Source organism: Dolichospermum compactum NIES-806, assembly GCF_002368115.1.
GTDB lineage: Bacteria > Cyanobacteriota > Cyanobacteriia > Cyanobacteriales > Nostocaceae > Dolichospermum > Dolichospermum compactum.
Genome location: NZ_AP018316.1, coordinates 1,049,504 through 1,107,174, shown reverse-complemented (window position 1 = coordinate 1,107,174; position 57,671 = coordinate 1,049,504). Strand labels below are relative to the sequence as shown.

Annotated in this window: 53 protein-coding genes, 2 tRNA genes and 2 pseudogenes (1 of these 57 cut by a window edge); 27 read left to right on the top strand and 30 right to left on the bottom strand. The window is 37.2% G+C overall.

The window, feature by feature from the left end; genetic code table 11:
- The 6 genes from CA730_RS05275 to CA730_RS05250 form a co-directional block, all read left to right on the top strand.
- Nucleotides 1-24, top strand: partial view of a branched-chain amino acid ABC transporter permease gene (locus tag CA730_RS05275; protein WP_096664860.1) — the 3' end only. 1,110 nt of this gene lie to the left of the window's left edge; 24 of the gene's 1,134 nt are visible here — the last part of the coding sequence; the start codon falls outside the window, past its left edge; the stop codon is at nucleotides 22-24.
- Between the two features lie 153 nt (nucleotides 25-177).
- Complete coding sequence (locus CA730_RS05270; protein WP_096671298.1) at nucleotides 178-747, top strand: Uma2 family endonuclease; 570 nt, start codon at nucleotides 178-180, stop codon at nucleotides 745-747.
- 65 nt (nucleotides 748-812) lie between these two features.
- On the top strand, nucleotides 813-1,598 hold the full coding sequence (locus CA730_RS05265) for an ABC transporter ATP-binding protein (RefSeq protein ID WP_096664857.1): 786 nt from the start codon (nucleotides 813-815) through the stop codon (nucleotides 1,596-1,598).
- A gap of 34 nt (nucleotides 1,599-1,632) precedes the next feature.
- Nucleotides 1,633-1,806, top strand: coding sequence for a type II toxin-antitoxin system HicB family antitoxin (locus CA730_RS05260; protein ID WP_157750058.1), 174 nt, complete (start codon nucleotides 1,633-1,635; stop codon nucleotides 1,804-1,806).
- A 93-nt stretch (nucleotides 1,807-1,899) separates the two neighbouring features.
- Nucleotides 1,900-3,258 carry a GTP-binding protein gene (locus CA730_RS05255; protein ID WP_096664851.1) on the top strand — a complete coding sequence of 453 codons (1,359 nt, stop codon included), beginning with the start codon at nucleotides 1,900-1,902 and terminating at the stop codon, nucleotides 3,256-3,258.
- Between the two features lie 417 nt (nucleotides 3,259-3,675).
- Nucleotides 3,676-3,930, top strand: coding sequence for a Calvin cycle protein CP12 (locus tag CA730_RS05250; RefSeq protein WP_096664848.1), 255 nt, complete (start codon nucleotides 3,676-3,678; stop codon nucleotides 3,928-3,930).
- A gap of 49 nt (nucleotides 3,931-3,979) precedes the next feature.
- Here the strand turns inward: CA730_RS05250 and CA730_RS05245 are convergent, their stop codons facing one another.
- Complete coding sequence (locus CA730_RS05245) at nucleotides 3,980-4,804, bottom strand: TlyA family RNA methyltransferase (protein WP_096664845.1); 825 nt, start codon at nucleotides 4,802-4,804, stop codon at nucleotides 3,980-3,982.
- Between the two features lie 164 nt (nucleotides 4,805-4,968).
- On the bottom strand, nucleotides 4,969-5,625 hold the full coding sequence (locus CA730_RS05240) for a DUF1361 domain-containing protein (RefSeq protein WP_096664842.1): 657 nt from the start codon (nucleotides 5,623-5,625) through the stop codon (nucleotides 4,969-4,971).
- 479 nt (nucleotides 5,626-6,104) lie between these two features.
- On the opposite strand from CA730_RS05240, the gene CA730_RS05235 reads away from it, so the two are divergent.
- A complete protein-coding gene (locus CA730_RS05235; RefSeq protein WP_096664839.1) occupies nucleotides 6,105-7,832 on the top strand; it encodes a putative bifunctional diguanylate cyclase/phosphodiesterase in 1,728 nt (575 codons plus the stop codon).
- A gap of 25 nt (nucleotides 7,833-7,857) precedes the next feature.
- Nucleotides 7,858-8,949 carry a hybrid sensor histidine kinase/response regulator gene (locus CA730_RS05230; protein WP_096664836.1) on the top strand — a complete coding sequence of 364 codons (1,092 nt, stop codon included), beginning with the start codon at nucleotides 7,858-7,860 and terminating at the stop codon, nucleotides 8,947-8,949.
- On the opposite strand, the gene CA730_RS05225 is transcribed toward CA730_RS05230, so the two are convergent.
- On the bottom strand, nucleotides 8,893-9,279 hold the full coding sequence (locus CA730_RS05225; protein WP_096664833.1) for a response regulator: 387 nt from the start codon (nucleotides 9,277-9,279) through the stop codon (nucleotides 8,893-8,895). The genes CA730_RS05230 and CA730_RS05225 overlap by 57 nt on opposite strands.
- 392 nt (nucleotides 9,280-9,671) lie before the next feature.
- Here CA730_RS05225 and CA730_RS05220 point away from each other — a divergent pair, with 392 nt between their 5' ends.
- The 8 genes from CA730_RS05220 (at nucleotide 9,672) to CA730_RS05175 (ending at nucleotide 21,627) form a co-directional block, all read left to right on the top strand.
- Nucleotides 9,672-10,391, top strand: a complete 720-nt coding sequence (locus tag CA730_RS05220) for an ATP-binding response regulator (protein WP_096664830.1) — start codon at nucleotides 9,672-9,674, stop codon at nucleotides 10,389-10,391.
- Nucleotides 10,392-10,670: 279 nt separating this feature from the next.
- The gene (locus CA730_RS05210) at nucleotides 10,671-12,299 is read left to right on the top strand and encodes a peptide chain release factor 3 (protein ID WP_096664826.1); all 1,629 of its coding nucleotides are present in this window, start codon (nucleotides 10,671-10,673) and stop codon (nucleotides 12,297-12,299) included.
- A gap of 173 nt (nucleotides 12,300-12,472) precedes the next feature.
- Nucleotides 12,473-14,599, top strand: a complete 2,127-nt coding sequence (locus CA730_RS05205) for a zinc metalloprotease HtpX (RefSeq protein WP_096664823.1) — start codon at nucleotides 12,473-12,475, stop codon at nucleotides 14,597-14,599.
- 485 nt (nucleotides 14,600-15,084) lie between these two features.
- On the top strand, nucleotides 15,085-15,594 hold the full coding sequence (locus tag CA730_RS05200) for an RNA recognition motif domain-containing protein (RefSeq protein ID WP_096664820.1): 510 nt from the start codon (nucleotides 15,085-15,087) through the stop codon (nucleotides 15,592-15,594).
- Between the two features lie 1,219 nt (nucleotides 15,595-16,813).
- Nucleotides 16,814-18,082 carry a glycosyltransferase family 4 protein gene (locus CA730_RS05195; protein WP_096664817.1) on the top strand — a complete coding sequence of 423 codons (1,269 nt, stop codon included), beginning with the start codon at nucleotides 16,814-16,816 and terminating at the stop codon, nucleotides 18,080-18,082.
- Nucleotides 18,083-18,329: 247 nt separating this feature from the next.
- The gene (locus CA730_RS25435) at nucleotides 18,330-18,605 is read left to right on the top strand and encodes a hypothetical protein (RefSeq protein ID WP_096671296.1); all 276 of its coding nucleotides are present in this window, start codon (nucleotides 18,330-18,332) and stop codon (nucleotides 18,603-18,605) included.
- A 196-nt stretch (nucleotides 18,606-18,801) separates the two neighbouring features.
- Nucleotides 18,802-19,722 carry an RpnC/YadD family protein gene (locus CA730_RS05185; RefSeq protein ID WP_096664814.1) on the top strand — a complete coding sequence of 307 codons (921 nt, stop codon included), beginning with the start codon at nucleotides 18,802-18,804 and terminating at the stop codon, nucleotides 19,720-19,722.
- Nucleotides 19,723-19,899: 177 nt separating this feature from the next.
- Entirely contained in the window at nucleotides 19,900-21,627 is a 1,728-nt protein-coding gene (locus tag CA730_RS05175) for an Rqc2 family fibronectin-binding protein (protein ID WP_096664808.1), read from the top strand.
- A gap of 351 nt (nucleotides 21,628-21,978) precedes the next feature.
- Here CA730_RS05175 and CA730_RS05170 read toward each other — a convergent pair whose 3' ends face one another.
- Nucleotides 21,979-23,562 carry an iron uptake porin gene (locus tag CA730_RS05170; RefSeq protein WP_096664805.1) on the bottom strand — a complete coding sequence of 528 codons (1,584 nt, stop codon included), beginning with the start codon at nucleotides 23,560-23,562 and terminating at the stop codon, nucleotides 21,979-21,981.
- Nucleotides 23,563-23,819: 257 nt separating this feature from the next.
- On the opposite strand from CA730_RS05170, the gene CA730_RS05165 reads away from it, so the two are divergent.
- From CA730_RS05165 to CA730_RS05140, 6 genes are all read left to right on the top strand, one after another.
- Nucleotides 23,820-24,836 (top strand): metal ABC transporter solute-binding protein, Zn/Mn family, encoded by a 1,017-nt coding sequence (locus CA730_RS05165; RefSeq protein WP_231939983.1) that lies wholly within the window; start codon nucleotides 23,820-23,822, stop codon nucleotides 24,834-24,836.
- Nucleotides 24,837-25,096: 260 nt separating this feature from the next.
- Complete coding sequence (locus CA730_RS05160) at nucleotides 25,097-25,879, top strand: metal ABC transporter ATP-binding protein (RefSeq protein WP_096664802.1); 783 nt, start codon at nucleotides 25,097-25,099, stop codon at nucleotides 25,877-25,879.
- A gap of 115 nt (nucleotides 25,880-25,994) precedes the next feature.
- Entirely contained in the window at nucleotides 25,995-26,828 is an 834-nt protein-coding gene (locus CA730_RS05155) for a metal ABC transporter permease (protein ID WP_096664799.1), read from the top strand.
- A gap of 78 nt (nucleotides 26,829-26,906) precedes the next feature.
- Nucleotides 26,907-26,979, top strand: a tRNA-Phe gene (locus tag CA730_RS05150).
- A gap of 849 nt (nucleotides 26,980-27,828) precedes the next feature.
- A complete protein-coding gene (locus tag CA730_RS05145) occupies nucleotides 27,829-28,788 on the top strand; it encodes an RpnC/YadD family protein (protein ID WP_096664794.1) in 960 nt (319 codons plus the stop codon).
- Nucleotides 28,789-28,818: 30 nt separating this feature from the next.
- The gene (locus tag CA730_RS05140; RefSeq protein ID WP_096664791.1) at nucleotides 28,819-29,055 is read left to right on the top strand and encodes a hypothetical protein; all 237 of its coding nucleotides are present in this window, start codon (nucleotides 28,819-28,821) and stop codon (nucleotides 29,053-29,055) included.
- Between the two features lie 131 nt (nucleotides 29,056-29,186).
- On the opposite strand, the gene CA730_RS05135 is transcribed toward CA730_RS05140, so the two are convergent.
- From CA730_RS05135 to CA730_RS05110, 6 genes are all read right to left on the bottom strand, one after another.
- Complete coding sequence (locus CA730_RS05135; RefSeq protein WP_096664788.1) at nucleotides 29,187-29,633, bottom strand: type II toxin-antitoxin system VapC family toxin; 447 nt, start codon at nucleotides 29,631-29,633, stop codon at nucleotides 29,187-29,189.
- 11 nt (nucleotides 29,634-29,644) lie between these two features.
- On the bottom strand, nucleotides 29,645-29,905 hold the full coding sequence (locus CA730_RS05130) for a hypothetical protein (protein WP_028090875.1): 261 nt from the start codon (nucleotides 29,903-29,905) through the stop codon (nucleotides 29,645-29,647).
- 291 nt (nucleotides 29,906-30,196) lie between these two features.
- Nucleotides 30,197-30,610, bottom strand: coding sequence for a HEPN domain-containing protein (locus CA730_RS05125; RefSeq protein WP_039199725.1), 414 nt, complete (start codon nucleotides 30,608-30,610; stop codon nucleotides 30,197-30,199).
- Nucleotides 30,603-30,929 (bottom strand): nucleotidyltransferase domain-containing protein, encoded by a 327-nt coding sequence (locus CA730_RS05120; RefSeq protein ID WP_039199727.1) that lies wholly within the window; start codon nucleotides 30,927-30,929, stop codon nucleotides 30,603-30,605. The genes CA730_RS05125 and CA730_RS05120 overlap by 8 nt, the downstream gene beginning before the upstream one ends.
- A 355-nt stretch (nucleotides 30,930-31,284) precedes the next feature.
- Nucleotides 31,285-31,719, bottom strand: a complete 435-nt coding sequence (locus CA730_RS05115; protein ID WP_096664785.1) for a putative toxin-antitoxin system toxin component, PIN family — start codon at nucleotides 31,717-31,719, stop codon at nucleotides 31,285-31,287.
- On the bottom strand, nucleotides 31,709-31,930 hold the full coding sequence (locus tag CA730_RS05110) for a hypothetical protein (RefSeq protein ID WP_039199730.1): 222 nt from the start codon (nucleotides 31,928-31,930) through the stop codon (nucleotides 31,709-31,711). Before CA730_RS05110 ends, CA730_RS05115 begins: the two co-directional genes overlap by 11 nt.
- A 131-nt stretch (nucleotides 31,931-32,061) precedes the next feature.
- On the opposite strand from CA730_RS05110, the gene CA730_RS05105 reads away from it, so the two are divergent.
- The gene (locus CA730_RS05105; protein WP_269076499.1) at nucleotides 32,062-32,172 is read left to right on the top strand and encodes a DUF3368 domain-containing protein; all 111 of its coding nucleotides are present in this window, start codon (nucleotides 32,062-32,064) and stop codon (nucleotides 32,170-32,172) included.
- Nucleotides 32,173-32,203: 31 nt separating this feature from the next.
- On the top strand, nucleotides 32,204-32,350 hold the full coding sequence (locus CA730_RS24135; RefSeq protein WP_157749916.1) for a hypothetical protein: 147 nt from the start codon (nucleotides 32,204-32,206) through the stop codon (nucleotides 32,348-32,350).
- 217 nt (nucleotides 32,351-32,567) lie between these two features.
- Here the strand turns inward: CA730_RS24135 and CA730_RS05100 are convergent, their stop codons facing one another.
- From CA730_RS05100 to CA730_RS05065, 7 genes and pseudogenes are all read right to left on the bottom strand, one after another.
- Nucleotides 32,568-33,983, bottom strand: a complete 1,416-nt coding sequence (locus CA730_RS05100) for a hypothetical protein (RefSeq protein WP_096664780.1) — start codon at nucleotides 33,981-33,983, stop codon at nucleotides 32,568-32,570.
- 242 nt (nucleotides 33,984-34,225) lie between these two features.
- Nucleotides 34,226-35,014, bottom strand: coding sequence for a glycosyltransferase family 2 protein (locus tag CA730_RS05090; RefSeq protein ID WP_096664777.1), 789 nt, complete (start codon nucleotides 35,012-35,014; stop codon nucleotides 34,226-34,228).
- Between the two features lie 233 nt (nucleotides 35,015-35,247).
- Nucleotides 35,248-35,985 (bottom strand): glycosyltransferase family 2 protein, encoded by a 738-nt coding sequence (locus CA730_RS05085; RefSeq protein WP_096664774.1) that lies wholly within the window; start codon nucleotides 35,983-35,985, stop codon nucleotides 35,248-35,250.
- Nucleotides 35,986-35,989: 4 nt separating this feature from the next.
- Nucleotides 35,990-37,180 (bottom strand): O-antigen polysaccharide polymerase Wzy, encoded by a 1,191-nt coding sequence (gene wzy / locus CA730_RS24130; protein WP_157749915.1) that lies wholly within the window; start codon nucleotides 37,178-37,180, stop codon nucleotides 35,990-35,992.
- Between the two features lie 460 nt (nucleotides 37,181-37,640).
- A complete protein-coding gene (locus tag CA730_RS05075; RefSeq protein WP_096664767.1) occupies nucleotides 37,641-38,519 on the bottom strand; it encodes a glycosyltransferase in 879 nt (292 codons plus the stop codon).
- 155 nt (nucleotides 38,520-38,674) lie between these two features.
- Nucleotides 38,675-40,033, bottom strand: coding sequence for a glycosyltransferase family 2 protein (locus CA730_RS05070; protein ID WP_096664764.1), 1,359 nt, complete (start codon nucleotides 40,031-40,033; stop codon nucleotides 38,675-38,677).
- A pseudogene (locus CA730_RS05065) lies at nucleotides 40,030-40,254 on the bottom strand (ISKra4 family transposase); the annotation flags it as partial. The pseudogene CA730_RS05065 and the gene CA730_RS05070, both read right to left, overlap by 4 nt.
- Nucleotides 40,255-40,382: 128 nt before the next feature.
- Between CA730_RS05065 and CA730_RS25965 the strand changes: the two are divergent.
- Nucleotides 40,383-40,514 (top strand): hypothetical protein, encoded by a 132-nt coding sequence (locus tag CA730_RS25965; RefSeq protein ID WP_269076498.1) that lies wholly within the window; start codon nucleotides 40,383-40,385, stop codon nucleotides 40,512-40,514.
- 99 nt (nucleotides 40,515-40,613) lie between these two features.
- Here CA730_RS25965 and CA730_RS05060 read toward each other — a convergent pair whose 3' ends face one another.
- The 12 genes from CA730_RS05060 to CA730_RS05000 form a co-directional block, all read right to left on the bottom strand.
- On the bottom strand, nucleotides 40,614-41,864 hold the full coding sequence (locus CA730_RS05060; RefSeq protein WP_096664762.1) for a glycosyltransferase family 4 protein: 1,251 nt from the start codon (nucleotides 41,862-41,864) through the stop codon (nucleotides 40,614-40,616).
- A gap of 17 nt (nucleotides 41,865-41,881) precedes the next feature.
- Nucleotides 41,882-42,709, bottom strand: a complete 828-nt coding sequence (locus tag CA730_RS05055) for a class I SAM-dependent methyltransferase (RefSeq protein ID WP_096664759.1) — start codon at nucleotides 42,707-42,709, stop codon at nucleotides 41,882-41,884.
- Between the two features lie 232 nt (nucleotides 42,710-42,941).
- Nucleotides 42,942-43,844, bottom strand: a complete 903-nt coding sequence (locus tag CA730_RS05050; RefSeq protein ID WP_096664756.1) for an HAD family hydrolase — start codon at nucleotides 43,842-43,844, stop codon at nucleotides 42,942-42,944.
- A 58-nt stretch (nucleotides 43,845-43,902) separates the two neighbouring features.
- Nucleotides 43,903-44,718, bottom strand: coding sequence for an FkbM family methyltransferase (locus CA730_RS05045; RefSeq protein WP_197705500.1), 816 nt, complete (start codon nucleotides 44,716-44,718; stop codon nucleotides 43,903-43,905).
- 86 nt (nucleotides 44,719-44,804) lie between these two features.
- Nucleotides 44,805-46,124: a flippase gene (locus CA730_RS05040; RefSeq protein ID WP_096664753.1), complete on the bottom strand. Its 1,320-nt coding sequence runs from the start codon at nucleotides 46,122-46,124 to the stop codon at nucleotides 44,805-44,807.
- A gap of 51 nt (nucleotides 46,125-46,175) precedes the next feature.
- Nucleotides 46,176-46,766, bottom strand: coding sequence for a hypothetical protein (locus CA730_RS05035; protein ID WP_096664750.1), 591 nt, complete (start codon nucleotides 46,764-46,766; stop codon nucleotides 46,176-46,178).
- A gap of 102 nt (nucleotides 46,767-46,868) precedes the next feature.
- A complete protein-coding gene (locus CA730_RS05030) occupies nucleotides 46,869-47,717 on the bottom strand; it encodes a Uma2 family endonuclease (protein WP_096664747.1) in 849 nt (282 codons plus the stop codon).
- 79 nt (nucleotides 47,718-47,796) lie between these two features.
- Nucleotides 47,797-48,369 carry a Uma2 family endonuclease gene (locus CA730_RS05025; RefSeq protein WP_096664743.1) on the bottom strand — a complete coding sequence of 191 codons (573 nt, stop codon included), beginning with the start codon at nucleotides 48,367-48,369 and terminating at the stop codon, nucleotides 47,797-47,799.
- 323 nt (nucleotides 48,370-48,692) lie between these two features.
- Entirely contained in the window at nucleotides 48,693-49,265 is a 573-nt protein-coding gene (locus CA730_RS05015) for a Uma2 family endonuclease (protein WP_096664737.1), read from the bottom strand.
- A gap of 524 nt (nucleotides 49,266-49,789) precedes the next feature.
- A complete protein-coding gene (locus CA730_RS05010; protein ID WP_096664734.1) occupies nucleotides 49,790-51,982 on the bottom strand; it encodes a GumC family protein in 2,193 nt (730 codons plus the stop codon).
- Nucleotides 51,983-52,229: 247 nt separating this feature from the next.
- Entirely contained in the window at nucleotides 52,230-53,225 is a 996-nt protein-coding gene (gene galE / locus CA730_RS05005) for a UDP-glucose 4-epimerase GalE (protein ID WP_096664731.1), read from the bottom strand.
- Entirely contained in the window at nucleotides 53,222-54,640 is a 1,419-nt protein-coding gene (locus tag CA730_RS05000) for a sugar transferase (RefSeq protein ID WP_172891157.1), read from the bottom strand. The genes galE and CA730_RS05000 overlap by 4 nt, the downstream gene beginning before the upstream one ends.
- 864 nt (nucleotides 54,641-55,504) lie before the next feature.
- On the opposite strand from CA730_RS05000, the gene CA730_RS04995 reads away from it, so the two are divergent.
- Both CA730_RS04995 and CA730_RS04990 read left to right on the top strand, forming a co-directional pair.
- Nucleotides 55,505-56,602 (top strand): tocopherol cyclase family protein, encoded by a 1,098-nt coding sequence (locus tag CA730_RS04995; RefSeq protein ID WP_096664725.1) that lies wholly within the window; start codon nucleotides 55,505-55,507, stop codon nucleotides 56,600-56,602.
- Nucleotides 56,603-56,635: 33 nt separating this feature from the next.
- Nucleotides 56,636-56,709, top strand: a tRNA-Arg gene (locus CA730_RS04990).
- A 113-nt stretch (nucleotides 56,710-56,822) separates the two neighbouring features.
- On the opposite strand, the pseudogene tnpA reads toward CA730_RS04990, so the two are convergent.
- Nucleotides 56,823-57,228: pseudogene (tnpA, locus tag CA730_RS04985) on the bottom strand (IS200/IS605 family transposase).
- Nucleotides 57,229-57,671: the final 443 nt, after the last annotated feature.

Below are 57,671 nucleotides of genomic sequence, written 5' to 3'. Positions count from 1 at the left end.
GAGGAACTGACTCTGGGTAAATAATTGGAAGTTGGTGATTAAAAATATCAGCAGTTTTCAAGAGGGAACAGGGAACTTCAGAAGAGTATGGGACTTAGGAATAAAACCCGATTCAGAAAAAATTATGGGTTTCATTGTTAAAATAGTTGATACAAGCCGTTTATGGGAGAAATAGCTATGACAGTTGCAACTGCTAACAAGATGACTTTTGAGGAATTTCTTAATTATGACGATGGGACAGATAATTTATATGAATTTGAGAACGGAGAATTAATTCCTATGCCTTCTGAAAGTGAGCTAAATTGTCGGATAGCGATGTTTTTAGTGGCCTATTTTCTGAAATTAGGTATTCCATATTATCGGTTAAGAATGAAAACAGAAATTGCTGTGAATAGTCGGCAGGTGGGGGTGCGTGTTCCTGATTTGGTGGTGTTTTCTGAAGAATTAGCTCAGGTGATGCAGGGGGCTACACGCTCACTAATTTTAATGGATATGCCGCTGCCTTTGTTGGTGGTTGAAGTAGTAAGTCCAAATCAGGAAAATCGTGATTATCGTTATAAGCGTTCTGAGTATGCGGCGCGGGGAATTACTGAGTATTGGATTGTTGATCCAATTGGGCAAAAAGTGACGGTTTTGGAATGGGTGGAAGGTTTTTATGAGGAGCAAGTTTATAGAGGAGATGATATGATTTGTTCGCCTCTATTTAGTGATTTAAAGTTAACTGTAGCTGAGGTCTTACAGGGATAAAATTTGATCAACTCCGACAATTTTTATTTGATAACAATAATTAAAAACCAACAAAAAACCTAAAAATGGTAAATAATATCGAATCACCCCAACTACCTCTTTTAGCTGCAACTGGACTTTGTAAAAATTTTGGCGGCATTAAAGCAGTTCAAGAAGCTAATATTGAAGTGATTAAAGGTAGCATTACTGGGTTAATTGGTCCCAATGGGGCGGGGAAAACTACTTTATTTAATTTACTCTCTAATTTTATTCGTCCCGATAAAGGGAGAGTGATTTTTGATGGTGAACCCATTCATCAATTACAACCATACCAAATTGCCCAACAGGGATTAGTGAGAACCTTTCAAGTTGCCAGGGCTTTATCAAAATTATCAGTATTAGAAAATATGTTACTGGGGGCGCAAAAACAAACCGGTGAGAACTTTTGGCAAGTGCAATTTCAACCCCACATTGTTGCTAAAGAAGAAAAGCAACTAAAAGAACGGGCAATGTTTTTGTTAGAATCTGTAGGCTTAGAAAAAAAAGCCGCTGATTATGCCGGTGGTTTATCTGGGGGACAGCGGAAACTTTTAGAAATTGGTCGGGCATTGATGACCAATCCTAAGTTAATATTACTAGATGAACCTGCTGCTGGCGTAAATCCCAGATTAATTGATGAAATCAGCGATCGCATTCTAGCTTGGAATCGTCACGACGGCATGACATTTTTAATTATTGAACATAACATGGACGTAATTATGTCCTTATGTGATCGAGTTTGGGTATTAGCTGAAGGACAAAATCTAGCCGTTGGTAGTCCCACAGAAATCCAAAATAATACCAAAGTCTTAGAAGCATATTTGGGACAATGATATTATATTAGATATGCCCAAAAAAATTAGAGAACTGAAATATACAATTGTTATTCAATGGTCAAATGAAGATAAATGTTATGTAGTCTCATTACCAGATTTTACAGATATTATGCAGCCTTGTACTCATGGAGACACTTATGAAGAGGCTTTAAAAAATGCTCAAGAAGTTTTAGAAATGCTGATTTCATCTTATTTAGAAGACTGACAACCAATACCCGAACCGCAAATTATCGGCATTAATTAGATCCCCGACTTCTTAAAGAAGTCGGGGATCTGAAAATACAGAATCCAGAATCCTATGAATCGTAACCTACAAGAAACCCATTTAACCCGCGCCCGTGCTAGTCTTAGACAAGCATTATCTTGGTATGGATATCTCCGTAAATCGGGACAACTAGCCGCAAATCCAGAATTAGCAAGTTTGCTAAAACCAGAAATAGAAACTTTAAATACCACACTCAATAAATTAGATGCAAATGTCATTAGAATTGCGGCTTTTGGTTTAGTCAGTCGCGGAAAATCAGCAGTATTAAATTCTTTATTGGGAGAAAAAATTCTGCAAACCGGACCCCTAAATGGTGTCACTCAATGGCCACGTTCTGTACCTTGGAAACCCGGAGATAAGGTATTAGTCGAATTAATTGATACCCCCGGTTTAGATGAAATTGCCGGAGATTCACGGGCGCAAATGGCACGAGACGTAGCGCGTCAAGCTGATTTAATATTGTTTGTGGTTTCTGGGGATATTACGAGAACTGAATATCAAGGATTATTAGAATTACGTCAAGCCCAAAAACCTTTAATTTTGGTATTTAATAAAATTGATTTATATCCCGATACAGACAAAAATGCAATTTATAAAAATCTTCAACAATTAGGGGCAGGAAATACCCAAAATCAGCCATTGTTACCCGATGAAATTGTCATGATATCGGCTGAACCTGCACCAATGGAAGTGAGAGTAGAATATGCAGATGGAAGCTTTACTTCTGAATGGGAAACACCGCCACCGCAAGTAGATGAATTAAAGCAAACAATCTTAAATATATTAAATCGAGAAGGACGATCTCTTTTAGCCTTAAATGCACTAATTCAAGCTAGAGAATCCGAAGAAAATATTGCTCAAAAAACCGTTCATATCCGCGAAAAAGAAGCAGAAGATATTATTTGGAAGTTTAGCCAATATAAAGCCATAGCTATTGGCTTAAATCCTATTGCTTTTTTAGATATAATTGGTGGTTTAATTACGGATTTAGCCTTAATTCGGGCATTAGCTAAATTGTATGGTTTACCCATGACTAGCTATGAAGCCAGTGAATTATTAAAAACAATTTTATTTAGTTCTGGTGGTTTATTATTAAGTGAAATTGGCAGTAGTTTTATATTAGGTTTAGGTAAAAGTGCCGCAGCTATAGGCAGTGGTGATAATCCTTTTAATATTACTACTTTTTTCGGGAGTGCGATCGCCCAAGGTGGGATTGCCGGTTACGGTGCTTATACAGTCGGTAAAGCCGCCCAGTTATATCTAGAAAAAGGCTGTACTTGGGGACAATTGGGCGCTAATACCGTCATTCAGGAAATTTTATCTCAAGTTGATAAAAACACGATTTTGTATCGCTTACAGCAAGAATTAGGCGGTAATTTTGGCGAATTTTGAGAGATGGTATTTATTATCTAAAATTGGCCTTGCTGATAGCAATATTGAGGCATGAAAGTCAAAAATTCCATCTTTCAAACTCTTACTCTTTGCGCCTCTGCGCCTCTGCGTGAAACAAACCTTCGTAAATTATCACGTCAGGGTTATCTCACCATAGAATCAAAAAGTATATAAACTAACTAAAAATAATTACTTGAATTGTTACTCTGAAAAAGAGTTTACCAACCATGAGTAATTCTCTTCATTAGCAATTCTTAAAGTTCCTAATTAAGTAGGTGGGCGTTAAAAATTGTCGCTGGGGCAAGGGAACAGGGAACAGGAAGAGAGTTTTGAGTGATTTTACTTTTCTTCACATACCTTTAAATTTTTCTGTTCACCTACTTAACCTTTATCTCCACTAACAAAGGTAACATTATTATGGTCTCCATAAACGAAGTTATCAATGGTAAAAAAACCATTGAAGCAGCAATTCTTGAAGCTATTACGGAAGCGCGGACAACCTGTACAGAAAATGGCAATAATTCCCCTAATTGTGCAGTAGCTTGGGATATTGTCGAAGAATTGCAAGCCGAAAAAGCCCATCAAAAACAAGCAAAACACCGCAAAACAGCCTTAGAAGACTACTGCGAAATGTATCCAGATGCCTTGGAGTGTTTGATTTACGATCTTTAATTTATATCAGGGTTTAGTATTGCTAAACCCCCACAAAATTGATTATTCATCATTTTTTCCCAAACTCCTGAATTACTTCTTTAGTAATTTCTTGAATTGCTGCTAATGTTGGGGGTATGATTTCCCTTTCCATTCCCAACCATAAAAGATATTCAATATTTCCCGCAGGTCCTGTTATTGGTGACCAAGTTAAACCTTGATATTTCCATCCTATTTCTAAAGCCCCTTTCATAACATTAAAAATTGCATCAGCTTGGTCATCAGGATCGCGGACAACACCTTTTTTACCGATGCGAGACTTGCCAACCTCAAATTGAGGTTTTACCAGCAATACAGCCTCTCTGGGAGCTTGTGTTAATTGCCATACCGCCGGCAAAATTTTGGTTAAAGAAATAAACGAAACATCCACAACTATCAAATCAGGAAATATGGCATTTTCAGCATATAATTCCTCTGGTTGTAGTTGACGTAAATTGGTACGTTCTTTTAAAACTACTCGTTGATCATTTCTGATTTTCCAATCAACTTGTCCATAACCAACATCTACACCATAAACTTGTTTTGCACCGGCTTGTAATAAACAATCAGTAAAGCCTCCAGTGGAAATTCCGCCGTCTAAACAAATCCTATCAGTTACAGAAATCTCAAAAAATTCTAAAGCTTTAGCCAGTTTTTCCCCACCACGAGAAACAAAAGGAGGACGTTCTTTAACTTGAATTTGGGCGGTAATATCAACTTCTGTGCCGACTTTATCAATCTTATGTTGATTTACAGTTACTTCTCCGGCTTGAATTAGCCGTTGTGCTTGTTGACGGGAAGCACATAATCCCAAATCTACTAATAATGTATCTAATCGTTGTTTAACTAATTTCACTTTTTATATTTGTTTACATTTGCTTTTTTATTTTAAATCTAAATAGGAAATTTTTGTTGATATCCCCAAATTCTTAAAGAAATAAGACTCTTTGTGAGGAATCCGGGGTAAAGCCTGTAGGGGCGGGGTTTCCCCGTCCTCAATTGTATTGCTGTATTATGTCATTAGTTAATATTATGAATATGATGATCATTTAGTTGTGAAGTATTACCATTGTTAACAAAACCCAAAGTAATTCGTTTCATAAACCAATACAAACCCCAAAGAATTACAAAAGTAATCGTAATAATGACTAACGGCTGTTTACCAAGTATTTCCTCTACACCTTTCGTGATTATCGCATCTGGTTGAGTAATAAAGTCCCAACTGTTAAACCGTAAAAATCGTCCCCAATAAATACCAACAGCAGAAAGAGCATGAGTCATCAATTCAACAGAAAAAATCCATTTGCTTTTACCAGTTCGGTGTAAATAGTAACCCAAATTTATCAAAGATATAACATAGGCTTCAAATCCACCAAAAATGACTACAAAATACACAGGTATTAACACTAATGTAATCATCCATACTGATTGAACTCGCCGGATATCATCTATTAAATGAATAACATCAGTTAATAAGTAAGGTGCATTTGGTAAAAAAGCATAGAAACTCAAAAATCCTAGCCACCAAATCCATGAACCTCCGCGTTTTTTGCGAAATAGCCAAACACTTAAAGCTAAAGGAATAAAAGCCAAAAATAAATTCCAAGTCATCCACCGCAGATTAACTTGTAAAACATGGAAAACCGTTGTTATTAATTCAATCACTTCTGCTTTCATAGAATTGAAATGTGTAGAATAAATGTTATTTTTTTCTTTACACAATATTTGCAGTTGTTGAGTTTTGACAACTCTAAAAACATTGTGTGTAAGACTCTATTTTAGATCACAGTTGCATAAAATGGTTGTTTTTCAGAATTTTGGCTTTTACGTATTTTTTACGGTGATTGAGGATTTATCATAACTAAACCTTGATGTGGCAAGGTTGATTAGGAATTATGGTGATTTTTTCAGGGCTTTCCATCGGTTGAGATGTACAGGGATTCTTATACCATATATTTTATACGGTTATTTTTGCAAAATACATAAATTAAATATAATTACTGATTTATGCAACCTTAGTATTAACTAAATTACAGAAATAGAATAATTTCTGATTTATGAAGATTCAAAAATCACTAGAAAATGTTACAATTAGGTATTAATATAGACAAGTTAAGCAATCTAAATTTTCTACCCTTTATTTCACATAAATGTATATGAATACAATTTTGATTATTGAAGATGAGCGTCAAATCAGAGAAAACATTCAGGAGATTCTTGAACTACATGGGTTTATTACCGTCACTGCAGAAGATGGATTAGAAGGTTTACGCATGGCAGAGAAACATCACCCAGATATAATTCTTTGCGATGTAATGATGCCTAATCTAGATGGATATGGATTGATTGAAGCACTACGTCAAAAACCATTGACTGCGGAAATTCCTTTTATTTTTCTGACTGCTAAAGCAGAACACCGTGATCAGCGTCAAGGTATGCTACTGGGTGCGGATGACTATTTAACTAAGCCTTTTGAGGTTAATGAACTACTTGAGGCTATTTCTACAAGATTAGAAAAACGTCAACTATTAACCCAACGTTATAAAACTCAGATTCAGCAAATGGAAACTGAGATATATGATCTAGTTCGTCATGATAGTTTAACTGGTTTACCCAATCAACTTTTTTTAGAAGAGTATTTTAATCAAAACCGTCTTCAAGCTTACAATCAAAATCAATTTTTACCGTTGTTGCTAATTGACATAAATTTCGTCTATCACACTAAGTTATTATTTAAACCCAGTTTTAAACACTTATTAATGAAGGATGTAGCTGCACAATTAAATAAGCTAAACTCTTCTAATCAGACTATTGATTTCATGGCTTATTTAGAAACTGACCAACTAGCATTGTTGTTAAAGCCAGTCCAAGATGGAAGTATTGCGGCTGATATTTCTCAACAAATTTTAGATAGTTTGTCACAACCTTTAATTGTTAATGTTAATGATCAGGAAATATCTGTGCAAGCTAAAATTGGGATTGCTTGTTATCCAAATGATGCACTGCAATTAGGAGAACTGCTAACTCATGCAGAAGTAACCCTAGAGCATTATAGATTGGAAAATGGTAATTTTTATCGTTTTTATAATCAAGAAATCCTCGATGTTGTCTTTAGAAAACTTATTTTAGAATCTGATTTTTTACAGGCAATTGAGAACAAAGAATTTCAACTTTATTATCAGCCACAAATCAATATTACCACTGAGAAAGTGGTTGGTGTTGAAGCATTGATTCATTGGCAACATCCAGAATACGGTATAATTTCTCCAGCAGAATTTATTCCTATTGCTGAACAATCAGGTTTTATTATTCCTCTGGGAGAATGGATTTTAAGAAGAGCTTGTCAGCAATTGAAAAATTTACAAGCAGAGGGACTAGCTAATTTTAAATTAGCTGTAAATATATCCCCTTTTCAGTTTACACAAGAAAATTTCGTTCAAAATATTAATGATATCATTACCAACGAAAATTTTAACCCAGAACTATTAGAATTAGAACTCACAGAAACTGTGTTTATTCAAGATATTGAACTTGTGAAGGAAAAAATAGATATGTTAAAGAATTATAGAATTCAAGTATCAATTGATGATTTTGGTACAGGGTACTCATCGTTTAAATATCTGCACGAATTTTCGTTTAGTCATTTAAAAATAGATCGGTATTTTATTAGCAATGTTGATAAAGTTGAAAATAAACAGTGTATTCTACAAAGTATTATTCAGTTGGCAAATACTTTGAAGGTTAATATTATTGCTGAAGGAGTAGAAACAAATGAAGAGGTAAATTGGTTGAAACAAAATAATTGTGAGGTTATTCAAGGATATTTTTTAAGCCGTCCTTTATCAATAGAGGATTTGAAAGTTTTTTTATTAGCTAATAACTAAATATTTAGGAAATCAGGAAAATACAATGAAAACAATTTTAATTATTGAAGATGAACCTCAAATTAGAGATAATCTTCGGGAAATATTACACTTATCAGACTTTGATACATTAGTTGCAGAAAATGGGTTACAGGGTTTAGAATTGGCTAAAGATAAACATCCTGATTTAATTATTTGTGATTTGATGATGCCTGAGTTAGATGGATATGGTGTATTAACTCAACTGCGTCAGAATAGTGATACTGCAACAATTCCTTTAATTTTCTTAACTGCTAAGTCAAATTGGTCTGATTTACGTCGAGGCATGGAACTTGGTGCTGATGATTATTTAACTAAGCCTTTTCAGACTGAACAATTGCTGCAAGCAATTACTACTAGATTGGATAAACAAGCAATATCTGACCAACAAACTCAGGAAAAATTGAATACTTTAAGTAGAAGTATTAGTTTTTCATTACCTCATGAAATTAATACTCCTCTTAATCATATTCTAGGAATATCCAATTTATTAATTGAGGAGTATGATATTCTTTCTAGAGAAGAAAGTTTAGAAATGATGGCATCAATTAATAAAGCTGGTAAACGTTTACATAAATTAACTATAAATTTTCTTATGTATGCAGAAATAGAATTATTGGTATCTAATTCTGAAAAAATAGCAGCTTTAAGAAACTATGGAGTCCAAGTTTTCGTAAAATCAATTATTGAAAATACAGCTTTAAATATTGCCAAAAATTTTAATAGGGAGGCAGATTTAAGTATTGATATATCAGATGCAATGGTGAAATTATCGGCAGCTAAATTGACTAAAATTACTGAAGAAATTATTGATAATGCTTTTAAATTTTCCCAACCCAATACACCTGTAAAAATCATAGGACATAGTGATAATGATACTTTCCATCTATTTATAATTGATCACGGACGTGGTATGACTCAGGAGCAAATTAGTAATGTTGGAGCTTATGCTCAATTTGAACGTAAAATGTATGAACAGCAAGGTTCTGGTTTAGGGTTATTAATTGCTAAAAGGTTAGTAGAACTGCATGGAGGAGAGTTTTTAATTGAGAGCATATATAAGAAGCAAACTATTATTAGAATTGTGCTTCCTCAATAGGTGACTATTACAGATACAGCAGAAGTCAGAAGTAAAACTGGCCTGCTGTCTTTGTAGGGTGATATAATCTACAGCACCTAAACTTAAACCTTTGACTTTATCCACAGTATCAGCTAAAGCCGTCATGAAAATTATCGGAATACCCTGAGTCAGGGTATCAGATTGAAGTTGCTCACAAATTTCAAATCCGCTAATATCAGGTAACACAATATCTAGCACGATTAAATCAGGAATACTCATCTTTACTTGTGGGATGACATTTAGACCATTTATCTCCGTCTCGACCTTGTAACCTACAGTTAGGCAATTTTTCCAAAATTTTTTCCTTATCCCCTAGCTCGATCCAGTTGGATTCTGTCGAATATTAACTTATGAAGTCTCTTATGAAATCAGTATATACTGTGAAAACAAAATAATAGCGATCGTAGTTAATAAACAATGAAACCTGTAATACTTCCCCTAGAGCTATTTGTAGAGCCATTGTATCTTCATAATTAATTTTATTGTTCATATCTATGGATATTAAGTATTACCATTTACTTTACTTAGTATACACGAAATCTGATATACTATAATTTTAAAAAAAGTGTAATTTACTATACTTATATTAAGTAACCTGAGTTGCACAGCAAATAATTCTTCTTTTTACTCCTTCTTGTTTTTTATTTCTCCTGACTCCTGATTTTTCACCAGACCCTAATTTACAGTAAACCAAATCAGTTATGAGCTTAATTCTAATTATTGAGGATGAAAATTCGATTCGGTTAAATCTCCAAGAATTTTTAGAACTAGTAAATTTCTCGGTTATTACCGCCGTAAATGGCAAAATTGGCTTACAGTTAGCTAAACATAGACACCCAGATTTAATTATCTGTGATATTACGATGCCAGAATTGAGTGGATATGAGGTGTTAACAGAACTCAGACGTGATCCTAAGTTGGCTGATGTCCCGTTCATTTTTATAACCGCTAAAGCAGAGCGCTATGATTTTCGTCAAAGCATGGAATTAGGTGCGGATGATTATATTACCAAACCTTTTCAGCCTCATGAAATTTTAGAAGCAGTCAATGCTCGTTTAAAACGACATTCAATTTCTAATCAAGCATATTTAGAAGAGTCCCAAAAATTAGAAATACTCGAACAGGAAATCAAAAAAAATCGGTCGGAACTGCAAGACTCTCAGCAACTAGCGCAAATGCGAGGTAATCTCCTAGATCAAGTCTCCCAAGACTTACGCAATCCGCTTTCTAATATCAACATGGCAATTTGTATGCTTAAACAGGTTAATAATGAAAAAGATAGAGACAAATATTTATTGATATTACAGCAAGAATGTAAACGACAAATTGAGATATTAAATGAGATGAGTAGCTTACAGGAATTACTAACAGATGAAAATGCTAAGTTGCTGAGAACTTACAAACTATTGGGAAAACTTTAATTAATTTAGGAGTCAGGAGTCACCGAGTCACCGAGTCAGAAGAAAGAAGAAAGAAGAAAGAAGAAAGAAGAATAGTTTTCACCAATTACCTGTTCTCTGTTCTCTGTTCTCTGTTCTCTGTTCTCTGTTCTCTGTTCTCTGTTCTCTGTTCTCTGTTCTCTGTTCTCTGTTCTCTGTTCTCTGTTCTCTGTTCTCTGTTCTCTGTTCTCTGTTCTCTGTTCTCTGTTCCCTGTTGCTAAAAAAGATTACATTTAATAAAGTTAAAAACAAATAACCAATATGTCCATTGAACTGCAAACAGAACTAGGTCAAGCGGTGGAACAGCGTCGCAACTTTGCGATTATTTCTCACCCTGATGCTGGTAAAACTACCTTGACTGAAAAACTATTATTGTACGGGGGTGCTATCCACGAAGCTGGAGCAGTCAAAGCCCGCAGAGACCAGCGGAAAGTGACTTCTGACTGGATGGCAATGGAACAACAACGGGGAATTTCCGTCACTTCAACGGTGTTACAATTTGCCTATCGTAACTGTCAAATTAATTTACTTGACACTCCTGGACACCAAGATTTTAGTGAAGACACCTATCGGACATTAGCAGCGGCAGATAATGCGGTTATGCTGATTGATGCGGCTAAAGGTTTAGAACCGCAAACCCGGAAATTGTTTGAAGTCTGTAAAATGCGGGGGATTCCCATTTTCACCTTTGTGAATAAACTTGACCGTCCAGGTAGAGAACCCATAGATTTGTTGGATGAAATTGAGAAAGAACTGGGATTACAGACATACGCAGTGAATTGGCCTATTGGTATGGGCGATCGCTTCAAAGGAGTTTTTGACCGCCAACAACAGCAAGTTCATTTATTTGAACGGAGTTTTCATGGTAGTAAGGAAGCAAGGGAAACTGTTCTTGATATAGGCGATCCCCAACTAGAAACCTTACTAGAAAAAGAACTTTACCACCAACTAAAAGACGAATTAGAACTCTTAGAAGGAGTTTGTCCAGAACTAGATTTAGACCTGGTACACGCTGGCAAAATGACCCCAGTATTTTTTGGTAGCGCCATGACCAACTTTGGGGTGGAATTATTCCTGGAAAACTTCCTCGACTTTGCCCTCAAACCAGGTACACATAGCAGCAGCGTCGGCGATATTCCCCCCACTTATCCAGAATTTACCGGATTTATTTTCAAACTCCAAGCCAACATGGACCCCAAACACCGCGATAGAGTAGCTTTTGTCCGGGTTTGCACAGGCAAGTTTGAAAAAGATATGACAGTAAATCATGCTCGAACTGGCAAAGTTGTCCGTCTATCTCGTCCGCAAAAACTATTTGCCCAAGAAAGAGAATCTATTGATGTTGCTTATCCAGGGGACGTGATTGGTTTAAATAATCCGGGTGTTTTTGCAATTGGCGATACTATTTATACAGGACAAAAACTAGAATATGAGGGAATTCCTTATTTCTCACCGGAACTTTTTGCTACTTTGAGAAACCCCAACCCGTCGAAATTTAAGCAGTTTCAAAAAGGTGTTTCTGAATTGCGAGAAGAAGGGGCTGTACAAATTATGTATTCAACTGATGAAGCCAAGCGTGAGCCAATTTTGGCAGCGGTTGGTCAGTTGCAATTTGAGGTAGTCCAGTTCCGTTTACAAAATGAGTATGGTGTAGAAACCATTCTTGATTTGTTACCCTACAGTGTCGCCCGTTGGGTTTTGGGTGGTTGGGAAGCCTTAAAACAGGTGGGACGTTTATTCAATACCACCACTGTTAAAGATAGCATGGGACGACCTGTGTTGTTATTCCGCAATGAATGGAATTGTCAACAGTTAGAAGGTGATCATCCAGGATTGAAGTTAAGTGCGATCGCACCCGTCTTTTCCCATCAACAATCGGTAGAGAGTTAGGAGTTAGGAGTTCGGAGTCAGGAGTTCAGGAGTTCAGGAGTCAGGAGTCAGGAGTTCAGGAGGAAGAAGAATTTTCTCAATAACCAATGACCAATGACCAATGACCAATTATCAGGGTATATCAACGAGCGTGCTATTTGTCACCGAGAACAGATTGGAGTACCAAAGTTTGTATGCCTTCCTATGCTGAATCATGTTTAGAGGCTGGTTTAGCTGCCCTCAAGCAGGGAAATTACTATACAGCGATCGCTAACCTTGAACCACTAGCCAAAAATCAAACCGAAGAAAAGATTTATTTACAAGCACAAGTGGGGTTAGTTATGTCCTATGCCCGCACTGGCGAAGTCTCCAAAGCGATCGTCCTGTGCCAAAATTTGATCGCCAATAGTAGTCCCCAAGTTCAAGAGTGGTCAAAACTTGCTCTTGAACACCTGCATAAACGCAAAAACCAGCAGAAAAAATCTCGCAAACCTAAGACTGGACTTATCTCCGGTTTAACCAATTCCTCACAACAGCCACAAACCGCTTATGTTGGGGCTGATAGTAATACTCATATTCAACCCGTTAGCATTTATTGGCGAAATGCTAGACGTGCTAAAGTCTGGCAACCCCTTCGCAAGCCTAATATTATTCCCTCCCGACTGCTTGCCCTCTTCACATTCATGGCACTATTTTGGACGTGCCGAGAAGTGCTGAAATTTGGATTGGGTTCAATTAATCAAATTCTATATCAACTACCATACTTAGAACCCATCCAGATTTTATATCGCGATCCTAGTAACTTGATTTTAGGGTTATTTATAATCTTAATGGTATCATCCCCTTGGTTACTCGACTGGGCACTAACGAGATTTTCTGGCCAGGAAGAGTTGTCCAAAGAAAAATTAAACTCCTACAGTCGGGAAACAGTAAGGGTATTACAAAGGGCTTGTCAACAGCGGAGCTGGACTACTCCCCAACTGAGGATATTACCAATTGCTGCCCCCATGATTATCAGTTATGGCAACCTGCCCCGCACAGCCAGAATAACTGTTAGTCAAGGCTTATTAGAACAACTGGCAGATGATGAAATAGCCGCCATCTATGCTTTATCCTTGGGGCAAATTGGGCGTTGGGACTTTGGGGTGATGTCCTTAGTGCTACTCGTAACCATGCCATTTTATGGCATATATCAGCAAGTGTCAGTTTGGGGAAATCATCATCAGAGTAAAATTTGGCGTTGGCCAGGTACAGCTTTAGCCGCCATTAACTATGGAATTTGGTGTCTGTTCACAGGCACAGCCTTACTTAATTCTCGGTTGCGACTTTACCATAGCGATCGCCTGTCCGCAGAAATCACCGGTAATCCCAATGGACTAATTCGCGCCTTATTGAAAATATCCATTGGTGTAGCTCATGATGTCAGACTCAAAGAACAGACCTGCTGGCAGTTAGAAAGCCTGAATCTCCTTTCGCCCGTCGCATACCAGCACAGCATAGTTTTAGGTAGCAGCGCAGGTCATCTACCTTTTGAATCATTTTTAAAATGGGAAAATTTTCATCCCTACCGTCAATGGTTAACAATCAACAGTTGTCATCCAGCAATAGGCGATCGCATCGAACGTCTTTGTGAAATAGCCCGCCATTGGCATTTGGACACCGAATTATATCAAACAACCCCATCACAACCCATCCTCATTAAGCCCCAAACCTTCTGTTTACAAATTGCCCCTTGGTTGGGAATCCCCCTTGGTCTTCTCTTCGCCTGTCTGATTTGGTTAGTTTGGCAAACAGCATACACCTTACATTTGTTAAACTTAAAATGGATTTATGATAATTGGTCTTTTGTTACAGGTTGTATGTTAATTGGTTTTAGCATTGGCACAGTCATGCGAATAAATGCTTTATTTCCCGAAATTATCCCTGCAAATGTTCAAAAAGACGAAAACTTGATCAACTTATTAGCAGATCCAGCAATTTTACCAATTGATAGCACTAAAATCCGTTTTACTGGTAAACTGTTAGGCCGTCCCGGAATTGGTAATTGTTTAGCACAAGACCTAATCCTACAAACTAGCCAAGGTTTAATGAAATTACATCATATTCCCTGGTTAGGAAAGTCATTCAATCCTCAAGACTTGATTGGCAGACAAATCACTGTCACAGGTTGGTTACGACGTGGGGCAACTCCCTGGATTGATCTCCAAACCCTAGAAACCCAAAGTGGCAAAAAAATTTATAGCCCTCATCCTATTTGGTCTACTGTCGTCGCAGTCGTTGCCCAAGCTTGGGGTGCTTATATTATGCTTACAGGGTCTTAGTCAGTTGTCAGTTGTCATTAGTCATTGGTCATTGGGAAAAATATTCCCCCTGCTCCCTGCCCCCTTGCCTTAAAAATGTGTTTTATGTTACGATAAACTAATACTATTGGCTATTGGCGGAAAAGTTGCTGCTGAACTAGCTACGTAGAAAATACCATGATAATGTTAAGGAATGGTATTTTGTTCTGCGGGCAAGAATTAAGAAGAATGAATTTACTGTGGTGGATAGTTGGCTATTAAATTAACAATTCCTAAAATTAAAGTGATATTAGCCCACGATTGCATAATTGCTTTCGTGGCGAATAAGCTTGATCCCAACAAAAAACTGTATTCTATAAGTTGATAGCATGACTCACGCCACGCTACAATATCGGATTGCAGAAATTGGTTTGTGGCAGTTTTAGTCCATAGTATCTATTCAAAAACCAAAGCCAATTTATTGTTTTTGTCTTGCCCTGTTTAATCCCAATTCGGAGGTATGTTCCATGTCCATTCGCCTATATATAGGAAATTTGCCAAAAGAAGAAATAGATCGTCAAGATTTGCAAGCTGTGTTTGCAGAAGAAGGCGATGCTGTCACCACCAAACTAATTAAAGACCGGAAAACAGGCAAATGCCGGGGTTTCGGGTTTTTAACAGTGAATAATGACGAACAAGCAGATCAAATTATTGAAAAATATAATGGTCAAATGTTCAAAGATACACCCATTAAGCTAGAAAAAGCTTTACCACGGACTAAAGGTGAGGAAGGTGAAGAACAACCACAACAACAAGTTCCCAAACCAATTATCCAAGGTAGTAGCACCCCTAGTCCTAGCGGCAATAAAGAGGGTAATCGTCGCGATAGAAGTAAGAAATCTCGGCGTGGTAGCGGTGGTGGTAGTGCGCGTGAGACTGCTACTAGCGTTGATAACGAAGCTTTTCGTCCAGATCCCCGTTGGGCAGCGGATTTAGAAAAGCTAAAACAAATGCTGTCAGCACAAACTACCAACTAAATTGTCTGTTTAGCCACGAAAGTCCAAATTTAATCAACAAGTAGTGCAGGTAGCTATATCAGGTTATCTGCACTACTTGTTTTGGTGATTTTTGTAGTTTGACCGAAAAATGTTAGATTTTGGATTTTAGATTGGGACTTTTCGGTACAAGTTCCCCGCCCCTTCAGGATGGAACTATACTCAAAACGGCTAGAAGCTGGACTTTTTTATCATACAAAGAACAAGTTCAAAGCCTCTCCAGTATTAGTGTACACTCAAGTCTTAGAATTTCCCCTATGACTTGGTTTCGTTATCTAATTTTAGGCTGTGCGATAGCGTTCGCGGTAATCGCTCTGGAAGTCTTTCATTGCCTTCCCATAGCGTCTCCCACAGAGGAGGAATAACGAAGCGATAGCGAAGCGCTCCGTAGGAATCGCAAAAACCACGGGATTATGTAATTACTTGCGCTCGTAATGACAATTTCAGGGGTCTATAACGCCTGAAACCCTTGCAGATACCACTTGTGTGTACACCGTAGCCTAAAAGGAGAGGGTTAGGGAGAGGTGCAAAGGAGAGGTTTACCAGAGGGGTTTCATATTTGGTTAAACTATTAACCGTTTTCAGTATAATCAAAAATACTCGCTGCGCTGCGTACGCTTCGCTAACGTCAATCTAAAATCCTCAATCTCCACACTTGGTGGAGTCAATCCAAAATCTGTTGACGGCGTGATTACACAAAATTTGTGATTTTTCACGAAAACTGTATCTAAATTAACAAAAATTCTCACAATGTAGGAATAGTATAAGCTAATACAATTAGCTTAATTAAATCAAGGGTTTTGAAAGTAATGGTAATTAAGGTGATATTTTCGGCGATTTGATTTTGATGTATTGACTTTAAGGAAAATTATTTTGATTGCTTGAACCTTGTAAATAATCAACTGTAAATATCTAACTTATGATGTGGCGTTGCTACTTCAGATAGGTTTTATCATGGATTAACTAATATATCATGATAGATAATATTTGTTTGTCTATATCAAAAGATAGGCAACAATATCTATCAAGGGTATTAAATATAAATATAGCAAGTGGGGAAAATTAACTAATATTTTGGCGATAGTTAAAATATAATAAGTATTAATTATTCAAGGTTCCCCGCAAGAAACAGATTTCAGTTTAATAACCGCAAGTTGAAAATTAACTCCCATATTGTTGAAATCGGAAACAGAAAAAATCTATGAAATCTACCAATAAAAAACAAATTGCTTTAATTTCAGTTCATGGTGATCCAGCGATTGAAATAGGCAGAGAAGAGGCAGGAGGACAAAATGTTTATGTCCGCCAAGTGGGTGAATCCCTGGCACAGCTAGGATGGCAGGTAGATATGTTTAGCCGGAGGGTCAGTGCTGATCAAGAAAGGATAGTGCAACATAACCCTAATTGTCGGACTATTCGGTTAACCGCAGGTCCGGTAGAATTTGTGCCAAGAGATCAGGGTTTTCAATATTTGCCAGATTTCGTATTTCAGTTACTAGAATTTCAAAAAGAAGCTGGGATTAATTATGATTTAGTACATACTAATTATTGGTTATCTAGCTGGGTAGGAATGGAACTAAAGAAAAGACAAGGAACTAAACAGGTTCATACTTACCATTCTTTAGGGGTGATCAAATACAACACCATAGAAAATATTCCTCTGGTGGCAAGTCAACGTTTAATAGTAGAAAAACAAGTATTGGAAACAGCAGAAAGAATTGTTGCCACCAGTCCCCAAGAACAAGAACATATGCGATCGCTTGTTTCCCAAAAAGGCAAAATTGATATTATTCCCTGTGGAACAGATATTCAGCAGTTTGGTTCGGTGGAAAGACAAGCTGCCAGAGCTACTTTAGGAATTGATCCAGAAGCTAAAGTGGTGTTATATGTCGGTAGATTTGACCCCCGAAAAGGCATAGAAACCTTGATCAGGGCAATGCGAGAGTCGAAGTTTTATGAATCCAAACAATTGCAGTTGATTATTGGTGGCGGTTGTACACCGGGGAATAGTGATGAAAAAGAACGTGATCGCCTCACCGGAATTGTCAACGAGTTAGGAATGGGTGAATGTACCTCTTTTCCCGGTTGTTTGAGTCGGCATATATTACCAGCTTATTTTGCTGCTGCTGATGTTTGTGTTGTTCCCAGCCATTATGAACCCTTTGGATTAGTAGCTATCGAAGCGATGGCCTGCGGTACACCTGTAGTTGCTAGTGATGTCGGTGGATTACAGTTCACTGTTGTCAACGAAGAAACTGGTTTATTAGTGCCGCCGCAAAACGTCCCAGCTTTTAACCACGCTATTGATCGGATTCTCAGTAATCCTGCATGGCAGCAAGAACTAGGAAAAGCTGCTAAAAAGCGTGTTATCAATAAATTTAGCTGGCATGGTGTAGCGAGTCAGTTAGATGAACTCTATACCCAACTTTTACAGCAATCTGTGAGAGAACCCGCATTAGCTAGTAAATAGGTAACAGGCAGAAGGCAGTTGGCAAGGGGCAGGAGGAATATTTATTCCTAATGACAACTGACAATCCGTGCATAGTTGTAAGATAGGAAAGCATCATGGCAAGAGAAAATAGAAATTGAGTAAGAATTGATGACGGGGATTAAAATCCTACGAATCGCTTATATCTCACAGGCTTTAGCCTCTGAGCTTTACGCTTACCGGATATTCCTGTAAGCTCTAAACATAGTTGCAGTTAGACGGTGAAATGATGGAAGTTCAAGAAATCAAAAAATTCCCAAAGCCCAGGAAACCAGACAGCGAATCCCAAAATTTTCAGCACGTCAAGATCCTTGACTGCAACGAACCAGTATGCAGGGTAATTTGTGAATGTTGGCACTGCAAACAAGGGATATTATGTGAAGTAGATGTATCATCTTCACAGTATTTAGAGGTAGAATGCCCAAGTTGTGGGAAAACTGCCGTAAGACTGATGGCAGAAAAGGTGATTTCCACTACACCCATCCCTTCACCTTGGCAAGGATGAGTGAATTTTAGATTTTGGATTTTGGATTTTGGATGATACTCGTGACGGCTGAGATTTGAATTTTTACAAAATTGCGAGAAACCCAGATATGTAGGAGTTTAGCAGTGCTAAAAACTCCTACGTTTTACTAAGCGATCGCCATCACCAAAAAAATCTTGAATTAATCAATCATTCTGTCGTAAAACTATTAATGTAAATGACTCGTTTTATACATGATCAATTCGCAAAACAATATCTAACGGAATTATTAACGCCTTATGGAGAGGTAGAAACCAGCAAAGATATTACCGCAGAAGTCAGACAAATAGATGTATTATTTATTCCTTCACCCCAACCCACACAAAGTCTAGAAACACTAGGAATACTGGGGAAAATGGTGATAAATTATGCCATATTTGAACCATTCCGTAATGCCGTCAGTAAAAGTGAAATTCGCAGTTGTCTAGGTAAATTGTTTGATATTCATGCAGACCTTGAACGGCAAGCAAAACGTAAGGATACGCGAATAAATGAAACAGAATTAGCTCAATTATGGATTTTTACACCTACAGTATCATCAGAAATCCTAGAGAGTTTTCATGGGACTCTGGATGAAGCAAACTGGGGAAAAGGTATTTATTTCTTGCCAAAAGGATTTAAAACCGTAGTTGTGGCAATTCATCAACTACTGAGTACACCCGAAACACTGTTTTTGAGGATTTTAGGAAAAGGGAAGGTACAAAGACAAGCGGTAGAAGAATTAGAAGCACTAGCAAATAATAGTCCGTTCCTTTCGGATATTATACAATTAGTAAATAACCTAATTGCTGTGTTGTCGGCTCGTCAGCGTCAAGAACAAGATATTGATAAAGATGATCAGGAGTTAATTATGAAATTATCAGAAATGTATCAACAACAATTAGAAGAACTAAAAAAACAAGGACTTCAAGAAGGACGACAAGAAGGTATAGAAAGAGAACGACGCGCTATGATTGAAAGTATATTGCAAGTACGTTTTGGTGCAGTTGATTCACAGTTAGCATCAATTATCAACCCTTTAATTGCTATGTCCAGAGAAGAATTCACACCGTTGCTTCTACAATTGTCTCGTGAGGAATTATTAGCTAGATTTGAGTGAATCTTACAAAAAAGGGAACAGGGAAAAGGAAACAGGGAACAGGGATAAGATTCATTATTCAAAATTTTTGTCTGAAATCAGAGAACATAGACTTAGCAAGCTGAAAAATATTTATTTAATGAACCCAGAAAATAATCAAGAAAAAAGTAATTTTGCCGTGAAAAAGGGGTAATTGTTTTGCAACCCCTGGACTTTACTGCTTTAACCGCCGCTTGTGGCGAAATCCGCGCTAATTGGTTGCCTGCCCGCATAGAACAGGTATATCAGCGCGATCGCTTTACCATTGCCATTGCCTTACGCACCTTAAATCAACGGGGTTGGCTGGATATTTCCTGGCATCCTCAAGCCGCCCATATTTGTATTAGTGAACCACCACCACGCGCCCCAGATACTTTTACTTTTAGTCAGCAGTTAAGACATCAATTAGGTGGTTTGGCTTTAGTTGGGATTGAAGCTATTTCACCTTGGGAACGAGTTATTGATTTACAATTTGCCCGTCGTCCTGGAGAAACTGCCCTTTATCACGTTTATGCGGAAGTGATGGGCAAATATAGTAATGTGATTTTAACTGATGCGAGTAATGAAATTATCACCGCTGCCCATCAAGTTAGTCAGCAACAATCTAGTGTTCGTCCCATTCAAACGGGACAAAATTACGAAACACCACCGAAACTGACGGGAAAAGTTCCCAATTTAAGCGAATCTGGGGAACGTTGGCAAGAACGGGTAAGTTTAGTTCCCGGAGGAATTAAACGCCAGTTACTCAAAAGTTATAGTGGTTTAAGTTCGGCTTTGCTAGATACTATGCTGTTGGCGGCAAATATCATCCCAGATACGAATACTGACGAACTTACTCCCCAAGATTGGCAAAATTTATTTCAACGTTGGCAAGAATGGTTACAAGCTTTAGATTTAGGTAAATTCCAACCTGCTTGGACTGAGAATGGATATACCGTGATGGGTTGGGGTGGATTTGCACCTACAAAAAATGTTCAAGAGTTACTTTACCGTTATTATTCTGATCAACTGAATGAACAGTTATTTGTGCAACTGCGTCATCAGTTAAGTCAGAAATTGTTGAATATTTTGGGCAAATTAAGGGTCAAGGCAAAAACTTTTAGCGATCGCCTGCAACAATCAGATCAGGCTGAAGAATATCGTCAAAAAGCTGACTTATTAATGGCTAACCTGCACCATTGGCAACCAGGAATGCAGGAAATAATTCTACCAGATTTTGAAACTGAACAGCCAATTGCGATCGCTCTTTTGCCTGATAAAAACGCCGTCCAAAATGCCCAAAAGCTTTATAAACAGCACCAAAAACTCAAACGCGCCCGTGCTGCTGTCGAACCCCTACTATTTGCAGTTAAAGCCGAAATTGACTATCTTGAACAAGTAGAAGCGGCAATTTCACAAATAGACAAATACCAAAATCCAGAAGATTTACAGGCTTTAGAAGAAATCCGCGACGAACTTATTGGGCAAAAATATCTAGAAGACCTAGAATATCGCAGCCGTAGCAGTAACAATACCCCCGGCACTAATTTTCATCGTTACCGCAGTCCGAGTGGCTTTGAAGTCCTCATTGGTCGCAATAACATTCAAAATGATCAACTGACATTTCGTGTCGCTGGACACTATGATTTGTGGTTTCACGCCCAAGAAATTCCGGGGAGTCATGTCCTCCTGCGTCTAGAACCGGGTACAGTTGCCGAAGAAGCAGATTTACAATTTACAGCAAATCTAGCAGGTTATTTCAGTCGCGCCCGTCAAAGTGACCAAGTACCAGTAGTTTACACACAACTCAAGCACGTCTACAAACCCAAAGGCGCAAAACCAGGACTTGTAGTTTATAAACAAGAAACGATTATTTGGGGAAAACCGCAATTAGTCATTGGTCATTAGTCATTGGTCATTTTTCCCTGTTCCCTCATCTTTCCTGGAATAGAAAAGCTACTTACCGGAAGACAGATATTTTTTGAGATATTTTCATGAAAAAATTGTACTGCCTGTTACAATCTTGTTAAGAAAAGTTGCCCGTTGAATTTTGGGAACGCGCAATTTGGTTTTGACTCTACTGAGAAGACAACTCGAACAACGTTTTTTTATAGACCAGCCCTGTGGGAGGGGTTGGTCTTTTTGTTATCATTCTCAAAATCACACTCATCACAAAAATCACAGTCCAGACATCTTTCCCCAAAGGGAACAGAAACAATATCTGAACTATGATTTGTGAGATTTATCTGATTGCTATGATTAGAAACTGAAGGTCGTTCTCAAAGCACCAATCACTAAATTACCATTGCTATCATTGTGGTCTGGGGCTGTTAGCCAAATTACAGCAGGAGTAATGGTGATATTGTCGCTGACCTTGTATTGGTAAAATCCTTCAATGTGATAAGAAGTATTTGGATCTTTTGCAACTCCAGCGCCAGTCGCGCTAGAACTTGTGACTTTTGGTTCCATGCCAACTATGACACCAGCCAAATTACCTTTTTTACCCAAATCAGGGAATCCAAGAGTAACAGCATAGTTCCAAGTGTCAAACTCTCCCTTTGTACCTGTCAAAACTTGACTATTGGTATAACCAGCCCAACCACCGAGAACAAACTTCTTGCTAATTCCTAAAGATGCTTGAACACCATAGGAATTATTGGAAAATTTTTCACCTGAAGTGACGATATCAGATGTAGCGTTATTACTACCAGTGAGTAGTGGTTGATTGTAGGAATTGATATAAGTTAAACCAAGAGAAATGCGATCGCTTGGCTTGACAGTTAACTGCGCTAAAGCACCATAATTCCCATCAAATAGACCGTTGCCAGCAGTGGGGTTATTAGCTGTACTACTTAAATAGCCTAAACTTAAGCCGATTTTATCACCAAACTGATGGTTAACGGCTATACCTTTATCACCCAGTTGTCCATAAATCGGGTTTCTTGTCCCAAAAGTAGACACAGCCCCAAAAGCACCATCACCATCAAACAGATTGACTGTACTGGTAACATCGTCCGCTGCACCAGCATTAGCAATTAGTTTGACTTGGGTATTTTTCCCCAGGGGAAAAGCATACCATAGCCCATCTATGGTAACATCATTAGTACCAGTAGTACCAGGAAGATTGGCAAAAAATAAGTTGCCTTCTTTGGTTTTAATATCAGGGTTGTTGATATTATTACTTTGGATTCTGGTAAAAAGTGTATCTTTTCCAGTGAAACTGCTTACCAATTCCAGCCGTGTTCTTGCGCTTAAAGTAGTATTTTTATCAGTTATGTCCTCATCATTAACTAGTTTATTTGTCAGGACATCACTAACAACCGCCACAACTTGTCCTTGTAGCTTAGTGGTGGTAGAAAATTGATTAGCTTCCAATTCAGCAGTTTTGGCTTCTACTGTATCTACACGCCCTCGGAGGGTGACTAATTCTGCGGAAAATTCCTCTTGCAATTTTTGGATTGTTGCTAAGTCTTGTTTTGTCGTCAAATCAGCGGTAGCAGTAGCAATTAATTCATTGACTCGATCTAAACAAGCATTTAAACCGGCTGCAAATTCGTATCGTGACAACGCCCGATTACCCCGAAAAGTCCCGTTGGGATAACCTGCAATACATCCATAGCGTTCTACCAATGATTGTAAAGCCTGAAATGCCCAATCATTAGGTTGAACATCAGATAATTGAGATACGGAGGTAACTTGAGATACTTCCTGTTCCTGGATATTATTAACTTGTCGTTCTGAATTATTGGTTGGTAATGTTTCTGCCCATGCACCAGAACTCATACATAGCATGGAACTGATCACACTAGAACTGGTAATTAAATACGTCCAAAATTTCTGCATTTTTCCTCACACCTGTGTTTAAAGTTGATAATGCGATACTGAAGTTAGTAAAGCTATTATAATTACTATCAATATAATATAATACAGTTCTCAGTAATTTTCTCACAATAAAAAGTTAAGAAATCTTTATGAACTGGAAATATTCTCAGTATACAGGAGTGTTACCTGAAATTTTCAAATATTCTGTAATTCTTGATACAGTAGCATTTTTCTGATAATTTATATGAGAATGGATCTCATTATGAGATATAATCCCAATGAAGTTTTATTGTCAACCCCAAACCATGAGAAGTTTTAGAGAAGTCAAAATAGATAGAAAAACCAGAAGTTTCTTACCTCTGATTACTTTAGTCATGTTATCAGCAGTTTATGGATGTAATAATACTAACAGTAGTGAAGTTGTCAAAACAGAACCAGCACAAGTCCAAAAATCACCAAAAACTAAGGTAGTGACAACATTTTTACCAGTTTATTTGTTTACTAAAGCAGTAGCCGGAGATGTAGCAGATGTAGAAATTTTAGTTAAGCCCGGTACAGAAATACACGAATATCAAGGGACACCTGCTAATGTAAAAGCGATCGCTACAGCTAAGATACTAGTCAAAAATGGTTTAGGCTTAGAGGAGTTTTTAGCAGATACAATTAAAAATGCTGGAAATTCTCAATTAATGGAAATTGATGCGAGTAAAGGTATTCCAGCTATTAATAAAACTTCCCCCATAGATAAAACAGCAACGGGAGAACATGATCATGATCACGAACACCAATTAGGAAATCCTCATGTTTGGTTAGATCCAGTTTTAGCAAAACAGCAAATCATCAATATTCGAGATGGTTTAATTATCGCAGATCCGGTCAATAAAGCCAACTATCAGACCAATGCAGCGGCTTATGTTCAGAAATTAGATAATTTAAATAATGAATTTCAACAAACTATTAAACAAACACCAAACTGCACCTTTATCACCTTTCATGATGCCTTTCCCTATCTTGCCAAACGTTATAATATTAAACAATTAGCAGTGGTAGAAATTCCTGAAAAGCAACTTTCCCCAACAGATGTCCAAAAAGTGGTGAATACAGTCAAAAAATACAGAGTAAAAGCCCTATTTAGCGAACCAGGATTAGATAACAAATTACTGACAAGTATTTCTCAAGATTTGGGGTTAACTGTGCGGACTTTAGATTCTTTAGAAACTGGTGATACCAATCCAGAGTATTATTTTAAAGCAATGAAAGCTAATTTGGAGAGTTTAGTCGCTGGATGCAAGTAACGTAGGGGTTTAGCAATGCTCATTGGTGTCAACTTAACGTTAAACGGGCGGTTAGAAACCGCGTCTACACAGGCAAAACCCACCTGCGTGGGTTTCAAATCCTTGATTTTTCCTTAGTCCGCGCAGGCGGACTTTGTTTGTGTAGCCGTGAATTCCATTCGCCAGGGCTTAAGTTGACTACTCCTGAATCCTTCTTTTTTTCTGACTTCTGACTCCTGCTATATCACTATAAATTATTGGCATCTTAAATCCTAACTTCCATGACTGACGAACAAGCAGAATTTACATTACCAATATTAAAAGTTTCTGGGTTAATAGTCTACCAAGGCAGCTATTTAGCTGTGCGAGATGTTTCCTTTGAATTATTAGCAGGAACAGATACAGCAATAGTTGGTCCGAATGGGGCTGGGAAAAGTACCTTAATCAAAGCTATTTTAGATTTAATTCCCCGCAGTGCTGGAACAATTGAAGTTTTTGGTCGCCCAATTTCTAGACTAGGAAATTTGCGGAATCAGTTGGGATATATGCCACAAAACTTTATTTTTGATCGCAGTTTTCCAATTTCGGTTAGTGAATTGGTAGCTTTAGGAATAGGTAATAGGAAATATTCATTGTTCTCGAAATTTTGGCAACAAAAACGGGAAACATCAGTAGCAGTCACCGCAGCTTTACACCGTACTGATGCTTATCGCTTCCGAAATCAAGCTATTGGCACTCTTAGCGGTGGTCAATTGAAACGGGTATTATTGGCTTATTGTTTGGTAACACGGCGAAAATTGTTAGTATTGGATGAAGCTTTTGCAGGGGTAGATGTGCAAGGAACAACGGATTTTTATGCTTTGTTAAACGAATTAAAACGAGAAGAGAATTGGACAGTGTTGCAAGTTTCCCATGATATTGATATGGTAAGCCGTCATTGCGATCGCGTCATCTGTCTCAATCAAACTCTTGTCTGTTCCGGTAAACCGGAAATAGCCCTTTCCCCAAAAAATCTTCTAGCTACTTATGGTCCTGGTTTTAGTCGCTATGAACATCATCATTAGGGAATTGGTAATTGGTAATTGGTAATTGGTAATTGGTAATAAACTTTTCTTCTTCCTCCTGACTCCTGACTCCTGACTCCTAACTTCTGACTCCTGACTCCTGACTCCTCTTAATATGACCATTAACTATCATGACTTGGTGAATTTATTACAATTTCCTTTTATGCAGCGTGCCATTATGGGTGCTGTGTTAATGGGCATTTTAGGCGGTTTATTGGGTAGTTTCGTTACCTTACGGCAATTATCTTTTTTTAGTCATGCCGTTGGTCATGCAGCCCTGGTAGGTGTGGCGTTAGGCGTGCTACTCAACACTAATCCTACTTGGATGTTACTCCCGTTTACCTTAATCTTTGGAGTTGTTGTTCTCTACCTAATTGATAAAACTGATTTAGCCAGTGATAGCGTTCTCAGCATAGTGCTATCTGGGGCACTAGCGATCGGTGTAATTCTCACCAGTTTTATTAAAGGATATCGCGGTAACTTAATGGGCGTGCTATTTGGCGATATTTTAGCCATAGATAACACAGATTTAATATTGACGCTATTGGTGCTTGTTGGTAGCAGCGTTTTTTTATTATCAACCCTACCACAACAGATTTTATTAACTCTTAATCCCGACGTTGCTCAAGTCCAAGGCATACCTGTACAATTATATCGCTACGGGTTTGTTGTTTTACTTTCCCTCGCCGTAGCTGTAGCAATTAAAGCCGTTGGTGTTTTATTAGTAAATGCGTTTTTGGTAATTCCGGCTGCTACAGCCAAACTCATGAGTCACCATTTCAGCCGCTTTCTAATTCTATCGGTGGTTGTCGGTTCTAGCAGTAGTATCGCGGGAATGATGGTTTCTGGCTTGTTTAACCTAGCATCTGGACCAAGTATTGTTTTTGTGCAGTTTTTGGTATTTGTGGCTGTATTTAGCTGGGTGAAGTTGACAATGAAGGTCGGCTAAAATTCTTTTGAATAACACCTTGACTAATCTTTTTTATCATGCTAGATTTATTGACGGTGGTGAATAAAAAAGCCCCACGCCGGGATAGCTCAGTTGGTAGAGCAGAGGACTGAAAATCCTCGTGTCACGAGTTCAAGTCTCGTTCCTGGCATCATATCTAAACACTGGTGAGATTTAAACTTTTGCCAAATGACAAAGAACCCAGATGTGCAGGGGTTTAGCACTGCTTAATGGTGTCAACTTAAGCCCTGGCGAATGGAATTGACGGCTACACAAACAAAGTCCGCCTGCGCGGACTAAGGAAAAATCAAGGATTGAAACCCACGCAGGTGGGTTTTGCCTGTGTAGACGCGGTTTTTAACCGCCCGTTTTACTATCCCGCAAAGAACTCAAGTCATCTTATTCCCAGTCAGAGACTGGGAATGAATTCTAGAAGGCTCTGCCTTCAATAATATTAGAGGCAGAGCCTCATCAACTGTATTCCTAGTCAGAGACTAGGAACGAGATGTGGTAGGGATTTGAGCTTAAGTTGACACCAATGAAGCTCTTGCTTTACTCCTACACATCTGGGTTCTTTGTCATTTGGCAAAAGTTTAAATCTCACCCGTGTTTAGTATAACTGGATTACTTGCTGATAATTTTAGTGACTTTTATCATAGCAAACAACCTAATCCGCCCAATCTTTTAATCCCTATAATCCGCGATTCTGACTTTGTCGGAGGCACATCGCCGGATTCGTTAAGAATTGTAAAACCATAAGAATGTAAGGATTAAAATGTCATGAAACCTTAAAATGAAAATTGCTGTGATCTGAACTAGCGATCGCCATGATTAATATTATTATAGATTAGGCTGGTTTTAGAGAACTCCTTGCAGCAGCGCTGAGGCGATCGCTTTTCACCAAACTTCCGTACCTCAAGGAATTTTTGTGATTAAATTCCATAAATTAGCTCATTGCGGATAAAATAGAGCTAATTGAGCGGTCAGTGCATCACCATAAATGACTAAAAACCCATTTGATCAATTTTCCAAACAGTTATTTGCAGAATTTCTATCCTCCTTGGGTGAGGTGCGAATAAATTATGAAATACCTGGAGAACCCAGATTTGTTGATATTTGGTTTACACCATCTACTCAACAGCATCAGTCAGAAAATTTAGGTATTTTAAATAAAATTGCTGTAACCAGTTGTTTGTTAGAACCCTTTCGCAAGCAACCAACAGAAAGAGAAATCCGCAGTTGTTTAGCCAAACTATTCCACCTAGAAGCAGATTTACAACGTCAAGCCAAACGAGATAAAAAAAGTATTTCTGACCATGAACTACCAAGGTTGTGGATTATTGCTACTTCTTGTTCTCATAAACTGCTGAATAAATTTATGGCCACTGAGGATGAAAACTGGCTGCCAGGTATTTACTTTCCGTCACAATTACTGCTGACTGGAGTAATTGCCATTGATAAGTTAGCGAATACTCCAGAAACTCTCTGGTTGAGGATTTTAGGTAAAGGAATAATTCAACAAGCTGCAATTAATGAAGTAATTGCTTTACCCGAAGATGATAGAAAACGCTATACTATTTTAAAGTTATTAGGGACTTGGAAAATTACTATGGAAATAAGCAATGAGATTGATGTTGAAGATAGGGAACTAATAATGAATTTGACACCAGCTTATTTAGAGTGGGAACGGATAACGGAACTTCGTGGTTTAGAGCGCGGTAAGGAAATAGGTAAGGAAATAGGCAAGGAAATAGGTAAGGAAATAGGTAAGGAAATAGGTAAGGAAGAGGAAAGACGGCAAATAGTAGAAAACCTGCTTTTAGCGCGATTTGGCTTTATAGACGAGCAATTAGCGGCAGTTGTTAAGCCTATATTAAATTTAACACCTCACGAATATACTACCTTGCTGTTGCAGTTGTCTAGTTTATCTCGTGAGCAGTTGTTATCCCGATTTCAATAGCAAACTGCTTGCAGCGCTGACGCGATCGCTATGAGTAGTATTTTTAGAAAAGGCAAGTATAGATTAGTATGGCTGGTTTTAGCGATCGCCCTTGGTTTATCTACTATAATTCCTGTGAGGATAGCGATTGCTTTTCACGAAACTTCCTTACCCCAGGTAATTTTTGTGTTGAGGGGTGATTCTCAAAGAATGGAATTTGTCGCCCAGTTTTGGCGATCGCACAAAGATTTTCATTTTCTGGTAAAGATTTCTAAGTATAATGGGTGACGAGAACATTTTGGATCATTACAGTCAAAACGGCTTAATCATTTTTTGTGATTAAATTCCATAGCGAACTACTTGCAGCAGCGTTTCGCAATCGCTCATTTTCTTCAAGCTGGGTTTAAAATGGAGTGAATTTACACCCATGATTCCAAGGGAAAAGGCTGTACTTGATGAATACGCCTAAAATCGCTATCAGCAGAAACGAGAGTGAGATTGTGTTGAATTGCTGTTGCTGCTATCCAAAGATCATGATCGCTAAATCCCAAATTTTCAATGCTAAAATTACGACGTTTGCTTTTCTCTTGGGGAGCAAAATAATTAAAAACCGATGATTTTAGACGACTGTAAATAATGGCAGTTTCTTCATCAATAAAATATAAATCAACGTCGGACAAAAAAACCTGAACTGCACCTAAATTTTGAGATTTTAGTGCTGATTTTTCTGTCATATATAGTAGTTCTGCATAAGTGATAATGCTAATGCCAATGGTAACAGACGAGGAAGATTTTAAGGTATCGGTAACTTGAGGATTACCATTAATAATGTAGCTACAGTGATTAGTATCGAGCAAATAAGACATAGTGACAAAAATTAAAACTGCGTTTGAGAACGAGTTTCTTCAACTAAACGCAGACAATCTTCCAAATCATCACCATGCCAAGTTCCAGTATAATGTAGTAAATCACCTGCTTTTTTACCTCGCTTAATGGGAGAAATACGACGTAATGGGCGTTGATTTACGGTGCTTTTTTCCTGAATAGAGTCAATAAAATCACTAACTAAGGAAAGCTGTTCTGGTGCTAGTTGGGATATCTGTTGTTCAATTTTTTGATGTAGTTCTAAATAAGTCATGTTTACCTCGTTTTTATAGAAAGACAAAATACTTGGTTGATTCTATTTTATCTCATAGCCATATCTTCGGTAGGCTTCGCTATCGCACTTCCTAAAATCATCCTACAAGCGATTACTAGGTCGCGCTTCGCTATCGCTCTTGCAAAAATCGCACAAACGAGGATAGCGAAATGCTTGCAGCGGTGCTTAGGCGATCGCTTTTCACCAAACTGCCGTACCTCAGGCAATTTTCGTGTTACGTAGTGATTCTACTTGGGTGAAATACTATCTGTAAATAATACCAGAAGTATCTTACTCACGGTCAAATTCACTTGGCAATTTTTGAATAACGAAGTCTAGAACTAAAGTAGCCATCTCCAATGCCTCCTCAGCTTCGGATCTTTCCGGCTCAATTACATCCCCTGGATATCGAAATTCTGTTGCATAAGGGGTCAAAGTATCCGCTATATCTTTTAAATCATGAAACCCAGGTTCAAACAATGAACAGATATCTAACAAAACATCCAAATCATGGGTTTTTTTGACTACCTGCTCTTGATATGTCAAATAAGCCTTTAATGCTTTTTCGGCAGCCTGTTGACAATGGTAAACAACAGCATCCAACAGAGATTCTTCATTATTAATAAGTAACACATACGCAGCCTTTAAATCTCGCTGGCTCTTGATTAACCACTGTCTAGTTTCTGCAAATTTTGCGTTATCCATACAGGAGTTTACCCTGACGTATTACTTGATTGACTAGTGAGTTGGCTACACTAGCCTTGAGTTCAACTTCTGAGCGGGTCATCACCAGAATATCTTTTGGAATACCAATACCACGCAAAGCTTTGTATGCCTGACGCGCTCGACGATAGCGTGGTTCATCTGATTTTGAGATAATCACCAATAAATCAATATCGCTATCCTCGGTCGGTTCACCGTAAGCATAAGAGCCGAACAAAAAAATCTGTTCTGGTTCGAGCGCGCTCACCAGTCGGTTAGTAATTTCATTTAGAAAGTGAGTGCTTAAATGCTTGGCAGCCATAAAATTTAACTTATTCTAATACTTTCTCTAAAATACACTAAATAAGATGGGGCAATGAACTTTTGCAAAATTTTGAACAACCAAAGCGATCGCTATGATTAATATTAGTATAGATGAGGCTGGTTTTAGAGAATTCCTTGCAGCAGCACTGAAGCGATCGCTATGAGTAGTATTTTTAGAAAGGGCAAGTATAGATTAGTATGGCTGGTTTTAGCGATCGCCCTTGGCTTATCTACTATAATTTCTGTGAGGATAGCGATCGCGTAAGCGCTGCTGCAAGCAGTTCGCTACTATTGTCCTTAGTAGTCAAGGGATTGTGGTTACACCTCTTGCTGTACCTTCAGCCGGTGACAAGTCAGAATCTCTGATGCGGGTCTGAAGATAAACTATCTAAAAACTGACTCGGTGTAACAATCAAGATATCTCGAAAAGGATGCAGTTCTAATAAGTCTTTGTCTCCTGTGATAATATGAGTGGCATTTCCAGAAATGGCTAATTCTAAGAATTTATTATCTTTAGGATCTCGACAAATATCAATTGTTTCATTAATTGTGATTAATTCTGTTTCTCTAGCTAAACTGGCTAAAAAGTCTTCACGAATTTCTCTCGATAGATAGCGGTCAAATTTTGGACGACTGAGTACATCAATTAATTCTGATAAAATTTCCACAGAAATTAAGATTACTCCGTTTTGTTTGGCTTCTCTAAGAGCTTGCATTGTGGTAGATTTAGAGAAGATTAATGCACTGACAATTACATTTGTATCAATTACGATACGGTTAGTTTTCATCCTTGAGAATAGATTCTAAAATTTCCGGGGTCATTCCCTTAGCAATGGCTTGTTGACTCGCTTCTTCCATGATATCTAAGAGTGGTTTTTGACTGACTGCTTTTTGTAGCATTATGTTGAGAAATATTTGGATTTTTTGCTGTTTTTCTGGTTCTGCTTCTCGGTACGCTTTGGCAATTTCTGGGTCAACTTGAATGGTAATGTTTTCCATGATAAGTTACAAGTTAATTAGTCTAGTTTTATTATAGCGATCGCCAGCTATTTCTGTTTTACAGTATTACCTATCCTGAATTATCTTAATCTCCTCTTCTGTTAACCTATACAATTTGTACACTATAGGGTGTGTTGGCTAGTGTTAAGGATGTTTTAGATGAGATGCAAGCACAGGGAATGAGAATTTCAGACCGGCTGTATGTGCAGGTTTTGACTTTAGCACAGGAAAAGAAAGTTTGAGGATAGGTAAGGTAATTTATCTCGTGAGTAGTTGTTAGTGAGATTTCAATGGCGAACTGCTGACGCGATCGCTATGAGTAGTATTTTTAGAAAGGGCAAGTATAGATTAGTATGGCTGGTTTTAGCGATCGCCCTTGGTTTATCTACTATAATTCCTGTGAGGATAGCGATAGCGTAAGCGCTGCTGCAAGCAGTTCGCTGCTATTGTCCTTGGTAGTGAAGGGATTGTAGTTACACCTCTTGCTGTACCTTCATCAGATGACAAGTCAGAATCTCTGATCGGAGTGGTGCGGGATTGTGGGCGATCGCTTTTGTGGATTGTAACGGGGCGAACTGGAGCAAGTCTGAATCCTTGACTGAAATTAACTACATTTTTTTAATAAAAAACTATATAGCTATATGGTGAAACTAGGTTCTAACATATATTCTGGTTTCTTGACACCAAAATAATTCAAAATTGCAGGAGTGTACTCAAGATAATTAATTTTTTCACTTTTAGCCGACGCAGTTTTGCTATTGAAAATAATTAAACTTCCTTCTGGACAATGACATCCTGAATGATGATCTTCAATTTTGAACTTCACAAAACCTAATTCAGAAAATTTAAACGAGTTATCTCTTACCCGATATAACTCACTATTAGAATCTAAATTAACCGTTAAAGTAATTACGTTAGCATTTAAATCTGCCACTAGGTTAATATTTTCCAAAGTTTTGATGGATTCCTTAATTTCTAAAAAGCAATTTTTGGATTCTTCAAGGTTTGAAAATTCCAAAGAATATTGAGGAACCATTCCCGATTCTACTTTATATTTAAAGTTGCTCACCGTTAGCTTGTCTACTAATTTTTTAGCATCCTCCAACCTAAAATCATGAGTTTTCAGGTGTTGTACTCCGTCTACCAACTTTTTATTAGCGTTCTGTCCCATACTACTTACAACAAGTAAGATAGTATTTTTTCTTTTAGAAATCTCAATTAACTCATGCAAATAATAGTCCAATATATCCAGCGACTCCATGATTTCATGAGAATACTTATTCATCCAATCCTGATCATAAAGTTTTGATTGATAATCATCGGGAAAAAGACCATACCAGTAGCGATGCATATTTGCTGCCACGTGATTAGTAAACAATATTGCTAAATCTGGTTCTTGCTTCTGTAACTGATAAATAAACATATCAGCTATCAAAGGAAATTGTACATTTCTCAATCGCTCCTTATTAACTTTTTTTAACAAAATTTGTGTAACTACACGAGCCGCATCAATTATTGTTTTTATCTGTATTCCATATTTTGGAAATTTCGGTATCGCAGATAATGTCTCGTGGATAGGAGTTTTTAATGTTGAAACTCTAGAATTAGAGGAAGTTAATTTAAGGTTTAACTGTTGAAATGCTTGATAGTAATCAGGCTTCGTAAATGAATCAACCGCAAAACAGTCAGGAATCAGAAATTTATAGTTATCATTATTTGCGTAAGATGATGCTGGGGAGGAATGAAGTGTATTAACTAATCCAATGCTAAAACCATTTTCTGCCAACAATTTCCAATACAATGGGGTGTCAGGAGATTTCGGGTCATTATACCAATGAATATTATGTAATTCATAGGGTGAGCCTGTATTAAACGAAGCCCAAGTTTGAGATGGATACAAGAAAGATTCATCAACATCCTGAGCTAAAGTTTCTAAAACCAGGGAATTATTAAGTAAGTAAGATATAGAAGAATTAGGTTTGATAGACTGATAGTGATGAAATACTCTAAGGGGTATTTCGTTTGCTTCAAATACAATAATTTTCTGATTCACTAGTTTGACTCCTAATTTAGAGGATATTTGAAAAGTTTTGAAGGGTAAAATTTTAGGCTAATCGTCCCACCATAATACGGATTATGGCAAGGTAGATAAACGTTTGTTTCCAATGTTTTCAGACAATAATTCATTAACTTATAGTCTCTGACTAATTGCCGACACCCCATGAGCCAACCAAAAGTAAGCTCCACCACCCAACGTTTTTTGAGCAATTTTATAAATCATGTGAGAGTGAAGTTTTAGAAGAGTTTCCAGCCATGTTTATTGAAAAAGTAAATTGCTGACTGAATATTAATTATTGTTAAATTCAGTGCTTTATATGAGCCTTTTGCCCAATGGTGAAAAATATGTACATCAGGATAAAACACAGTCTTGTATTTTTTAGCCATTCTCAAAGTTATATCTGCATCTTCAAAGTACATAAATATATCTTCATCAAAGTAGCCAATTTCATCAAAATACTTTTTACGAAAGAGCATGAAGCATCCAGATAAATACAAAATATCAGCCGTTGTTTTATCGTAGCCCATATCCCGCATTTCATACCAATCCAGATAGCTTTTTACAAGAAAGTGTAATCGCTTAGGAAGAAACCGTCTAGCGAACAGAGCAAGTATTGTTGGATAACGCTTACAAAGATATTGTGTTTCACCACTAGGGAAAAATATTTTAGGCTGGATTAGACCAACTTCCTGATTGCTTTCTAAATAATCTATTAATTGTGGTATGACATTTTCATCAAAATAGATGTCTGGGTTAAGCACAAGATGGTAATCAGAAACTCCACATTTAGAAATAGCTATATTATGGGCTTTGCCAAAACCTACATTGTCACCATTATTATGGTAGTAATTAACATTTTTTAAATCCTTGAATACTTTTTCTAAATCTGTAGAAGGCGAGTTATCAACAACACACAAGTGTATATTCAATGGTGTATTGATTGTTGATAATACAGTCTTATGAATCATTTCAGGATTATTTTTGTATAAGACTAGTGAAGCAGTAATACGTACTTTTATTTCCATAAATTCATTTTATTTACTATGATAGATGTTTTGTTTTAAATATATTATTCTTCTGCATAGGAAGACAAAAATATTTAAAATTAGCGTAAATTTTAGGGGAAATTAGGAGAATTATAAACTTCAGTATATCCAGCATTCGTTTCATAAAAATTATTTGAAATAGCTCATTGTCTAGATTGAAAATCTATGCGATTAATCCAGCCTAAACGCAAAAATGTGTTTTTACTTAGCTGTCAAGTTTTGATTTTTCTATTTCTATGTTTTAACAACAAATTTACAATATTTTTTGCTAAAGCAAAGCGCCACTTTAACATTTGTAAAATTACTAAATTGCTAAAGATGCCAACACTTGTATTACTGTTATGTCTCCTATGCTGTATTAAAGGTTCGTCTATGTAAAAAGCTTTCCCATAGATTCCATTAACTATACCAATCCATATATCATGCATTGAGATATCATCAGGAAACGGTAAAAATACTTCAAGCATTTCTCTCCTAAAAGCTAAAGTACAACCATGATATTTATTTTTTATAAAATTTGAAAGTGGATCAGCAACAAATTTGCCTCTAAGTTTAAAGAACGAATTTGCAGTTACTTGACCTTCTGAATCTATAATTTGTGCATCACTAAGTACCAGTGTTATATCAGGATACTTTTGGAATACTTCTAAAATCTTCTCGACTTTATTAGGAAGCCATACATCATCTTGATCACTTAAAAATATTAAATTACCAGTGGCGTTGTTTATAGCTTTTTCAAAGTTTTTTGTAACTCCTAAATTAACTTCATTTTTGAATATTTTTATTCTTGAATCATTGAATGTGTCAATTATTTGCAAAGTAATATCTGTTGATTTATCATCAACAATAATCAATTCGTCATCTGCCCTTAACTGTACCAATATAGATGATATCTGATCATTTACATATTTACAACCATTATAAGTTGCCATACATACTGATATTTTCATGTATTTATCTACCTATTAATTTCATTTTATCTAATTTATGGAAAATTAAAGGATACAATAGTTGAAGGCTTAAGCCACTAAAGCTAAACATATTATCAAAAATCAAGAATAGATATAGAGAATTTAATATTGCTATAGCAGTAACATAATATTTACTTTTTTTGGATAAAAATGAAATATAAAATAATGGAAAAATGATAATAAATATACTCATAATAACAACACCAAGCCAAGATAAATATACATAACTTGCTGCATAAACACTTGATACAGTAAGTGCATTTACCATCAAAATAGGTTGTTTTGTATCTGCATCATAAATAGTATTGATTCTTTTGGAGATAAAATCTGGTAATAATTGCGTATTAATGAACATTATAAAATTAGTTAAATCTAAATCCAAATATTTATCATCATTTATATTTGTCTGTAAATTTGCCAATGGAGATGAGATATAAAGATAAGCCCAAAAAAATTCCTTCGGAATAGGTGAATTTATAAAGCCTGGACTAGCTTCTCCTACATCTAAAATAAAATTTTCTAAATTAGAATTTTTGTCTGCCAATTGACTTGCCGTTCTTAAGTTTCCTATTGCACCAAAACCAAAAAGTATTAAGAATAAGATTAATAAAATTGAAACCCCTTTTTTAGCTATTTTTATAAATTCTATATTCTTATTGCTATAATAGATAAGATATACAAACAAGCAAGATACTAAATTAATTAAAAACATACCTCTATTAACTATCAATATAGGAGGTAATAGATTGAGTAAATAAATAATTAAAAGGTTAGATTTTTTATTGCAAATATAAACATGAAATAAGTAAACTGTAAAAAAAGAGCTAAATGTAACAATGAAGACGTGTAGAGTAGGAATTCCAAATTGCGTGTAATCATAATATTCACCTCTTATGACCTTAACCAAAGGAATACCTTTTGCATAAATGAATTGTGTAATCCATAGAAAATAAAGATAGACTGTTATACGGTAAAGATTTTTGTCATAATTTATATCCTTGAATATAAAAGATGTTCTATGTCGACAACCAATTACGACTGAAACTATAAAAGTAGTTAATAAGAAAAGCAACAAATTCCAGGTCAGACTCGGATATAATTCAGACCAACCCAACGAATAACAAAATAATACAAGAGAGAATGAAAATACGTACGTATACCAAGGATTAATCATAATTATTAGCCAAGTAAATTCGGTTCTTCAGTACCTAATATGCACAATCAAATCCAAAAAATTTCGGAAAGCTTGCTATACATAAGAAATAAGCCATAATTTTGAACATTATTACAAAATATTGCCTCTTTACCCTGTTCCCTGTTCCCTCCTTCAGATTGATTATTTAGCATAACAAGTACGGTAGAACCGTAAATTATAATTAAGATTATATAAATCATATAGGGCTACTATTTGATTTTTGAACAAGCTGTAAACCATAAACCCCATCGAATCAACGATTGAGTCTCAGTATAATGAACAAGAATCAAACCGGATTCCTATAGTTTAAAAATGATTGAAATTAAATACAAATCTATTTCGACTTTGTTTGAGACTTTCTTGTGTTTTGTCATAAGAGTAAATTTCCCACTTATTGCTTGATTTGCAAGTTTTACTGTAATTCCAAAAGACTAAATTTTCAAGGTAGATGCTGATTGATTAATTTCTTGGCAAATATATATAAAAATTTGATGTTTCTAAACTTAATAGATAATCTAATAGCCCTGATAAACGTTACACATAAAAGGATTAAAGTATTTAAATCAATTTTACCAAAGTATTTAATGCTTTCGCAATAAGTTGTGAATCTTTTCAATAAGGCATTTACATCATCTTCTGTAGCAGAAAGTTCATGAATACACTTAGTATCAACAATATAAAAATATTGATAAACTTGCCTGTATCTATCAATAAAGTCAAAATCACTAAAGTCTAGCTTAAGTCTTTCATTGTAACCGCCAACTTTCTCGAAAATATCAATACTTATTAATAGACCACTATTCAGTAGTGATTTTCTTCTAGCTTTCACTATTCCAATCTCCATTGACTTCATCGGAAAACCTCTTTTAAAGAAATAGTTACATGGAGAATAGATAGTTCCATTTGTGGAAACAAGGATAGGTGCAAATAAAGAATGCTCATTATTATCTAGCACTGCTCTAGAATACTTGATAATGGCATCATCTGGGAGTTTAGTATCCTGATCCAAAAGTAAAAGCCATTTCTTATTCAATTTTTTTCCTAGCTTAAATCCCTCGTTATATGCTTTGCTTACACCAGGATTAGTTTCGTCATGAACATAGTGAATCTTCCAATTTTCGCCAGATAATTCCTCATTAAGAATCATTGACGAAGGACTATTATCATAAATAAAAATATCTATATTTAAATGAGTATTTTGTAAAGAGTTAACCAATGATATAAATGAATCTGATTCATTTAATCTTCTTTTATAAATAACTAGTATAAACAGTATTCCCTCAGTCGTAGAAATTAATTCAGGTTGATCCATAATCATAATCTTGGTCTTCCTTATAAAAGATTGTGTTTAGTATGTGCCTATCAATGTTGATGTTCTAGTAATATTCTTGTTTTGCAAAGATTATGACTATAACTATACCTGATCAGTGTTTTCAGTTTATAATATAAGTGTATAAATACTTGCTTAAATTCCTACCTATTTAGCTTACTCATTTGCTGATTTGCAATTATGCCCCTAATTTTCAAAATTAAACTCATAATTGTATTAACTACATAGTTAACATACTTGCTTCTAATATTATTCATCTCTTTAATCCCCAAATCTCTATTTCTAGAACTTTCTCCTTCATATCTAAATATAGAAACAGGACTGTTTATATATTTGTAGCTGCCATTTTGGGTGTATATTTTTAAATTCAACTCATAATCTGCACCAATTTTATATCTATCTTGATAACGGAAATCATTAAATAAATATTTACGGTAAAAACATGATTGGTGATGCAATGTATTCCCCACCAGTATCTTGTAATTTAACTTAGATTTAAAATAATAGTTATTGCTAAATATAACATTGCCAAAAATAATGTCAACATCTATATCTTTTTGACAAAAAATAAATTTATTAATTACCTCAGTATCAAATAAAATATCATCAGAACCAAGAAAGAAAATCCAATCTCCAGCGGCAATAGATAATGCCTTGTTCATTGCATTGTAAATTCCGTTGTCTGGCTCACTAATCCAATAATTTATTTGATCATCATACTTGCGTATTATATTAATAGTTTCATCGGTAGAACCACCGTCAATTATTATATATTCAACATTGGGATAAGATTGATTGATTACCGACTGGATAGTTTGTTCTATATACCTTTCTCCATTAAACACCACAGTAATTACAGAAACTAAAGGTAACTCACGGCTAGAAGGTTTCAAAAATCCTTTATTCCTTAAGCCACCTTCACTTGAAAGTTGAGTGTTATGTGATAAAAACAAAATGCCATTATTATTTTCACTAACTGTTTCTGTAGTTACATTAGGATGATCCTTAGTCAATAAGCAGGTTGTTGAATAACCTATCCGTTCTTGTTCCGCAGCATGATCTGGAATTATAAATGGATGTGAAGTTGGTAATTGCAAGTATACATGATCAATTCTTTGCCAATACTTTCCTACTAAGAATCTTTTAGGAACAGATTCACAATGCTTTTCAAAATCTAGATTTATTGAAGTATCACATAGATAAATAATCACTTTAAATCTATTTACTTTATTTTTAGAAGCCGTTAAAAGAATATCTTCACTCCACTTATTATCAAAGAGATACTGTTTAAATATATCTGCTTTCCAAGCATAACGGATATCTACATCATAAATTTCACCGCCATCATTCAAACAAACTAATGTCTCAATACCGCGCCAACCAGTCATAGATTCAACACTACGAACACTAGCGGATTCAATATTTACAAAATTAATATTAAGTTGTAGAGAATTAATAAAATGTAAGTAGCTTTCACTTTTTTTACTATCCAAAGATTTCATAAATATTTCAATTTTAGACTATAAATACTCAAGCAGGATGAATTGTTAAGATAAGCACAACGAACTCGGAGAATCCGAGGAACATTTTGCCGTTTCCAGATTGCGCCACTAATCTTGACTCTGGCACCAATCTGTTTAATTTTTGATTCAACAGATCCAGAACCAATAGGAATACCTAATTTCTGATATGTAGAATAGTTAGGAATTCGTTGACGATGTTTATACGGTTGAGATATGGACTTTTGTAAAATCACGAAAACCCCAGATTTGTAGGGGTTTAGCAGTGCTAAACCCCTACCCATAAAATCAAGTAATTAAGCCGTGTTGAGTATACTACCCTACAGAATTTATGCGATCGCATAAAAATAGAGTTTTAGCACCGGGTGTGGTAGTTCAAGCTAAATTTTGGGAAATCGCTAAAACCATTACGACACCTAGATTTATTGTTTTTTTGGCAATTTCTCGAACTCCAAAAAAATGAGCGAACCGGGAGTCATAAGTATTTACACTCATTCCAAATTGAAATGCTCCCGCTGGATCAATGATTTTCTGGAGTTCTCTTAGAGATTGGAAAATTTATTTATAGAGATTCAAGACATGAATCATATATTGATAGATACTTCCTAGCTTGGATTTCTAAAGTAAAGTTCTGCTCAACTTTTTCACGACTATTACTTCCTAACTTTCGTAATCTTTCCTCATCCTCCAATACCCATACAATTCCTTTGGCTAAGTCATCTGTATTAAAGGGTTTGGCTAAATAGCCATTCTGTTGATGCTCTATCATATCACACATACCGCCAATATCAAAAGCTACGCAAGGAGTACCGCAAGCTAAAGACTCCATAACTGTGTTTGGTAAATTATCTTGCACAGAAGGAGCAAGAAATACATCCGCGGCTGCATAGACTAAGGATAGAGAAATATCATCATTTAATCTACCTAAATAATGTGATTTAAAGCCAAGTTTAGTAGGGTTTTTAGGTTGAGAAGATCCAAATACAACTAGTTCTAGTCGCTCTCTCCACCCTGATTGACTGAGATTTTGTAAGGCTGATTGTAGAAAATTAAACCCTTTTCTGGGATCGCTAGTTGCACTCACAGCACCAAATAGAATTAGTTGCTTATCTTCAGGTAAACCGAGAATAGACCGTGCTACATATTTTTCAATTGGTTTATACTGTTTCGTATCCAGTCCATTAGGAATAACCTCAATTCTTGTATCTTTTAGTAAAGAGCTAGAAGCTGCACATTTAGCCAGCCAATGACTTGGAGTAACTATAGTTAAATTTAAGTTTTTCCACGCATTGGCTTTACGTTGCCAAATCCAGCGCGATAAGTCTTTTTCTTTATTGCTGTGCAGTTGAGGACAAGCCCCGCAGGAGTTTGTGTAATTCATACAATCTCCGTTGTAGTGACATCCTCCTGTAAATGTCCACATATCATGGAGTGTCCAAACTATGGGTTTTTTGAATTTAGCAATAGTCTCTATTTTTAGATAGCCACCATTAATCCAGTGTAAATTAATCACATCAGGATTGATTTGAGCTACTTGTGCGGCTAAGTTATCTGGTAGCCATTGAACGGAATAGGTAGAGCGATCGCGCTGCGGATAAAGTTGTAATGGCAGACTATCGAGAGTGGGTTTTAATTTGCCAATACCTTTACTTAGTTTGCTGACTGGAGCAGTTACTGTATAATCATCACTTTGCTTATTTTGTACAAGCATTTGGGAATCTACACCAATATTTTGCAACCCTCGGTGTAAACGATAAGCGGCACGGGCAGCACCTCCGCTAATATCACTGCTGCTAATTAGTAGTGGGTTCATTGACCTTAAAAAGCTTTTTAATTGTGTCTAATTCGACCGAAAACAGGTTTTAGTATAGACTTAGATACTTCACAAATAGGGAATATAAAATAAGACATTTTTTCAAAGATTCTTGTTTGTCTCCATTTTTTTTGTCGATCATTTTTTCTAAAAATTTGAGCGTGATTAGCACCAGTTACTGTTCCTATATAATCACATCCCAGCATAGGAGCAATGAATCGAAAGCTATACCGAAAGTGAAAGACATGAGGCAAATGGCATTTGATAACAGGGTAGAAGCAATTTGCTGTAATAACATACCCACCAACTTTAGTCGAGTCTAACAATTGAGAAAAAACATTTAATGGATCTGATACATGCTCTAACACATCCTGTGCAATTATAACATCCGCAGATTCAGGAAGTTTGGGTATGTATTCTAAGTTCTTATAAGGTTCTGCTAGATGTTTTGAAATTTTCTTGGGATATGGTTCAACAATCTTAACTTCCGCTTTTAGGCACATCGCAGCAATTTTTCTCGCTAGAGAACCATATCCACCGCCAAAATCCACAACTAAGTGAGGTTCGATTTTCGCAACCCATTGAGAAATAGATTCTCTGTGTTGTTTAGAAACGGAATCACATTCAGTAAATATGCCATTAAGAAGCCATACAGGGGATGCGTAAAACAATGAAACCGCAAGCTCATCGTCTTGTCGATAACCAGCCGAACAATCATCCCATGCTTCATCCATTAGCTTCCAAACATCTTCAATTTTTAAGTCCTTTCCAGAGAAAGAACTTAGATAATTTAATTCTTGCAAGTCTAAAATTTGACTATTAATATCTTGACACAAAATTCTCATTTGCTAAAAAATCCTTAATTGAATGTTTGGTAAGGGAAATGATCGGTGTGAAAGGCTTTTATCTATTATTAGATGTACAGAATCCAGAAGAGCATAAAACAATTCAGTTTCAGTGCCAGTCAAATTCCTGTAATTTCTCATAAAAAGATTCCGATCCGTAATAGTCGAATAGAAAAATTTCGCCTGCTCCCCCTGCTTCCCTTCACCCGATTCTTATTTATTCAGATGCGTTTCACTTGGAAATCATTTTTTTTATTTTTCGCTTTACCCTGTCAATTAATGGCGTAGAAAATACAGTGTCATCTGCCAGAATATCAGCTTTTTTATCGTTGATCATAAAAGGCGGATGTACTAAGGGAAAATTAACTTCCTCAACGGAAAGATTAGAAAGTTTATCATCACTATTTTTAGTGTGTGTAGCAGATTCACCGAATCCGATATTGGATATAAGGTTCACATTAGGTGTGATGCTAAGAAAGTTGTTGATTAAACAAGCAAATGTCCACTGGTAGTCCCATGTTTCAGCTTTTCCATCATAAGTATTTTGGAATATTTTTTCCCAGTATTTTACCGATTTCTTACTTGGCAGAATATTTTCCAGCCAACTGCCATTTTTAATTTCTGTCCACAAGCTCGTCTCTAGATCATAATACCTCCATGCTCTTTTCCAAGTTGCCCAACCCCAAATATATGGATATTTTGAAAAGTAATAACTATATGGGCTGGTTTTGTGTCCAATTAGATTATTTCCAGAAATAACAGCAACCCTGTTATCGTCTCGATAGCGATCTAAAAGTTCCTCACAGAAAGGAAAAAAACTAGGGTGAGGTAAACAATCATCTTCAAGAATAATAGCTTCCTCTACCTGTTCAAATACCCATGTAATTCCTGTAGGTGGTCTTTTTTCACACCCAAGATTTGTATCGGAATAATTAGTCAATACCTCACATTCCCAATCCACACTGTCAATAATCGCCCTTGCAGCAGCACATTTTTCTGCTTCTCCCGGACGGTCCGCACGGGGTCCATCTGCAATTACCAAAAGCTTGGAAGGTTTAGCCTGACGAATTGCTTCAAATACTCTTTTGGTTGTATCAGGACGGTTAAATATAATAAATGCAACTGGAGTTTTCATATAAAAGCGGCTGGTAAATTAGGTTAACTTAAATTCGCTCTAGAAACTCTACTTTAGGCTAAGATCGTTTCAGAGCGACAATATTCTGATACGCATATATTTCACAAATAACAGGGCTATATTTTCTGATTGGCAATAGCTTACCACCAGGTAAAAGTCTATAAAAGTCAAAATTGTCAAGTAAGTCCCAAAAGTCTTTAAATGTCGAGTGACTAATAATGTTCATTTCATTGAACTCAAACTGAACTGCATTTATCTTGCCATCTCGTAGTAATTGCCTTGCTCCCATTAGACATTTTAATTCATTGCCTTCTGTATCTATTTTAAGCAAGTCAATTGAGTGAACGTTGTTTTCTAGGCAAAAATGGTCAAGCATAACAACATCAACAGTGTGAGAAACAGATTTTTTATGATGGATATCTTCAATTACCCCTTGGTAAATTGATGCATGACAACTACCATCTCTCTCCTCATAGTCATACAATTTGATTTGTTCAAACTTATCGCCTACAGCATTTTTGAATACACTAGCACTTTCACCAACTAATTTTTCTAATTTTACAAAGTTTTGAGGATGAGGCTCAAAAGCATAGATTTTCGAGTGTGGAAACATCTTCAAAATATCATTTGAGTAATTCCCAACATTAGCACCAACATCAAATATCACAGGTTCTTTAAATATTGACAAGTATTTTTTTAACCAATTCAGTTCTCCAGACAAATATTTTGTTTCGTAGTTGAGTACACCAAGCCCTCTTAACGATAAATAAAAAAGCAGTGTATTTAGTTTTCTGAAGTAAGGTGAAGAGAATACATAAGCCCAAATAGAAAATACACAATTCCAAAATGTAAAATTTCCATTGCTTCTAAACACGATTGTTCACTCCTAAATATTAGAAAAAAATCTTGTAATGCTTCCTAATGCTTCCTATTCTATCAGTTTCTATCAGTGTTTTTAAACTAACCAAAAGGTATAAGGCACTTAATCTGAAGATAAAATAATTTTCTGGTTTTTGGATGAGTGGCATTACTAAAAAAAGCAGCAAATGCTTGAGAAATAACAGTAGCGATCGCAGCACCAATACCACCATAACTGGGAATTAAAAGAAAGTTTAGCACAACGTTTACAACCGCCCCAATCAGAGTTCGATGAAATGAAAACTCAGTTAAACCTTCCGCTATAAACCAAGGTGATGTGGCTACCCCCATAAATACAAATAAAGAAGCCCAAATATGAATTGCTAATATCTTTCCAGCTTCGGCGTAACCATTACCAAAAAGTATTGTAATTAGTTTAAAAGACATCAAAGACATCGGCACAGAAATTACAAGAGAAATCAACACTAGCATTCTGATCAACTGTTTTATTCGTTGATAATATAGTGCTTCACTTACCTCTTTAGCAGCATAAATTGTGGGCGCAACTGAAGAAACTATAGCTGTAGGAATAAAATACCAAACCTCAGAAATACGAGTTGCAGCTGAATAAAGACCTACAGCTTTGTCACCAACCATTTGTCCTAGCATGATCTGGTCAATTCTCATGTAAATCATGATAGTTACACCAGACAAGATCAAAGGCCAACTTTCCTTGAGAAGCGTCTTAGCTAATGGCAGACTCCAAGGCCACAACCAAGGTGAATAACCCCTAACTCTGTAGGATATGATCAAACCGATCGCACCTAAACCTATCTCTCCTAATGCCGCCCAAGCGAAAGCAATTAATGGAGCATGAATGCTGATGAGAATAACTTTTACTAAGGTAATAACAACAAAAGCTGTATTTTTAGCAATTACAGTATATTTTGACTGTACTTGAGATTGAAACCATAGATCAATTGTGTCAAAAGCTTGAAAAATCCCTACAGATGACAAAATCGCCACCAGAGAAATAGTCAAGCTGTCATCATGACGTACCACCATAATACAGCTAACAGCTAATACTAAAGCTGCAATCCCACCAAGCAATTTGAGCCAGAAAGCTGTCCCTAAAATTTCCGCTCTCTTCTCAGGCTCACGCACAATAGAACGGACTACTATGGCATCTAAACCGAGGGTTGAAAGGGTACTAAATAAAGCTACAAAAGCAGTAGCGTAGTTAAAAACCCCAAACTGTTGTACTCCTAAGTAGCGAGCGACCCAAACCCCCACAAATAACCCCACACCCATGCGAAGGATGCGGTCTGCAAATAACCAACCTGTATTTGCAATAATTCCTCTTAGTTTATCACTTGATTTAAGAAATGACAACTTTTTTTTGAAATTTAATTTACTTAGCATGAGCCAATTTTCATTTTGGGCATATTTTCTAGCATAAAGAACTAACTAAAACTAACCTTGTCCAAAAACGAAGTTAAGTCCGGCAAATAATTTATCTAAATTAGATATACTATACTCTTGGATATTTTGAATAAAATTCTGTTCTCGCAGTTGTCCAAATTCCCATATTTTACCATTAGAAACAATACCATATAATAATTGTTCCGGTTGATTATTTAGCTTCTGAGCAGCAATTAATTCGGCTAAACATTGTCCCCAACCTTCCTCAAAGTTGTCTTTTTTAGCTTCTACTAATATTAAATAAGGAGAATCAAAAACAATTTTACCTCTAGGCGATCTTTTAGCAACAATATAATCAGGGATACCTGATAGTCTTTCATCAAAATTTAATGGCTGATGACTCCATATTAATAACTTATCTTTATACTTTTGCCAAATTTCAATTAAAATAGGGAAAATAACTCCTTCACAAATGGCATACTCTGAGTTAAATACAACTCCTTCCCGTAAAACCAATTCAAAACGATTACGAAAGTAATCATCAATCTCTAAGGGATTTTCTTGGATGAAATTCTCTTCTTGATAAGTTAAAGGAAAATCCTCTAAGACTTGGGCAATATTTTTGTACTGATTATAAGACATGATTTTGCTATTTGGGGAGTATGGTTTGTATGCCGGGTTATTTCATTCTAGATTTTGCCAATGGTGATTTTAGAGAAAATCTTGATAGTTTTTTCGATTCTACTAGAATTCATGGGGATTTATTCCCTTTGCCCGTAATTGTGCCAGCAACTTTTCCATTCTCTGTTGTTCTTGTGCTAGTAATAATTCTGCTCCCTCTGCTCTTTGTTGTGCCTCTTGAGCTTGCTGTTGTGCTTCTTGAGCTTGCTGTTGTGCTTCCTGAGCTTGCTGTTGTGCTTCCTGAGCTTGCTGTTGTGCTTCCTGAGCCAGTTCATGCTCCGTAGGTAAAAGAACCCCATCCAAAGTTGCCCACCGACACCAAACAGTATCGGCATAGCCAAACACCCCCGACCACTGCACTAAGGCTAACCCTAACTGCTTACTAACCAGTCTATTTTGGGCATCGGGAATTATCGGTTCATAACCATCACTGCCCATACTAAACCCAGCAAAATCACTGGGATTAAAGGGATCAAACCAGAAATACTCTGGTACTCGCAGCCGTTTTTGGTAAATTTCTTTTTTCTCTGTTTTATCCCGCGACGCGGTGCTTGCAGACAGTAACTCTACTACTACATCTGGACTTTTACCCTCTTCCCAAGTTACCCAGCATTTACGCTCACCTTTGGGAACATCTAGCACGGCAAACATATCTGGACCGCGAAAATCGTGATTTTTTAATTGATGGGGGCTAAAATAAACAAACATATTTCCGCCCACAAAGGCATTGCGATCGCGTAGCCAATATGACAAAGGATCAACTAGTAAATCCATTTGCAGTTTATGGCGGTAAGTCTCCATGGGAATGCCATCATCGTAGAGTAATTCGTCTTGTGTCGGCGGCTTAACAAAATCTGGTGATAAACTATCTATCTGTGGGTTATTTAGTTTAGGCAATGTTGATTCAGTCATACTATCCTGCGATGGCATCCCCATAGGGACTAATTTAACATTGGTAGCGAGGAGATAACTTCTCTAAGGTATTGCTTGATTAAGCCATTCTCAACCAGCCAAATACATCATCAACAGTTAATTTTAACTCTACTCCTGCCAATACAGGCAGAACATCGGTTTTTTCCATCAGTATTGGTTGGCGATCGCACAAAAATACTAGAATACTTAAATCATCAGGATCAAGAAACCATCCTAATTTACATCCATGCTCCATACAATACAAGATATTGCCAATCACTTTATTTGATTTCTGTTCAGGAGAGAGAATCTCAATTACCCAATCGGGAGACTGTTCAAATCTATCTGGGACTTCTCCACTGCTAAGGAAAGGAATATGTTCCCATGTGAAAACTGCTATATCAGGAACAATTGAACGATTACCAAAGCTACACCTGAGTTCAGGAAAAGCATAGGCAATTTTTTCAGATTCACTCACCAAATTAATTTCGCTGCTAAGTTTCCCTTGCAGTCGGCTGTGTCTTCCTTTAGGCATGGGTTTTTGAATAATATCTCCAGCCAAGAACTCTGACGCAGGCTTGGTCTCCGGCATCATTAAGAACTTTTCTAATGTAATATCTTTTGTAATATCTTTTACGGCACTGATGGTCATATATTTATGATTGGGGTAGCCGACTGTGGAAATCGTTTAAGGGAACACCAAAAAATAAGTTACGCTTTTCGGCGTTGCTGATTAAGGGTATGAATTTCAGTCTCACGCAAAGGCGCAAACGTAAGATTTTTAAAGGTTCAATTTGGAAATTTCATACCTCGATTCAGCAACGCCCCCTTTTCAAACATCCTCTAAGAGAACTCCACAAAAAAGATGAACTGCTTGTATTATTAGCAGGCAAGATGCCTGCACTACAAGGAATTTTGGGATATTTTTTTATTGGAAGTCTCTAAGATTCTTATCTTATCCAATATATTGCTTAGTTAAGCCATTTTCAACCAGCCAAATACATGATCAACAGTTAATTTTAACTCTATTCCTGCCAATGCAGGCAGAATATCGGTTTTTTCCATTAGTATTGGTTGGCGATCGCACAAAAATACTAGAATACTTAAATCATCAGGATCAAGAAACCATCCTAATTTACATCCATGCTCTATACAATACAAGATATTGCCAATCACTTTATTTGATTTCTGTTCAGGAGAAAGAATCTCAATTACCCAATCGGGAGACTGTTCAAATCTATCTGGGACTTCTCCACTGCTAAGGAAAGGGATATGTTCCCATGTAAAAACTGCTATATCAGGAACAATTGAACGATTACCAAAACTACACCTCAATTCAGGGAAAGCATAAGCTAACTTCCCCTTTTTTGTAATCTGATTAATTCCATTACATAATTCGTACTGTAAACAACTGTGTCTTCCTTTAGGGATAGGTTTTTGAATAATATTTCCATCCAAGAACTCTAATGCAGGCTTGGTCTCCGGCATCATTAAGAACTTTTCTAATGTAATATCTTTTGTAATATCTTTTACGGCACTGATGGTCATATATTTATGATTGGGGTAGCCGACTGTGGAAATCGTTTAAGGGAACACCAAAAAATAAGTTACCCTTTTCAAACATCCTCTAAGAGAACTCCACAAAAAAGATGAACTGCTTGTATTATTAGCAGGCAAGATGCCTGCACTACAAGAAATTTTGGGATATTTTTTTATTGGAAGTCTCTAAGATTCTTATCTTATCCAATATATTGCTTAGTTAAGCCATTTTCAACCAGCCAAATACATGATCAACAGTTAATTTTAACTCTATTCCTGCCAATGCAGGCAGAATATCGGTTTTTTCTATCAGTATTGGTTGGCGATCTCAGATATTGTTTCGAGGGTTACACCATAATTAGACATAGCTTTCCCCTGCTCCGGCCTTCCCAATTACGAGGAGGTTGCGAGGGAGGAACCGAGATCAAAAGACCATCAAAGCTCAACTCCTAAAACACAGATAATTCAAGTTGTTTTTCAGGGGTACTAAGTAGGTTAGCATTGAAAACCGTCGTTATGGCAAGGGGCAAGCCTTACCGCACATTAGCTTGCGATCGCTTCTCCTTACTTACTACTTTTTCGCCGTAATAATCCTTATACTTATAATAACCACCATAACCATTTTCCTCACTAATACCATTGACGACCATTCCCAGAGTAGGCACTCTCGCCTGCTCAAGTAATGACTTCGCAGATTTTACCGCTGAATATTCCACAAATCCAGGTCGAACAACCAGCAATAACCCATCTACGTACTTGCCAACTATCATTGGATCAGTGACAGCAGTTAATGGTGGCGTGTCAATAATTATAAAATCATATTCACGCCTTGCTTCTTCAATTAAGTCAGCCATGCGCTGGGAATCCAAAAGTGTGACTGGGCTGGGTGGAGTTCTTCCTGCTGGTAATATATGCACTTGGGGAGATACTTCCTGGACAGCATTTTTTAACTGCACCTGACCAGCTAGGACATTGCTTAGTCCCAATAAATTATGTATTTCCCAAATGCTTTGTTGACGGGGACGACGCATATCGGCATCCACTAATAGCACTCTTCGTCCTGGCTGGGCGGCGGCTGCTAACGCTAAATTTGCCGCTACGAAAGATTTACCCTCTCCAGGTATGGAACTAGTCAGCAAAATTACCCGTAATTCTTTGTCAGATAGGGTGAATCCCAGGTTAGTCTGGAGCATTTCAAAGGATGTACTGACTGGTGAATAGGGGTTATTCAACACAGGCAACTCTTGCCGACCTTCCTGGGGATTCTTGGGATTTTTTCCAATATATAGGGGAATTGTCCCCAGTAAAGGAAAGCCCAACAGCCGATTGGCTTCTTCAATATTTTTGAGGGATTGATTCATGGATTCCAACACCAAGGCTGTTCCTGCACCCAAAATAATTCCTAAAAATCCGCCTAGTGCTAAGTTGAGGGGTATCTTGGGAGAAACGGGACGCTCAGGAACTAAAGCCTCAGATATAATCCGTGAATTACCGACATTCTGATTCTCCAATACTTCAATGAACTGGAATTGCTTGAGGAGTTCTTGATAGGTGAGTTGTGCTACGGTTAACTGCCGCTGTAGCTGTAGTTGTTGTTGTTCCAGGCGAGGCAAACTATCCAAACGTCTTCTGTTAACTATAAATACCCTTTGCAGTTCCTCTACTTGTTTTGTTAATGCTAACCTTTCTACCTCTGATTTGACAAGGTCTTGAGTTAGTGATTGTTTGAGTTCTCCTATGTGCAAGTTCTGTTTGGGTAGGGATTCGGAACTACCAACGGTCTGGGCAACTCGCTCTTTGAGTACGTTTTTCAGGGATGCCTCTTTCATGACTAAATCCACGACTTTTGGATTGTCATTGGTGTAAAGACTTCGTGCTATTGCTAGTTCAGATTGTGTTTTTTGGTATTCTGTAAGTACCTGTTGTACACCAGGGGATTGACTTAAACTACTGAGATCAACAGCCTGTTGCGTACCCAATTTCATTTCATTCTGTAAGGCTACAGAACGAGTCAAGACCGCCGCTAATTCCCCTTGGCTTTTTGTAATTGCTTCATCTAATTTTCCTAGAGATTCTAAGCCGGTTTTGGCTTCTACATCCAGAGCGACTACTCGATTGTTTTCTTTAAACCTACGCAGGTTCATTTCTGCTTTTGTAACTCGTTTCTCAACCTCTGGTAATTGCTTAGATAAAAATTCTCGCGCTGATCTAGCTTCTGTACGATTGGTGCGAACATTACTCTCTAGGTAATATTTCATGATGGAATTTACCACCTTGGCTGCTTCCTGGGGATTTGTACTCCTGTAAGAAAGCTGCATGACATCCGTACCTCGGATAGTTTTCAGCTTCAATTTTTTGAGAAAAACTTCTAAGGAAAGCTGTTTGCCTTGATCATCAGTTAACTTCAGGGTGGTAATAGTTTTGTTAACAATGGGGTAGGAACGAATGATCTCGGATTCTGTATCTACTGGGTTGCTGAGGTTTGTCAGTGCGCCCAGTTCTCCCATCTGTTGGGAGAGACTTGTGAGTGATGAAGCACCACTTTTTTTAGTGAAAACCAATTTCCCTTCTGACTCGTAAACTGGTTTTGTTGAGTAAGTGACAAGGGCTGTGACTCCGAAGACAACTGCAAAGACGATTGATGCCATAGGCCAACGTCCTTTGAATATTAGCCAGTATTGTTGGATGTCAATAGAGGAATCTTGGTCTTCTTGGTTAATGGACATAAATTAATTTAAGAAAATATACTAAGTATAGGACTTACGCGCTTTACAAATTGTAGATCATCTTTTTGGACAAAAACTTCAATTATTCCACGTTTTGGGCGTTTAACTTTTGTAAAATAGCGATCGCCTATTAGGCAGCTTAATTATACTTGATAACATAAAACTCAGTAAACAATGCTCTTTTCTCACTATTTGACAAATTGAAGAGTTTTCCCAGTTGCACCCCAGGAAGTCTAATCGAATAGGTTCATGAAACTCTGCTCAGTAAAACTTTGCTTCTTTCCCAAGCGAGAAAGCTAGAGATGATATTATCTAGGTTATTATACTTGGGTTGCCAATTCAATACCTGTTTGATTTTTTCTGCATCAGCGGTAACACAGGCTGGATCTCCAGGACGACGCGCCACTTCAATGACGGGAAAATTTACTCCAGCAATTATCTTGACCCGTTCCACAACTTGTCTGACACTATAACCTTTTCCATAGCCACAATTAAGAATTTGACTTTCACCATCCTGTTCTAGATAGCGTAACCCATCAACATGGGCTGCGGCTAGGTCTTCAACATGGATATAATCTCTAATTCCTGTCCCATCTGGGGTGGGGAAATCATTGCCAAATATCTTGAATTCTGGTTGGCGTTTCAGGGCTGCATTACAAGCACTGGCAATTAAATGAGTTGCATTGCTTGAGTTTTGTCCGATTCTACCACCAGGGTCTGCTCCCGCAACGTTAAAATAACGGAGAATTACATACCGCAGCCGAGATGCCATTCCGTAGTCTTGAATCATCCATTCGCTCATCAGTTTGGAGCGACCGTAGGGGTTAATGGGCAGGGTAGGAGTAAGCTCTGTGACGGGATTTTCTCTAGGTTCGCCGTAAACTGCGGCTGTACTGGAAAATATCAACTGGTTAACCCCCATGATACTACAGCAACGCAGTAAGTTCAGAGTATTCCGGGTGTTGTTGGCGTAGTAATCAAGGGGTTGGGCAACGGATTCTGGTACAACTAGACTGGCGGCAAAATGCAGCACTGCACTAAATTGATATTTGCCAAAGACTTGGTAAAGGCGGTCTATATCTCCTAAGTCGCCAACAATTAGCTGACCATGAAGTACGGCTTGCGCTACTCCTGTAGAACAATTGTCATATACAACCACATCATAGCCAGCCTCACCTAGTTGACGCACGACGTGGGAACCAATATAGCCGGCACCTCCTGTCACCAAGACTTTTTGATTCATCTGCCTTTACCTAATAAAACAACTCTGATGGTTTTCAAGACTATGACTATATCCAACCATAAGGAATAGTTTTTGATGTAGTAAAGGTCGTAAGCCAGTTTTTCATAGGCATCTTCTAGAGAAGATCCGTAGGGATAAAGCACTTGGGCCCAACCAGTAATTCCTGGTTTGACTAGATAACGCATTTCGTAATAAGGAATTGCTTCTTTGAGCTTGACATCAAACTCTGGCCTTTCTGGACGTGGACCAATCAGACTCATTTCTCCACGCAAAACATTCCAAATTTGGGGGAGTTCATCAATTCGCAGAACTCGTAGCCAATATCCTACTCTGGTAATGCGGGGGTCACGTTGACTGGCCCATTGTGCGCCTCTTTTTTCCGCGTCTTGATACATTGAACGGAATTTGTAAACCCGAAATGGTTTACCATACAATCCTGTTCGTAATTGACTATAAAAAATTGGGACTGGACTATCTAATTTGATGATCAGTCCTACAAATATCATGATTGGCGACACCAGCACAGACAATAGACCAGTAACGATTATATCCGTAACCCGTTTGATTTTGAGTCTGTCACCACAAAATACGAGGTTAAACCCACTACTAAAGGCAAACCACTCATCCTCAAGTAGAGATGAGGGAAGTTTGTAGCATAGAGTTTCCCAAATATCAGGTAGACGGTACACGGGAATCCCTTTTAGTCGGAGTTGCATGAGACTCTGCACTTGTTGATCAGAGAGACTTATTTGAGTTCCTACTACTACTCCCGATAAGGGTTGATGACTCCAATATGATAAATCATTGAGAGATCCTTCATGACTTAATTGGGGTTCGATTTCTGCTAATTCAGGGATATGTTGACCAGTTTCCGTCAGGATCACTAATCGCCCCAATGGATTTTGGGTTAAGAACATTTGGGCAAATTTTATGGCATGATTGTTGGCTCCTAGCATTAACCAACGACTTTGTTGGGCTTGCGATCGCCACCAATTAAATGCCCATATTCTTAAGATCATTGCCCAGATAGTAAAGATTCCCAGGTTAACTAGTAATATACCCCGCATCCCCACTGGATCACGTTCCCAGTTTCCCGATAGATTAATTAACACGGAAGTGATGATGGCAACTATTAAACTGCTAATCAGGATGCGAGTCGGAGCTTGTAACCCAGCAATTTCTTTCTCTGGATGGTATGTATCTAACAAATACATTCCTGTTAAAGTCAGTATTATGAATCCATATACAAATGGATCAAATCCTGTCAATGGATGATCCAGAGTCTCGTAAGAACTAATTCCTAAACAGACAAATAGGCCAAAAACATCTCCCATTATCAGAAATATAGAGATAAAGCGTGGGAGTTTTACTAACTGAATACGGACCCTATTAGTCTCAAATCCTATCTCTAGCATAAGTATTTTTTGTTAGCTTGGCTTGTAAAAACATGAATTTGTAAATCAATACCTTTCCTTGCACTTAAGGTAAGTTATGAACAAAAAAAGATAGTTTAAAAGAGATAACATACAACTGTACAACAAACCCTGTTTCTTATCAGTATTCCCAAATAGAAACACTTTACTACACTGTGAAGTATTACAACAGTTAGTGAGTAAGTCTTAAATACATTTGTTTAATCAATGCCTTGTCCAAATTGAAAAAAGTCTTGATTTGTAGGTTGGGTTGAGGCACGTTCACGTTCGCGGAGCGTGGCGTTAGCCATAACCCAACAAATGCGTCGGGTTAAGCGACAGCGCAACCCGACCTACAAAAAATAGACAAGGTATTGACAGGCTAAACTTACCTGCGTAGGTTTGAAAACCTTGATTTTGTATTGATCCAAGTATCCCTTACGGCACTGAAGGAATAAGTGAAATTTGTCTGTGTAGTAGCGTTACGGGGGCGTGCCGTAGTCTATCTTGTATTCGCCATAAACTTGTTAAATACCCTCTAAAGTTCCTAACCGTTGGATTTTAGACTCAACGATAAAAAGTGGGACAGCATTAGCTTGAGTTAGTCCGAGACTTATCAACCTAAACTTTGTCCTGAAAATAGGACTAAGTACCATCGCGGAATGTGGAGTATGGTTGATAGAATGTCTTTTCGTGATACGAGGATCTAATTTTTATTTTTGATTGACATTTCTTGTTCAGTAATTACAGATGATGACCCTTAAAATAAGGAATATGGAGTGAATTTCAGTGATTGCCTGTCGTCCCATTTTAATCCAAAGTTTCCCAATTGCCAATACCCATAAATAAATAATGTAAACCTAACCTATGCTGAATATTCCCAAGAGTCTCCTTAATTTCACCCAAACTCCCCATAGCGGCTATCATTGGGATGGGAGCGATCGCCGTTTTTTTGAGGGCTGGTATTACCGTGTCACATTGCCCGAAATTAGACAAACTATCGCCTTCATGTACTCCATCGAAGATCCCATTGGCAATCAGCCCTACAGCGGTGGTGCGGCCCAAATTCTGGGCATAAATGATGAATACCTCTGTCGCACTTTTCCTGATGTCAACAAGTTCTGGGCGAGTCGGGATGTTTTAGGATTAGGACACTGGGGAAAAACCAACTTACAAGTTCCACCTTTATACCTTATTCCCCGTGAATTTACTTACTATATCCCAGAAGGCTATCAAGCCACAGCTACCTTAAATCAAGGCATAATTACAGATCCTACCAATGGTAATTATTGCCGATGGGAGTATGCAATTCAACCCCTATACGCATGGGGAAATCAAAATAGTCTTCAGCAATCAACCGCCGGTTGGTTATCATTTTCTCAGATATTTGAACCTGGTTGGCAAATTTTAATGGCTCATGGTTTAGCCAGCGGTTGGATAGATTGGCATGGTAAAATCTATGAGTTCACAAATGCCCCAGCTTACTCAGAAAAAAATTGGGGTGGTGCTTTTCCCCAAAAATGGTTTTGGCTAAACTGTAATGCCTTTATCAATCAACCAGACTTAGCTTTAACAGCCGGTGGCGGCAAACGTGGTGTATTATGGTGGATGGAATCAGTGGCGATGATTGGTATCCACCACCAAGGTAAGTTTTATGAATTTGTTCCCTGGAACTCAGAGGTAACATGGCAAATTCAGCCCTGGGGTAGATGGCAAATGCAAGCCAAAAACCTCAAATACGAAATTGAACTGACAGGAACTACCCATCTTCCCGGTACACCCTTGCGCGCACCTACAACTAATGGTTTAACTTTTTGTTGTCGAGATACCATGCAAGGAGAAATAAACTTAGAATTGCGAGAACTTAATGGCGGCAAATCTCAGGTTATCCTGAATGCAAGTAGTAATCTATGCGGGTTAGAAGTTGGTGGTGATGATTGGGATGATTGTTGGCGATCGCAATAAAAATACTGCTATTATAATACTTACGTCATCCTTGGGGTTGTAGCTCAGTTGGATAGAGCGAGCGCCTCCTAAGCGCTAGGCCGTGCGTTCGATCCGCACCAATCCCATTTTTATAAGGGAAATGCCGAAAACCCTTGAAGATGTAGCTTCCTAAGTCAGCTAAATCTGTGCTTTAGACAAGGGATGAAAGCTAGTTGCTTTCCTTTATCCTGCATTGACGTTAATCGCGTTGCTGTTCAATATATTTCTTAACCGTTTCTGTGCAGATATTCCCAGGGGTACTAACAAAATAGCTTGGTGTCCACAGCGTAGGTATTTTTAAAAGTTCGGGAAATTCTTTCCTAAGATGATGAGATGCTCTCCCCTTGATTTTCCTCATAATGCTAGATGGATCATCGGTTGGCTTCACATTTAAAAACAGATGGACATGATCCGGCATAATCTCCATAGTAATAATTTTCCACCTATTCTCCATAACCAACTCGCAAATAATTTGCTGTAACCTCTGGTGCAATAGCACCTACCAGGACTTTTTTCCGCCGCTTAGGAATGAAGACAAAGTGATAATTTAGCAGTGAAACTGCGTTGCTTTCGTGCCTGTACTCATCTGGAGAAAACTTAGCCATAACCTTAAAGTATTTACTTGCTATTTGTATATAGCTATTGTTTAATCAAAAAAAGAAACAACAGGAGGGATTTATATTTGCTAACAAATTATGTATATAAGCTACGTCCTAATATTAGACAGTCCAATAAAATGGATAGTTGGCTAGATATGCTCCAGTCTACTTACAATTAGAGCTTGGCTGACAGAATAGCTCAATACAACCAGCAAAATATCCAAAGTGACTACTGCGACATCAGGACTAAAGCAGAAGCTTGTCCATTAACTTGTTTTGTCAGTAAAAATAGTGCAAGTGGAGAGCCGTAGAAGGATGCTAAAACCGACAAAAAAGGCAACCTCAAAAACCCTCGACGCAGTGCTGGTGATATTCAAATAACAGCATTACCATATCTAAAGAAAGCTAGACCTTGGTTTGCTGAAATTGATTCCACAGTTCTACAGCAA

Excerpts from the sequence above, each read along its gene's own strand:
- CA730_RS05270 (WP_096671298.1), top strand. The coding sequence starts at position 178 with ATGACAGTTGCAACTGCTAACAAGATGACTTTTGAGGAATTTCTTAAT.
- CA730_RS05265 (WP_096664857.1), top strand. The coding sequence starts at position 813 with ATGGTAAATAATATCGAATCACCCCAACTACCTCTTTTAGCTGCAACT.
- CA730_RS05255 (WP_096664851.1), top strand. The coding sequence starts at position 1,900 with ATGAATCGTAACCTACAAGAAACCCATTTAACCCGCGCCCGTGCTAGT.
- CA730_RS05250 (WP_096664848.1), top strand. The coding sequence starts at position 3,676 with ATGGTCTCCATAAACGAAGTTATCAATGGTAAAAAAACCATTGAAGCA.
- CA730_RS05240 (WP_096664842.1), bottom strand. The coding sequence starts at position 5,625 with ATGAAAGCAGAAGTGATTGAATTAATAACAACGGTTTTCCATGTTTTA.
- CA730_RS05235 (WP_096664839.1), top strand. The coding sequence starts at position 6,105 with ATGAATACAATTTTGATTATTGAAGATGAGCGTCAAATCAGAGAAAAC.
- CA730_RS05230 (WP_096664836.1), top strand. The coding sequence starts at position 7,858 with ATGAAAACAATTTTAATTATTGAAGATGAACCTCAAATTAGAGATAAT.
- CA730_RS05220 (WP_096664830.1), top strand. The coding sequence starts at position 9,672 with ATGAGCTTAATTCTAATTATTGAGGATGAAAATTCGATTCGGTTAAAT.
- CA730_RS05210 (WP_096664826.1), top strand. The coding sequence starts at position 10,671 with ATGTCCATTGAACTGCAAACAGAACTAGGTCAAGCGGTGGAACAGCGT.
- CA730_RS05205 (WP_096664823.1), top strand. The coding sequence starts at position 12,473 with ATGCCTTCCTATGCTGAATCATGTTTAGAGGCTGGTTTAGCTGCCCTC.
- CA730_RS05200 (WP_096664820.1), top strand. The coding sequence starts at position 15,085 with ATGTCCATTCGCCTATATATAGGAAATTTGCCAAAAGAAGAAATAGAT.
- CA730_RS05195 (WP_096664817.1), top strand. The coding sequence starts at position 16,814 with ATGAAATCTACCAATAAAAAACAAATTGCTTTAATTTCAGTTCATGGT.
- CA730_RS25435 (WP_096671296.1), top strand. The coding sequence starts at position 18,330 with ATGGAAGTTCAAGAAATCAAAAAATTCCCAAAGCCCAGGAAACCAGAC.
- CA730_RS05185 (WP_096664814.1), top strand. The coding sequence starts at position 18,802 with ATGACTCGTTTTATACATGATCAATTCGCAAAACAATATCTAACGGAA.
- CA730_RS05170 (WP_096664805.1), bottom strand. The coding sequence starts at position 23,562 with ATGCAGAAATTTTGGACGTATTTAATTACCAGTTCTAGTGTGATCAGT.
- CA730_RS05165 (WP_231939983.1), top strand. The coding sequence starts at position 23,820 with ATGAAGTTTTATTGTCAACCCCAAACCATGAGAAGTTTTAGAGAAGTC.
- CA730_RS05160 (WP_096664802.1), top strand. The coding sequence starts at position 25,097 with ATGACTGACGAACAAGCAGAATTTACATTACCAATATTAAAAGTTTCT.
- CA730_RS05155 (WP_096664799.1), top strand. The coding sequence starts at position 25,995 with ATGACCATTAACTATCATGACTTGGTGAATTTATTACAATTTCCTTTT.
- CA730_RS05145 (WP_096664794.1), top strand. The coding sequence starts at position 27,829 with ATGACTAAAAACCCATTTGATCAATTTTCCAAACAGTTATTTGCAGAA.
- CA730_RS05140 (WP_096664791.1), top strand. The coding sequence starts at position 28,819 with ATGAGTAGTATTTTTAGAAAAGGCAAGTATAGATTAGTATGGCTGGTT.
- CA730_RS05135 (WP_096664788.1), bottom strand. The coding sequence starts at position 29,633 with ATGTCTTATTTGCTCGATACTAATCACTGTAGCTACATTATTAATGGT.
- CA730_RS05130 (WP_028090875.1), bottom strand. The coding sequence starts at position 29,905 with ATGACTTATTTAGAACTACATCAAAAAATTGAACAACAGATATCCCAA.
- CA730_RS05125 (WP_039199725.1), bottom strand. The coding sequence starts at position 30,610 with ATGGATAACGCAAAATTTGCAGAAACTAGACAGTGGTTAATCAAGAGC.
- CA730_RS05120 (WP_039199727.1), bottom strand. The coding sequence starts at position 30,929 with ATGGCTGCCAAGCATTTAAGCACTCACTTTCTAAATGAAATTACTAAC.
- CA730_RS05115 (WP_096664785.1), bottom strand. The coding sequence starts at position 31,719 with ATGAAAACTAACCGTATCGTAATTGATACAAATGTAATTGTCAGTGCA.
- CA730_RS05110 (WP_039199730.1), bottom strand. The coding sequence starts at position 31,930 with ATGGAAAACATTACCATTCAAGTTGACCCAGAAATTGCCAAAGCGTAC.
- CA730_RS05090 (WP_096664777.1), bottom strand. The coding sequence starts at position 35,014 with ATGGAAATAAAAGTACGTATTACTGCTTCACTAGTCTTATACAAAAAT.
- CA730_RS05085 (WP_096664774.1), bottom strand. The coding sequence starts at position 35,985 with ATGAAAATATCAGTATGTATGGCAACTTATAATGGTTGTAAATATGTA.
- wzy (WP_157749915.1), bottom strand. The coding sequence starts at position 37,180 with ATGATTAATCCTTGGTATACGTACGTATTTTCATTCTCTCTTGTATTA.
- CA730_RS05075 (WP_096664767.1), bottom strand. The coding sequence starts at position 38,519 with ATGATTATGGATCAACCTGAATTAATTTCTACGACTGAGGGAATACTG.
- CA730_RS05070 (WP_096664764.1), bottom strand. The coding sequence starts at position 40,033 with ATGAAATCTTTGGATAGTAAAAAAAGTGAAAGCTACTTACATTTTATT.
- CA730_RS25965 (WP_269076498.1), top strand. The coding sequence starts at position 40,383 with ATGCGATCGCATAAAAATAGAGTTTTAGCACCGGGTGTGGTAGTTCAA.
- CA730_RS05060 (WP_096664762.1), bottom strand. The coding sequence starts at position 41,864 with ATGAACCCACTACTAATTAGCAGCAGTGATATTAGCGGAGGTGCTGCC.
- CA730_RS05055 (WP_096664759.1), bottom strand. The coding sequence starts at position 42,709 with ATGAGAATTTTGTGTCAAGATATTAATAGTCAAATTTTAGACTTGCAA.
- CA730_RS05050 (WP_096664756.1), bottom strand. The coding sequence starts at position 43,844 with ATGAAAACTCCAGTTGCATTTATTATATTTAACCGTCCTGATACAACC.
- CA730_RS05040 (WP_096664753.1), bottom strand. The coding sequence starts at position 46,124 with ATGCTAAGTAAATTAAATTTCAAAAAAAAGTTGTCATTTCTTAAATCA.
- CA730_RS05035 (WP_096664750.1), bottom strand. The coding sequence starts at position 46,766 with ATGTCTTATAATCAGTACAAAAATATTGCCCAAGTCTTAGAGGATTTT.
- CA730_RS05030 (WP_096664747.1), bottom strand. The coding sequence starts at position 47,717 with ATGACTGAATCAACATTGCCTAAACTAAATAACCCACAGATAGATAGT.
- CA730_RS05025 (WP_096664743.1), bottom strand. The coding sequence starts at position 48,369 with ATGACCATCAGTGCCGTAAAAGATATTACAAAAGATATTACATTAGAA.
- CA730_RS05015 (WP_096664737.1), bottom strand. The coding sequence starts at position 49,265 with ATGACCATCAGTGCCGTAAAAGATATTACAAAAGATATTACATTAGAA.
- CA730_RS05010 (WP_096664734.1), bottom strand. The coding sequence starts at position 51,982 with ATGTCCATTAACCAAGAAGACCAAGATTCCTCTATTGACATCCAACAA.
- galE (WP_096664731.1), bottom strand. The coding sequence starts at position 53,225 with ATGAATCAAAAAGTCTTGGTGACAGGAGGTGCCGGCTATATTGGTTCC.
- CA730_RS05000 (WP_172891157.1), bottom strand. The coding sequence starts at position 54,640 with ATGCTAGAGATAGGATTTGAGACTAATAGGGTCCGTATTCAGTTAGTA.
- CA730_RS04995 (WP_096664725.1), top strand. The coding sequence starts at position 55,505 with ATGCTGAATATTCCCAAGAGTCTCCTTAATTTCACCCAAACTCCCCAT.